Here is a 55,279-nt window from a genome sequence, read left to right on the forward strand (position 1 = left end):
CACGACATGGGCAAGCTGGGTGATGAAGTTCACGGTCGACAGCCCCGCCAGGATGCGGTCCGATGCCAGCAACCGCAGCGCACCGAGCGGGTTCGCCGTCCGCCACCGGAATGGACTGCGTCGTTCCTGCTTCAGCGACTCCGGCAGCACCAGGAAGCCATAGAGCGCGTTGGCGAAGCTGAGCCCCGCAGCCGCCCAGAACGGCAGCCGCGGATCGATGTCACCCAACAGTCCGCCGGTGGCGGGACCGAGCACGAACCCCGCACCGAACGCTGCGCCGATGCGGCCGAAGATCGCGGCCCGCCGATCCGGCGGCGTCAGATCGGCGATGTAGGCAAAGGCGGTGGAGATGCTGGCCGAGGTGACGCCGGAGACCAGGCGCCCAACGAACAGCCAGGCGAGCGACGGCGCCAGCGCCATCAGCACGTAGTCGGCGGCGAGGCCGAAGTTCGACAGCAGGATCACCGGCCGTCGGCCGAAGCGATCGGACAGGCTGCCGAGCACCGGCGAGAACACGAACTGCATCAGCGCCCAGGCGGTGCCGAACAGGCCGAAGATGCGGGCCGCCTGCGCGGTGTCGTTGCCGACGAAGCTCTCGATCAGCTTCGGCAGGATCGGCATGATCAGCCCGAGCGCGAGCATGTCGAGCAGGATGGTGACGAAGATGAAGGCGACCGCGCCGCGGCGCGGGGCCGGCGCATTTTCGGTCGCGACGCTCGGCGGACTTGCTTCCATGGCCGGATCGCTTCCGCTACCGCAACTGATCAGTTCGGCCGCTTGCGCTTGTGCGCGAACGGATTGGCCTTCTCGCGCAGAGTGATGCGCACCGGCGTGCCGGGCAGCTCGAAGGTCTCGCGCATCGAGTTGGTGAGATAGCGCAAGTAGGATTGCGGGATCGCGTCGGCACGCGAGCAGAACAGCACGAAACTCGGCGGGCGCGCCTTGGTTTGGGTGATGTAGTTCAGCTTGAGCCGGCGGCCCGACACCGCCGGCGGCGGATTGTCGGCGATCGCCCCCTCGAACCAGCGGTTCAGCGCCGCGGTCGGCACGCGCCGGTTCCAGACCGCGTAGGCTTCGACGATCGCCTGCATCAGCCGGTCGATGCCCTCGCCCATCAGGCCCGACACCGCCACGATCGGCGCGCCCGCGACCTGCGGCAGCCAGTGGTCGGCATCGCGGCGGAGCATCGAGATCTGGCCGGGATTGCCGTCCATCAGGTCCCATTTGTTGACGGCGATGACCAGGGCACGCCCTTCGCGCTCGATCAGGTCGGCGATGCGCAGATCCTGCTCCTCGAAGCGGTTCTGCGCGTCCATCATCAGCACGACCACCTCGGCGAAGCGCACCGCGCGCAGCGCGTCCGCCACCGACAGCTTCTCCAGCTTCTCCTCGATGCGCGAGCGCCGGCGCAGACCTGCGGTGTCGAAGATGCGGAAGCCGCGGCCCTTCCACTCGATTTCGACCGCGATCGAATCGCGCGTCGTCCCGGCCTCGGGACTCGTGAGCAGCCGCTCCTCGCCGAGCAGATGGTTGATCAGGGTCGACTTGCCGGCATTGGGACGGCCGACGATCGCGACCCTGATCGGCCTGTTGGCGCGCTCCTCGTCAGTCTCCTCGCGCTCGTCGTCCTCGTCGTCGGTGGGCGGCACGAGCTTGCTGACGGCGTCGTAGAGCTCGCCCATGCCCTCACCGTGCTCGGCCGAGATCTGGATGGGATCACCGAGACCCAGCGCATACGACTCCATGGCGCCGAGCTCGCCATGCTTGCCCTCGCTCTTGTTGGCGAGCAGCAGCACCGGCTTGTCGGCGCGGCGGGCGAAATCGGCGAAGGCGCGGTCGGCGGGCGTCAGGCCGATGCGGGCATCGATGACGAAGAACAGCGCGTCGGCGAGCGCGATCGCGGTTTCCGTCTGCTCCTGCATGCGCGCGGTCAGCGAGCCCTTGGGGCCCTCGTCGAGGCCGGCGGTGTCGATGATCGTGAAGTTGAGATCGAACAGCCTCGCCTCGCCCTCGCGGCGGTCGCGCGTGACGCCCGGCACGTCGTCGACGAGCGCCAGCTTCTGCCCGACCAGACGGTTGAACAGGGTCGACTTGCCGACGTTGGGCCGGCCGATGATGGCGATGGTGAAGGGCATGATGATCCGTGCGCGTGAGCGCGCAGCTTTAGCGCATTCGGCCGCAAAACCGAACGGGCGATCCGCCGATTCGCAGGTGAGATTAACGGCTGAACGAGCCGCTCGGCATCGGCGCCGGGAAGCCGCCGCCGCTGGACCGCGGGGCTGCCGGCGGCTGCGCCGCGGCCGGGTCATCCGCGGGCGGTGCGGTCGTGCGGCGGCGCACGATCCTCTTGGGCTTCGGTGCCGGCGGAACGGCGGCAGCGCCCTCCTCGACCGCGGCAGCCTCGCCATCCTGCGGATCGGCCGTCGTCGGGTTGTTCACGGCCGCCTGCCGCCGGCCCTTTTTACCCTTGGGCTCCTCCACCGGAGGCGCCGGCGGCGTAGCCGCCTGAGCGCCTGGGTCGGTCATCGGCTGCTGCTGCGCGCCCTTGTAGAGCTCTTTTGGCACGCCCTGCTCGAGACCCGGCACGCCCTCCGGGAACACCGGCTTGCGGTCACCCGGCAGCTTCTTCTTGGTGTCCAGGAAGTCGAGCATGTCCGAGGGATCGAAACTTCCCCCGCTCGCGCAGCCGCCCAGCACGCCGGAAAGCGCAACGAGGACCGTGAGGGCAATGACACGTTGGGGGCGGCGCATGATCGTCGTTCCAATCAACTCGGTTCGCCGGTCGCGAGGTTCGCGATCAGCTCTTGGCGACTGCAGGCAATAGCGCCTGCAGCGCTTCGGCGCGCGAGCGCAGGCCCGGCGGGGTTTCACCATCCAGCGCAATCATGTCGAGCCATTGACGGGCCGCCGCGGCATCATTGGCCTTCCATGCCGACAGCGCCAGCAATTCGCGGGCGGCGTGGCGGAACGGCGCGCCAGGCGCCGTTTCGCCTTCGAGGCGCTGCTTGAGGTCGGCGTAAGGCGCCGTATCGGCCAGCAGGCCTGCCGCGCGCAGCCGCGCCATCGACTGCGGCTCGGCCCCGATGCTGCGGTCGGCAGCAAGCTCGTCGTAGATCTTCACGGCAGCCGCCTTGTCGCGCATGGCGGCCTCGGCAGCCTGGTGGAAGCGGGCCAGCATGCGGTATCCCGATGGGGCCCTGGCCGCGACATCGGCAAAGGCCTTCTCCGCATCTGCATGCTTGTTCTGCTCGGAGAGTTCGAGGGCCTTGTTGAAGGCTGAGCCCGCCTCGGCCGCCTTCTGGCCTTCGAGATACTGGTAGCCGCGCCAGCCGCCGACGCCGGCGATGATCAGCACGGCAAGGGCGATGATAAAGATCGAATAGCGGTCCCACAGCTTCTTGAGCTGTTCCCGACGGACCTCCTCGTCTACTTCATCAATAAATTCAGACACCTAAGGACATCCCGTCAGGTTCGCTGCGAGCGCGCGCGCATGCGTTTGAAGTGCCGCGCGAGCGGCCCGTTGCCCGCGCGCCGGCGCCGATACCGCATCGGCATGGCGGTGGCAAGGCGAGTCCAGCCGAATCAAGGCGTTACTCCCCGGTTCTGCCACAGGGTCCGAACGCGGCTATCACGCCGTCAAGGCTTCGCGCAACTGCCGTTTCATCACCTTGCCGTTGGCGTTGCGCGGCAGGGGGTCCGCGGTCACGGTCAGGGTTTCCGGAACCTTGTAATCCGAGACCCGCTCGGCACACCAGCTGCGCAGCGCTTCGGCGCTCATCGGCTCGCGGGTCACGACCACCGCGTGCACGCGCTCGCCGAGCACCGGACATGGCCGGGCGATGATCGCGCTCTCGACCACCGCCGGGTGGCTCGCCAGCACCGATTCGACCTCGGCCGAGTACACCTTCAGCCCGCCGCGGTTGATCATGTCCTTCTGCCGGTCGAACACCCGGACGAAATTGTCGGCATCGACGGAGCCGAGGTCGCCGGAATGCCAATAGCCGGCGGTGAAGCTCTCGCCGGTGGCCTTGGGATTGTTCCAGTAGCCCTTGATGACCTGGCCGCCGCCGATCCAGATCTCGCCGATCTCACCGCGCGGCAGCTCCCGCCCCTGCCCGTCCATCACCAGGATGCTGGCGCCCGGACACGGCAGCCCGACGCTGTCGATATGGCGCGCGGTCAGATCCGACGGCATCAACGTCGCCGGCGAGGTGGTCTCAGTCGAGCCATAGGCGTTGACCAGCCGCAGACCCGGGATCTTGGCGGCCAGCCGCTCGATGGTGGCGACCGGCATCGGCGCGCCGCCGAAGCCGCCGATCCGCCAGCACGAGAGATCATGACTGTCGAAGTCGCGCTGCAACAGGCAGAGATTGTACATCGCGGGGACCATGACCGTGTAGGTCACGCGCTCGCGCGCGGCGAGCTTCAGATATTCGCCGGCCTTGAACTCCGGCATGATGATCAAGGTGCCGGCGCAGCGCGCCATGCTGGTGATGTTGGCGACGACGCCGGTGACATGGCCGAGCGGCACGGCGGCGATCGAGCGGTCGGATTGCGTCAGCCCCAGGCAGGCCTCGTAGATCATCGAGGAGTGGATGATGTTGCAATGGGCGAGCATCGCGCCTTTCGGCCGGCCGGTGGTTCCGGAGGTGTAGAGGATCATCGCGGTGTCCTCTTCGGTCACCTCGACGTGATGTTCGTGCGCGGCATGATCGGCCAGCGCTGCAAAATCCGACCGCGCCGGACGATCGTCGACGGCAATGCACCCCGCCAGCTCCGGCGTTTCCGCAGCGGCCGGCAACCGGTCCGCCAACGCAGCCTCGTGCAGCAGCAGCCGGGCGCCGCAATCCTTCAGCACATAGGCGATTTCCGGCGTCTGCTGTCGCGTCGACAGGAGCACCGTGATCAGCCCGAGCTTGGCTGCGGCAAACAACGTGAGCACGAATTCGATGCGGTTGCCGAGCAGCAGCGCCAGCCGGTCGCCCTTGCGCAAGCCCCTCGCCTGCAGCCCGCCGGCGATCCGCGCGGCGGTCGCGGCGACCTCGCGCCACGACAGCCGCACGGCCCCGCAGACCAGCGCCTCGCCGTCGCCGTTGCGCTCCACCGCTTCTCCGACCATGGCCCAGAGGTTCGCGGGCCGCTCCGTGAACAACGGAACCACGCGATCGCCGAAACGGGCTTCGCGCCGCATCGGCGGCGTTACATAGGTCGACCAGTCCATGGAGTTTCCCCGAGCTTGGCTTCTTGTCGTTGTTCGCCGCGACGCGGACCAGCCTGAAACATAACCAAGGGATGACGCGCTTGGCTATCTCCGCCAGCGCCGGAGATTCATCCCGTGACGCCGCGCGCACCACGACGCCAACGGGCCGATCAAGCGAGAGGCGCCCGTCAGGTCTTTGACTTCATTCCGTAGACATGTTCCGCCGCCGGAAACGCACGGGTACGCACGTCGGCCGCGTAGCGTTCGATCGCCTCGTCGATCGCCGGACCCAGATTGCCGTAGCGGCGGACGAATTTCGGCGCCCGCGGCGACAGGCCGAGCATGTCCTCCAAAACCAGCACCTGACCGTCGCAGGCGGCGCTGGCGCCGATGCCGATGGTGGGGATCGCGATCTGCTGCGTGATCTTGCGCGCCAGCGGCTCGGCCACGGCCTCGATCACCACCGAGAACGCGCCGGCCTGTGCGATCGCCGCAGCGTCGTTCTCGATCGCGGCCCAATCCGCCTCGTCGCGGCCCTGCGCCCGGAACGAGCCGAGCGTGTTGATCGATTGCGGCGTCAGGCCGACATGGCCCATCACCGGGATGCCGCGCTCGCTGAGGAAGGCGACCGTCTCGGCCATCCGCGCCCCGCCCTCGAGCTTGACCGCTCCGCATTGCGTCTCCTTGAGGATCCGCACCGCCGCATGAAACGCCTGCTCCTTCGTGGCCTCGTAGCAGCCGAACGGCATGTCGACCACCACCAGCGCCTGGCGCGAGCCGCGCATCACGGCGCAGCCCTGCAGGATCATCATCTCCAGGGTCACCGGCACGGTGGTCTCGAAGCCGTGCATCACATTCCCGAGGGAATCGCCGACCAGGATCACATCGCAATGGCGATCCACCAGCGCCGCGGTATGGGCGTGGTAGGACGTCAGCATCACGATCGGCTCGCCGCCCTTGCGGGCGCGGATCTCGGGAGCCGTCTTGCGGCGGACGGTCGATTGCACCGACATCGCTACCCCCCGATGACGGGAATGCCGAGCACGACAGGATGGAACGCGAAGGCCAGCGCGAGATAGACGACGATGCCGACCACCACCGCGATCACGTCATTGCCAACGCCGCCGACCGGGATCGGCGGGCCGCCGGCGTCGGCGCGGCGCTTCAGCGAGATGCGGTCGAACACCGCCCATGCCAGGATCGAGCCGAACAGGATGATGCCGCCGAGATCGCCATTGGCGAGCAGATGCCCGAACGCCCACAGCTTCACGCCGGCCAGCATCGGATGCTTCAGCACGGTGTAGATGCGGCCGCGGATGTAGGCGGCGACGATCATGATCACCGCCGGCAGCATCAAGGCGAGATTGATGTGCTTGAGCGCCTTCGGCGGCGTCCAGACCTGGATCCAGCCGCCGTCGTGGCGGTACGCGGCAAAACCCCAGACGATCAGGGCGAGGCCGGCAAGGGCCACGACAGTATAGACGAGCTTATACGTGCCCTCGCCCAGCCGCGCGATGACCTTCGCGCGCGCCTCGCGCCGGGTCGTGAACACATGGGCGCCGAGAAACAGCACCAGCCCCACCACCATCACCAGAAGTCCCACGGCGTCCCCCTTCGCTTGCACGCGACCTGTGCGTGGGCATCGGTATCATTTCCGGGGGCCGCCTCGCAACGTGGCGCATTTCAACGTCAGGCACTCCCGCCCGCTCGCCGTCGTTCCGGGCCGGCTCGAAAAGCCGAAGTGGCATGACGGGCTATGCGGTCGGGAGATGGAGCACAGCGGACGACGCCATCACCGTTCCGACGTGTTCTTCAGATCGCGATTCTCGACATAGCGGATCGCGATCGGCCGGCCGGCGAGCGCACCGCCGAGTCCTTTTGTGAACTTCAGCGGCAGGCAGCCGTCGAGCGAGGCATTGATCGTCTTCAGATAGGTCGCGCGCGTGTCGGCCGGGGCGCCTGATGTCGTGAAGGTCACGCGTGGCGGCGCGATCATCTCGCCGGTCCGCTTGAAGCTGAAGCGCACCGTCATCTGCATCCCGGCGCGGGCGCTGTCCTCCGGCGGCGGCGTCCAGCACGCGCGCAGCGCTGAGAACAGATCGCCGATCGTGTCGAGATCGTGATCCGGCTTCTGATATTTGGCTTCCTGATCCCTGGCGGGCCGGCTCTCGATCGTGAGTTGCAGGTTCTGGCCATAGGGATAGTTCATCTCGGGAATACACGGCCACGGCCCGAAGACGCTGCAGAACGACGGCGTGCACGGCTGCTCGTCGAGCACGCTGCACGGCGTGTGCGCGAACGGCACCGGATTGATCTGCTGGCGGCGCGCGTCGGCGGCGACCGGAGCGGCCACCATCAGCAGGAGGAGCACGACGACACGGAGCATGGGACTCTCGGGCTGGGATGGACTCCAAGCTGGATCCGATCGCAGAATTCGCAAGCTCAATCCCGTTCACGTCTGCGCGTTCCGCGCCGCGAACGGCTCTCGACCGTAACAGCGGAACTCGGCTAGAACACGGCAGGATGCGACAGCAGACGGACGCGACGATGAGCCGCCACAGCGAGACCGTGATCAACGTCATCAACCCGAACATGACGGCGACGATGACCGAATTGATCGCCAAGGCGGCCCAGGCCAGCGCAAGCCCGTCGACGCGGATCGTCGGCCGCACCGCGCGGTTCGGCGCCGCCTCGATCGAGGGCCATTACGACGAGGCGATTGCCGCGGTCGGCATGCTCAAGGAGGTCGAGGCCGGAGACGCGGAAGGTTGCCACGCCCATGTGATCGCCTGCTTCGGTGATCCCGGCCTGCTCGCCGCGCGCGAATTGTCGGCTGTGCCGGTGCTCGGCATCGCCGAAGCTGCGATGCATGCGGCGAGCTTCGTCGCCACCCATTTCAGCATCGTCACGACGCTGTCGCGCACCAAGGTGATCGCCGAGCATCTCGTGCGCAATTACGGCATGGAGCAGCATTGCCGCAGGGTGCGCGCCGTCGACGTTGCCGTGCTCGACCTCGACAAGCCCGAGGCCAATGTCCGCGGCACGCTGCTCGGCGAATGCCGGGCGGCGCTGCGCGAGGACGGTATCGGCGCCATCGTGCTCGGCTGCGCCGGCATGGCCGATCTCGCGCACGACCTCTCCACCGAGCTCGGAATTCCCGTGATCGACGGCGTCGCCGCCGCGGTGCGCTTCGCCGAGGCGCTGATCGGACTGGGGCTGAAGACCTCGAAGCACGGCGACCTCGCCTTCCCGCTGCCGAAGGCGCGGACGACGCTCTGACTTCAACCTGTAGCCCGGATGAGCGTAGCCTGCCCACCTGGGGAGTTCCGCAACGACCATCGACGCGCCACATTGGGATCAACCCATGGAGCCGTCGATGCCCGATCTGTCCGCCCTCTCCTCACTGTCCTCCGCGCTGGCCGCCGCTGTTGCCGCCGCAGCGCCATCACTGGTCTCGGTCCATTCGCACCGCTCGCGCGCCTCCGGCTTCGTCTGGAAGCCGGGCCTCGTCATCACGGCGGACGAGACCCTCGCCGAGGAGGGCGAGATCGTGCTCGACTTCGCCGACGGCACGACCCGCCCCGTCACCATCGCCGGGCGTGATCACACCACCGACATCGCCCTGCTCCGCTTCCAAGGCAAGGATGTCGCGGCCGCCTCGCTTGCCGGCGGCGTGCCGCCGCTCGGCGCTCTGGCCATCCTCGTCGCCGCCGATCAGGGCAAGCCGGCCGCGGCGTTGGCGATGGTCTCGCAATCGGCAGGCGCCTGGCGCAGCCTGCGCGGCGGCGACATCGATGCGCGCATCGAGCTCGACACCAGGCTGCGGCACAGCGCCGAAGGCGGTCTCGTGCTCGACGCTGCGGGCCACGCGATCGGCATGGCCGTGCGCGGCCCGCGCCGGACGCTCGTGATACCCGCGGCCACGATCGAACGGGTCGCCAGCAAGCTCGAGACGCATGGTCGCATCGCTCGCGGCTATCTCGGTGCCGGCCTGCAGCCGGTCCGGCTCGACGATGGACTCGGTGCGATGATCATGAGCCTCGACAAGAGCGGCCCGGCCGCGGCCGCCGGCCTGCGCCAGGGTGACGTCATCACCGCTCTCAACAAGGAGCCGTTCAGGGGCATGCGCGCGATGATGCGCGAACTCGGTCCGGACAGCGTCGGCGCCGTCGTCGAGGTCGCAGCGCTGCGTGCCGGCGAGCCGGTGCAGTTCGCCCTGACCATCGGCGAGAGGCCGGCGTGAGCGAGAAGGCGCGCGCGCCGATCAGGATCGCGATCGCGGTCGATGATGCCGAGCTGGCCGACCGGCTGGCGGCGCTGCTCGGCGATGTCACGGGCCTGACGCTGGTCGCGCCCGGCGAGAGCGCCGACGTCGCCGTCGCGCCGTTGCATGGCAGTGATGAGGCGCGCAGCGGCGACGACAGGATCGACGGCCAGGCGATCGATGATTTTCAGCTCACCGCGCGCGAGCGCGACGTCCTGGCGCTGATGGCCGAGGGCTGCTCCAACAAGGAGATCGCGCGCAGCCTCGGCATCTCCGTACATACGGCGAAGTTCCACGTCGGCTCGCTGCTCGACAAGCTCGATGCAACGGGCCGGACCGATGCGGTGGCGCATGCGGCGCGGCGCGGGATCATCGAGCTGTGAGACCGCAGGCCGGCGCGGCGCGCTTCACGTCCTCGCGGCGAGCTACTTCCGCAAGCCGCTCATCACGCGGGGCAGCAGCGATGCGGCCAGCATGCGATAGCCCTCCGGGGTCAGATGCACACCGTCGACCTGATGCGGCAGGCCACGGAACATGCCGTTCTCGACCATCACGACCTTGATGCGGCGCTGCGCGGCCTTGGCCAACATGGCGCTGATGCTGCTGGCGCGCTGGTCGCCGACCCCTTTGCGGGCGTCGTTACCGCCGGGCTGCAGCACCAGCACGCGGGTTGATCCATCGACCGCGCTGTCGAAGCGGGACAGCATCCCGGCTGTGGTATCACCGTTGATGCCGGCGTTGGCGACGCTGACCCGAACGCCCTTGCCGTGGAGCATGGCCTCGAGCTGGGCCGGAAAATCCTCGCCGCGATTGACGCCCTTGCCATAGGTGTTGCTGGCGCCCAGCGCGACCACCTCGGCGGCGTCTGCCGCTCCGATCGCCGCGAACGCCAAGCCACACACAGCTAACAGTGCCACCATCTGGCGCCGGACAAGGCGGCCCAAAGATCCCGCTGGCATTTTCTTTTCCCCCCCGCTTGGTGTGAGAGGAAGCGTAGCTCACCAGTCGTCTGGTGAAAAGCGCGCGGCGCTACGGGTCTCATCACGCAGCATGCGCCAAGTCGACTGTGGAAGAGTCCTGTTTCTCTCTACGCGTCATTCCGGGGCGCCCGCAGGGCGAGCCCGGAATCCATTGAGCGACAGAACAAGAGGCAAAATGGATTCCGGGCTCATCGCTTCGCGATGCCCCGGAATGACCGGAGAGCAGCAGCGTCAGGCCTTCTTCTTCACGTCCTTGACGTTGGAGAACACGATGCCTTCGGCGCGTTCCTTGGTGTAGCCGAGATAGAACTCGTTCTTGGCCAGGAACACCGGATCGCCGTCGACGTCGTCGGCGACGCCGGAATTGTTGGCGGCGATGAACGCCTCGAGCTTCTTCTTGTCGTCGCACGAGATCCAGCGCGCCAGCGAGAACTCGGAGATCTCGAATTCGACCGGCAGCGAGTACTCGGCATCGAGCCGCACCTTGAGCACGTCGAGCTGCAGCGGTCCCACCACGCCGACCAGCGCCGGCGCACCGTCACGCGGGCGGAACACCTGCACGACGCCCTCCTCCGACATCTGCTGCAAGGCTTCCTTCAGCTTCTTGGCCTTCATCGCATCGGTGAGGCGGACGCGGCGGACGATTTCCGGGGCAAAGCTCGGCACGCCGACGAAGGTGAGATCCTCGCCCTCGGTCAGGGTGTCGCCGATGCGCAAGCTGCCATGGTTGGGAATGCCGACGACGTCGCCGGCGAAAGCTTCGTCCGCCACCGAGCGGTCCTGGGCGAAGAAGAATTGCGGGCTCGACAGCGGCATGGTCTTGCCGGTGCGTACCAGCTTCGCCTTCATGCCGCGGTTGAGCTTGCCCGAGCACAGCCGCGCGAACGCGATGCGGTCGCGGTGGTTGGGGTCCATATTCGCCTGGATCTTGAACACGAAGGCGCTCATGCGCGGCTCGGCGGCGTCGACCTTGCGCAGGTTCGACTCCTGCGCGCGCGGCGACGGCGCGTAGCGGCCGAGGCCTTCGAGCAGATCGCCGACGCCGAAATTGCGCAGCGCGCTGCCGAAATAGACCGGCGTCAGGTGGCCCTCGCGGAATGCCTCCAGGTCGAACGGCTTGCAGGCTTCCTTGACCAGCTCCAGCTCGTCGGTGATCTGACTCATGTCGAGATTGGCGTTGATCTTGCCGAGCTCGGCGATGTCGATTTGCTGCGCCGCGCCGGTCTTGGCGCCGCCGCCTTCGAGCAGACGCACGCCGCCGTCGCGGATGTCATAGGTGCCGATGAAGTCGCGGCCGCGCCCCACGGGCCAGGTCATCGGCGTGGTGTCGAGCGCCAGCGTCTTCTCGATCTCGTCCAGCAGATCGAAGGTGTCGCGGCTCTCGCGGTCCATCTTGTTGATGAAGGTGATGATCGGGATGTCGCGGAGGCGGCAGACCTCGAACAGCTTGCGCGTGCGCGCCTCAATGCCCTTGGCGGCGTCGATCACCATGACGGCCGAGTCGACCGCGGTCAGCGTGCGATAGGTGTCTTCGGAAAAGTCCTCGTGGCCCGGCGTGTCCAGCAGGTTGAACACCAGCCCTTCGAACTCGAAGGTCATCACCGAGGTGACGACCGAGATGCCGCGCTCGCGCTCGATCTTCATCCAGTCCGAGCGGGTGTTGCGGCGCTCGCCCTTGGCCTTGACCTGACCGGCGAGGTTGATGGCGCCGCCGAACAGCAGCAGCTTCTCGGTCAGCGTCGTCTTGCCGGCGTCCGGGTGCGAGATGATGGCGAAGGTGCGCCGGCGCGCGACCTCATCGGAGAGCGCGGAGCGGGACGGCTGTTCGGTCGTCAAACTTGTATCGGACATGAGGCGGCGGACGTCGTTTCGGGGCCAGAGAGCGGGCGATTTGATGGGAAAGGCGCGGGATCACGGCCGCCGCGCGCCCTCCATATAGGCGTTTTGCACCGCAACTCCAACCGGCGAGTTGCCCCTCGCCCGCCCCGGATCAGTGCCGGAGCACCGACACCAGCCAGAACGTCAGCGCCGAGACGATGGCCGAGGCCGGAATCGTGAAGATCCAGGCGTAGACGATCGATCCGGCCACGTTCCAGCGCACCGCGGAGGCGCGGCGGGCGGCGCCGACGCCGACGATCGCGCCGGTGATGGTGTGGGTGGTCGACACCGGCACGCCGAGGAACGTCGCCAGGAACAGCGTGATGGCGCCGCCGGTCTCGGCGCAGAAGCCCTGCATCGGGTTGAGCTTGGTGATGCGCAGGCCCATGGTGCGGACGATGCGCCAGCCGCCCATCAGGGTGCCAAGCGCCATCGCGGCCTGGCACGACAGCACGACCCAGAACGGCACCGTGAACTGCTCGCCGAGACGGCCCTGCGAGTACAACAGCACGGCGATGATGCCCATCGTCTTCTGCGCGTCGTTGCCGCCATGGCCGAGCGAATAGAGCGAGGCCGAGGCGAATTGCAGGATGCGGAAGGCGCGGTCGACCGCGAACGGCGTCGAGCGTACCGAGGCCCAGGACACGATCGCGACCAGGATCATCGCCAGCACCAGCCCGACCAGCGGCGACAGCACGATCGCGAGCACGGTCTTGGACAGGCCGCTCCACACGGTGGCCGAGATGCCGGCCTTGGCGACCCCTGCCCCGACCAGCCCGCCGATCAGCGCATGCGAGCTCGACGACGGAATGCCGGCGGCCCAGGTGACCAGGTTCCAGACGATGGCGCCGACCAGGGCAGCGAAGATCACCTGCGCGTCGACGATGGCGGGATCGATGATGCCGGTGCCGATGGTCTGGGCGACGTGGAGGCCGAACACGCCAAACGCCACGAAATTGAAGAATGCGGCCCAGAACACCGCATATTGCGGCCGCAGCACGCGGGTCGAAACGATGGTCGCGATCGAGTTGGCGGCGTCGTGCAGGCCGTTGAGGAAATCGAAGGCGAGTGCGACGGCGATGAGGCCGACCAGGATCGGAAGGCCGAGTTGAGCGTCCACGGCGCGGCCCTACCCTAGACCTGTTCGATCATGATCGAATTGATCTCGTTGGCGACGTCGTCGAAGCGGTCGGCGACCTTCTCCAGATGGTCATAGATCTCGGCGCCGACGATGAAATCCATCGTGTTGGCGTTGCGGTGCTTGAGGAACAGCTCCTTCAGCCCGATGTCGTGGAGATCGTCGACCCGTCCCTCGAGCTTGGTCATCTCCTCGGTGATCGCGGTGATCATCGGCACGTTCTGACCGATCGCCTGCAACAGCGGCAACGCCTTTCCGATCAGGTTGGCGCAGTCGACCAGCAAGGTGCCCATCTCGCGCATGGTCGGCTCGAACTCCTTGACCTCGAACAGCACCACGGCCTTGGCGGTCTGCTGCATCTGGTCGATGGCGTCGTCCATCGAGGTGATCAGGTTCTTGATGTCGCCGCGGTCGAATGGGGTGATGAAAGTGCGGCGGACAGCGGTCAGCACTTCGCGGGTGATGTTGTCGGCCTCGTTCTCGAGCTGGCTGACGCGCTGGCAATGCCTGAGGATGTCGTCGCCGCCCTGCAGCATGTCCTGCAGCGCATGGGCGCCTTGAATCACCACCTTGTTGTGGCGGGCGAACAAATCGAAAAACCGCTCCTCCCGCGGGAGGACGGCGCGAAACCAGTGCAGCATGGGACGAGATCCATCCATTCCGAAACGGGCCAGGGCCGGCCCGTCACAGAACTGTCATACTCCGGATCGCGCACCAGCAGAAGCGGTGGCCGGATCATCCACCGCTTTCTGCCCTTTCGACGATCTCTTTTCAGATCAATGACTTAGAGGGATCGCTTGAACAGATGGGCGATTTCCCCGACGACGCCGCGGCGGAAGGTGAGCACGCAGGCGACGAAGATCACGCCCTGGATCACCGTCACCCACTGGCCGAAGCCGGACAGATATTGCTGCATGCCGACGATCACGAACGCGCCGACGACGGGGCCGAACACGGTGCCGAGCCCACCGACCAGGGTCATGAGCACGATCTGGCCGGACATCCCGACCTCGACGTCGGTCAGCGAGGCATTCTGGGCGACGAACACCTTCAGCGCACCGGCGAGGCCCGCCAGCGTCCCCGACAGGATGAAGGCGAGCAGCTTGTAATGGTCGGTCTTGTAGCCCAGCGAGATCGCGCGCTGCTCGTTCTCACGGATCGATTTCAGCACCTCGCCGAACGGCGAGTTGATGGTGCGGAAGATCAGCAGGAAGCCGGCGAGGAAGCCGACCAGCACGACGTAATAGAGCACCGTCGGCTTGGACAGGTCGAGGATGCCGAACATCCGGCCCTGCGGAATGCCCTGGATGCCGTCCTCGCCATGGGTGAACGGCGCCTGCAGATAGATGAAGTACAGGAGCTGCGACAGCGCCAGGGTGATCATCGCGAAATAGATGCCCTGGCGTCGGATCGAGATGTAGCCGGTGATCACCGACAGGACGAACGATCCGGCGACGCCCGTCAGGATGCCGAGCTCGGGCGGCAGCCCCCACACCTTCAGCGCGTGGGCACTGCAATAGCCGGCCGTTCCCAGGAACATCGCATGGCCGAACGACAGCAGGCCGCCATAGCCGATCAGGAGGTTGAAGGCGCAGGCCAGCAGCGCGAAGCACAGCGCCTGCATGACGAAGAACGGGTAGAGCCCGGTCCACGGCACGATCGCCAGCAGCGCTGTCATGATGACGAACACGATCATCTCATCGCGCATCGCGCGCGGGGTGATCGGCAGGGTTGCGTCGGTGATGGATGTCATGTCAGGCCGCCCGTCCGGTCAGACCCGTCGGCTTCACCAGCAGCACCAGGACCATCAGAACGAAGACCACGGTGTTGGAAGCCTCGGGATAGAAATATTTGGTCAGTCCCTCGATCACGCCGAGCAGGAAGCCGGTGATGATCGAGCCCATGATCGAACCCATGCCGCCGATCACGACCACCGCGAACACCACGATGATGATGTGCTCGCCCATCAGCGGCCGCACCTGGTTGATCGGCGCCGACAACACGCCGGCCAGCGCCGCGAGCCCGACGCCGAGGCCGTAGGTCAGCGTGATCATGCGCGGCACGTTGATGCCGAACGCCCGCACCAAGGTCGGATTCTCGGTGGCGGCGCGCAGGTAGGCGCCGAGCCGGGTCCGCTCGATCAGGAACCAGGTCGCCAGACAGACGACCAGGGAGAATATGACGACCCAGCCGCGATAGACCGGCAGATACATGAAGCCGAGGTTCATGCCGCCGCGGAGCTGATCCGGGATCGCATAAGGCAGGCCGGACGAGCCGAAGAAGTTCTGGAACACGCCCTGGATGATCAGCGCCAATCCGAACGTCAGCAGCAGTCCGTAGAGATGGTCGAGCCCGGCAATCCATTGCAGCATGGTGCGCTCGAGGACCATGCCGAAGATGCCGACGATGATCGGCGCCAGGAGCAGCGCCCACCAATAATTGATGCCGCCGAGGTTCAGCAGGAAATAGGCGCAGAACGCGCCCATCATGTAGAGCGCGCCATGGGCGAAATTGATGATGTTGAGCATGCCGAAGATGACGGCAAGCCCGAGACTGAGCAGCGCGTAGAACGAGCCGTTGATCAGTCCGACCAGGAGCTGTGCGTAGAGGGCCTGCATCGTCTTGTTTCTGTTTTCTCTCGGCGTTTCCCAGAAGATGGCGGCCCCGGCGACGTTCAGCCGCCGGAGCCACAGCGGTTCATTTCTTCAACAAGGCGCACGCGCTCTTGTCGAGCGGCGTGAAGGCCTGGTCGCCCGGTACCGAGCCGACCAGCTTGTAGAGATCCCACGGGCCCTTGGACTCCGAGGGCTTCTTGACCTCGAACAGATAGGCGGTGTGGATGGTGCGGCCGTTCGGCTGGATCTCGCCCTTGCCGAACAGCGCATCGTCGGTCGGGATCGACTTCATCTTGTCGACGATCTTGACGCCGTCATGCGGGTTCTCGCCGAGCGCCTCCAGCGCCTTGAAGTAATGCATCAAGCCGGCATAGACGCCCGCCTGCACCATGGTCGGCGGCGCGCCGTTCTTCATGCGCTTGGCGAAGCGCTCGGAGAAGACGCGGGTCTGGTCGTTCATGTCCCAGTAGAAGGTCTCGGTGAAGTTGAGGCCCTGCGCGATGTCGAGCCCGATCGACTTGACGTCGGTCAGGAACAACAGCAGCGCGGCAAGCTTCTGGCCGCCCTTATTGATGCCGAACTCAGCCGCCTGCTTGATCGTATTGGTGGTATCGCCGCCGGCATTGGCGAGGCCGATGACCTTGGCGTTCGACGACTGCGCCTGCAGCAGGAAGGAGGAGAAGTCGGAGGTGTTGAGCGGATGCTTGACGCCGCCGATCACCTTGCCGCCATTGGCGGTCACGACCGCCGTGGTGTCGCGCTCCAGCGCGGCGCCGAAGGCGTAGTCTGCCGTCAGGAAGAACCAGGTCGAGCCGCCCGCCTTGACCAGCGCCTGGCCGGTGGTGTGCGCGAGCATGTAGGTGTCGTAGGTCCAGTGCACCGTGTTGGGCGAGCACTGCGCGTTGGTGAGATCCGAGGTCGCAGCGCCCGAATTGATGTAGACGCCGTTCTTTTCCTTGACGACGTTGTTCACCGCCAGCGCCACGCCCGAGTTCGGCACGTCGACGATGACGTCGACCTTGTCGACGTCGAACCACTGGCGCGCGATCGAGGTGCCAATATCCGGCTTGTTCTGGTGATCGCCGGAGATGACGTCGATCTTCCAGCCCTTCGCGGTGAGGCCGGAATCCTCGATCGCCATCTGCGCTGCGAGTGTCGAGCCGGGACCGCCGAGATCGGCATAAAGACCCGACTGATCGGACAGCGCGCCGATCTTGACGGTCTTGTCGCCGGCCGAAGCGACGCTGCCAGCGGCGAGAGTGAGTGCCGTTCCCAGCAGCAGCGACGCGATGAATTTGCTCTTCATTTCCAACTTCCAGAACTTTCCAAGAAAACTGCCAAGAGAACTGCCAAGAGATTCTACCAAGAAAACCGCGAGAAAACCGCGGAAGGAACTGCCAGGTCAGCGCCGCTGGCGCTGGTCAGACGCCGAGATAAGTATGCAGCTTGTCCATGTTGGCCGACAGATCGGCATTGGCGAAGCCGTCGATGACCTTGCCGTGCTCGACGACGTAGTAGCGATCAGCGACCGTCGAGGCGAAACGGAAGTTCTGCTCGACGAGGAGAATCGTGAAGCCTTCCTTCTTCAGCCGCGCGATGGTGTGGCCGATCTGCTGGATGATGACGGGCGCGAGACCCTCGGTCGGCTCGTCCAGCATCAGGAAGCTGGCACCGGTGCGCAGGATGCGCGCGATCGCCAGCATCTGCTGCTCGCCGCCGGAAAGCTTGGTGCCCTGGCTCTTCAGCCGCTCCTTCAGATTCGGAAACAGCTCGAAGATCTGGTCGAGCGTCAGGCCGCCCGGCCGCACAACCGGCGGCAGCAGCAGGTTCTCGCGGACATCGAGGCTCGCGAAGATGCCGCGCTCCTCCGGGCACAGCGCGATGCCGAGCCGCGCGATCTTGTCGGAGGTCATGCGGATCAGCTGCTGGCCGTTGAACTGAACCGAGCCGGTGCGCTTGCCGATGATCCCCATGATCGATTTCAGGGTCGTGGTCTTGCCGGCGCCGTTGCGCCCGAGCAGGGTGACGACCTCGCCGGCATTCACGTTGAAGTTCATGCCGTGGAGAATGTGGGACTCGCCGTACCAGCTCTCGAGGTTGTTGACGTCGAGAATGGTGCTGGTCGCAGCCGCCTGCCCTGGCTTCGTGGCCGTCATCACCTCAGGCATGTCCGGCTCCCAGATAGGCTTCCTTGACGCGCTCATCCTTGGAGAGCTCAGAATACGGCCCTTCCGTCAGCACCTGCCCGCGCGTCAGCACGGTGATGGTGTCGGAGAGGTTGGCGACGACGCTGAGATTATGCTCGACCATCAGGATCGTGTATTTGGCGGAGATGCGCTGGATCAGCGCGGCGATCTTGTCGATGTCCTCGTGGCCCATGCCGGCCATCGGCTCGTCCAGCAGCATCATCTCCGGATCGAGCGCCAGCGTGGTCGCGATCTCCAGCGCGCGCTTGCGCCCATAGGGCATTTCGACTGCCGGAATATTGGCGAACTCGCTGAGGCCGACGTCGTCGAGCAGCTCGAGCGCCCGGCTGTTGAAGCGGTTCAGAACGCTCTTGGAGCGCCAGAAGTCGAACGACGAGCCATGCTGCCGCTGCAGGGCGACGCGGACGTTCTCCAGCGCCGTCATATGCGGAAACACCGCCGAGATCTGGAACGAGCGGACCAGGCCGAGCCGTGCCACGTCGGCCGGCGCCGTCGCCGTAATATCCTGACCCTTATAGAGAATCTTGCCGGCCGACGGCGTCAGGAACTTCGTCAGCAGGTTGAAGCACGTGGTCTTGCCGGCCCCGTTCGGGCCGATCAGCGCGTGAATGGTGCCCCGGCGGATCTTGAGCGAAACATCGCGAACGGCAAAAAATCCCGCGAATTCCTTCGTCAATCCGTGGGTCTCGAGAATGAACTCGTCAGCCAAAGATTCCCCCCAAGCCGGCGCCGTCAGCGCCTGGCCCTCGCTTCTTCCTGTACGGCGGCTCTGCCGGACGGCTGGACGATTCCTCGTCGCCACCCGCGACCGCTTCGCGCCGGAATATGCCGTCAATCGAGGGAGTTAGGCAAGGCGGAAAGCTGGGCAACGACGTCGCAAGGCGGCCGGCGGACCTTGCGTTGAAATCGGCCGGTATTTCCCGCTGACATAGAAAATCATACCACCGGCATTTTCCTGCACGCGCGCGGCGATCGCGGCTCCAACTACGTCGCAGCCTTCACGTCCTTTGCGTAGAGATCCGGCTTGAAACCCACCACGCGGCGGCCGCCGAGATCGAGCACCGGGCGTTTGATCATCGAAGGCTGCGCCAGCATGAGCGCGATCGCCTTGCTCTCGGTGAGTCCGTTCTTGTCGGCGTCGGGCAACTTCTTGAAGGTCGTCCCGGCGCGATTGAGCAGCACCTCCCAGCCGAGCTCGTCGCTCCATGCCTTGAGTTTAGCCTTGTCGATTCCGGCGGTCTTGTAGTCGTGGAATTCGTAAGCGACGCCGTGATCGTCGAGCCAGGCGCGCGCCTTCTTCATCGTGTCGCAGTTCTTGATTCCGTAGATCGTGATGCTCATGCCACGCGTCCTCAAACAATCGTGTCCGACCGCGGCGGATGTCCCGCGTTGCGACAATCGACCGTGCATTTTGCAGCGGGATTCACCCGCTTTTGATGCAGCGACGCCGCGCGTTCCCCGGTCGGAATTCACTCCGACCTTTGCCACGAAACTGTCGGCTGAGCATTACATTTTCTTCGCATCCCCGGCGTATCTGGCCCACGAACAGGAGACCGCGAATGGGCAAGATCATGGTCCGTTGTCCGCAGACCGGCCGCAGCATCGAGACAGGGATGGAAATGGACGCCGCGCGCTTTCAGCGCATGCCCGTGTTCTTCTCGCGCGCATACTGCCCGCACTGCCGCATCTACCATGAATGGTTCGCCGCCCATGCCTGGGTCGAGGAGACGCGCGAGTGCATCGCGCTGGCGTGACCGCACAAAATAACGGATGCCACGCGCAACGCATCTCCACACGCCGTCAGGACAGCAGCGCGGCGATATCCTCCTCCGTCAGCGCCTTGCCGACATTGCCCTCGCGATCGAACAGTGAATCGGCCAGCGCCTGCTTGCGCAGCTTGAGTTCACCGATCTTCTCCTCGATCGTCCCGGCCGTCACCAGGCGATAGACGAAGACCTTCTTGTCCTGGCCGATGCGATGCGCGCGGTCGATCGCCTGCGCCTCGACGGCGGGATTCCACCAGGGATCGTAGATGATGACGGTATCGGCCGCCGTCAGGTTCAGGCCGACTCCGCCGGCCTTCAGGCTGATCAGGAACACCGGGCTGTCCCCCCTCTGAAACGCCTCGATCGCCCGCTTGCGATCGCGGGTGTCGCCCGTGAGCAGCTCGTAGTCGATATCAGCTGTCTCGAAACGCTCCTCGATCAGGGAGAGCATCGAGGTGAACTGCGAGAAGATGATGATCTTGCGCCCCTCGCTGAGCAGTTCCTCGACCATCTCCATCAGCCGGTCCAACTTGGCCGAGGGGCGCTCGACCTTGTCGTCGAGCTTCACCAGCCGCGGATCGCAGCAGACCTGGCGCAGCCGCAGCAACGCCTCGAGCACGATGATGTGGCTGCGGGCAAGGCCGCGCTCATCCAGCGCCTTGCGCACCTTCTTCGCCATCGCCGCGCGGATCGAATCATAGAGGTCGCGCTGCTTGCCGTCGATCGCGATGGTCTCCACGATGTCGACCTTGGCCGGCAGCTCGGACGCGACCTCCTCCTTGGTCCGCCGCAGCAGGAACGGCTTGACGCGGCGGGTCAGCGCCGCCGCTCGCATCGTATTGCCTTCCTTCTCGATGGGCGTGCGCCAGTTGCGCGTGAACGCAGTCTTGTCGCCGAGATAGCCCGGGTTGACGAAGCTCATGATCGACCAGAGTTCGCCGAGATGGTTCTCCATCGGCGTGCCGGTCAGGCAGAAGCGGTGGCTGGCCTTGATCGCATTGAGCCAGCGCGTCGTCGCGGCATTGGGATTCTTGATGGTCTGCGCCTCATCGAGAATGGCCATGTGCCAGTCCCGTCCCAGGATGAGCTCATGGTCGCGCGCGATCAGCGGATAGGTGGTGAGCACGACGTCGTGCTCCGAAATCTGCGCGATCAGCTCCTTGCGAGCGGCGCCATGGAACACCAGCACCTTCAGATCGGGAACGAATTTGGCGGCCTCGTTGCACCAGTTGGTCATCAGGCTGGTCGGCGCCACGATCAGCACCGGCGCCGTCAGCGCGCCGCGCGCCTTTTCCAGCGCCAGCAGTGCCAGCACCTGTACGGTCTTGCCAAGGCCCATGTCGTCCGCCAGCACGCCGCCGAGGTTGGCCTGCCGCAGAAGATCGAGCCAGGCGACGCCCTGCCGCTGGTAGGGGCGCAACGTGGCGGTGAAGCCGGCCGGCAGCTTCAATTCATCCGGCCGATGCTGCCGCACCAGATCCGCGAGCCGGCGTAGATCATCGGGCCCCTTGAATGCGCCCGGATCGTGCGCCAGTAGCGGCACGAGTTGCGCACGAGACAGCTTGAGCCTGCCCGACGCATCCAAGCCGCCGCCGCTCAGCCGCATCGTCTGCAGCGCCAGCAGAACCGGCAGGAAGCGGCCGGCCGCGAGCGCCAGGTGTCGGCCGTCGGGCAGCGGCACATACATGTGCTTCTCGGTGGAGTCGGCGTCGGCCAGCGCGTCAACGATCCCGGGCTGCGCGAGCAGCCGCGCCAGCAGCTCGGCGAGATCATGCGGCTTGCCGTCGATGTCGATCTTGAAGCCGAACTCGAACCAGTCGATCCCGCTCCCTTCGATCTCCATGTCGATGAGGCCGGAGGACTCGGCCATCCGGAACGGGAAGGCATCATCGATCCGTATCTCGAATCCCTCCGCCCGCAATGCCTCGAGCTCGAGATGCATGAACTGCAGCCAGCGACCTTCGTCGGCGAAGGTCAGATCGTCACCGTGGCCACCGAAGCTGTAGGTCTGGACTTTCTTGAGCGGAACGAGGCCGAGATCGCTCAGCCGCTTGGACGTCTTTCGCTCGTCCGCCTTGGCCCGCGTGACGAGGTGCACCCGTCCGTCGTGGAACACCTCCATCCCGTTGTCGCTGCTCTTGGTCTCGATTTCGATCGGACCGTAACGAAAGGCCAGGCGGATCACGCCGAGTGGAAGCCCGCTGGTGTGGACGCCGCGGAAGCCATAGCCGGGATAAGGTCCGCGTCGCAGGCGCAGAACAGGCACCGGCTTGGCCTCGATCTTGACGACCTCGCTCGGCGGCGACGGCAGCAGGGCGCGATCGAGCGCGGGCAGCCGCTGGCTGAGATGCCGGGACACTTCGCCGATCAGCGCCTTCGGCAACGTCGGCGCGCTCAGCAGGTGATGCGCGGTTCGCGGATCTATACCGGGATCGGCCTCGCCGACGACGCCGCTGTTCTCGTCGGCATAGATGGGCGGCTCGGCATGCAGGGCCGTCAGACCATCGACCACGAGCCTTGCGCCGATGCCTCGCAGGCCGACCGGCTGCCATTCGATGCGGCCGCCGCGGATGTCGCCCCAGCGCAGCAGCGGCCCGGTATGATCGCGCCAATACGCCCGGCCGGTCTCGACGATGCGCTTCAGCAGCGCGGCAGAGCCGATCCGGAACGCCCATTGTCCGTCGAGATAGACTTGATGTCCAAGCCACGCCGCGATCGCGATGTCGATGTCGCGATAGAACGCCGGCGCATGCGCGGCACTTGTCCGCAGTTGATCGACCTTCGCGAACGCGGAGGCAAAGCTATCGTCCTTGCCCAGCCGGACCGACCACAGACGGACGACCAGAAAAGGTGCACCTCCCGGCTCGGAATGGGGCTGCACGCCATAGATCAACCTCTGCCTCACCGCGGGAGGATAGCTATCGCCACGGCTGACCGCGCCGATCTTATTGAGCCACGCGCTGATCTCTGGCGGCAGCACCACCGTGCCCGCCTGCCCTGCTGTCTTTCCCGCCGCCCTTGGCGGAGTCCCCTGATCCAGGTCGTTCTCCGACGGCTCGATGGCTTCGAGCAGAACCGCCGCAACGTGCTTGCAATTGTGCTGCATCGGGCACGTGCATGTGCCGGATACGTCCAAGCGCCCGTGCTGGTCCCGCTCCAGCCTGATCTCGACCTCATAGGGCCAGGATTGCGATCCCTGCACCGAGGCCGCCAGCTCCCGGCCGTCATCGCTGATGTCGAGATCGAGAACCGCTCCGCGAAGCTGAATATGCTCGGCCTTCTGAAAGGCGGCGTGGCTGAAGAAGGACCGGATGGCCTGGGGTCTTTTGAAAGGAAGCGGCATGCATTGTAATCCGGCGAACGCGATCGCGCGTTCGACAGACCCATTTACCACGATCCGGGCGGCAGCATCGCGCCGCACCCTCTTCCATGGGGATAATATCTCCGGCTTGGTGGTTCACCCGTCCATCGGATCGCTCTTCAGCGGCTTGTCGGAATCCCCCGGCATCAGGCAGGGATAGAGCTCGCTGAACGTGAATTCCGCCCCGCCGTCGGCGCGATCGAAACGCAGCACCACATCGAAGCGTTTGCCGGACCAGTGGGTCGGTAACTGGTCTTCATTGCTCACCGGCAGCCGTGGCAGGATGTCGGAGATGATCGCCTTGTGCTCCCACGCCACCAGCGCGGTGCCGGACAGCGATAGCAGGGCTTCGACCAGCGCCGCCTCCTGCCCCTTCGCAAAGGACGTGTTCGGCTTGTCGAGGCCGACGCGCGCAGCCAAATCGAGCACCGTCTCATAGGGCCGGCGGCTCGGGTCGGAGCCGTTCTCGGTGCTGTCGGGATCGGCGGCATAGACCGCCTGCGGTGTCGGATAATCCGTGCCGCCCAGTCCGCTGCCGAACAGCGCCGTCCAGGCCCCTGCCCGCTCCCAGCCGAAGATCACCAGCGACTTCGAGTCCGGCTTGCCCTCGTGGGTCAGGCCCGGGCCTGTCGCGTCGCCATCGGGCTTCTCGGCATGGCGGATGATCAGCAGCGTCAGCGCGTTCATCGGCAAACCTCTCAGGTGGCATCATACATCCATCACACGCAATTGCTACTTGAGATTGCAATCGCGAGAACGCATCATGGCGTTTTTCCAACCAGGATTCATTTCAGATGAGCATGGGATTGCGACAGACCCGCCGGACATTCCTGGCGAAGGCCGCGATGGCGGCAGCCTCCACCGTCATCTCGCCGAGGCCGAGCCGCGCCGCCGCGAAATATCGCCGCCACAACGTCACCAGCGCGGAAGGCCAGAAGATGCTGGCGAGCTACGCGAAAGGCGTCGCCGCCATGCTCCAGCTCCCCGCAAACCATCCGCAGAACTGGTTCCGCAACGCGTTCATCCACCTGATGGACTGCCCGCACGGCAATTGGTGGTTCTATGTCTGGCATCGCGGCTATCTCGGCTATTTCGAGCAATCGATCCGCGCCCTCAGTGGCGACGACAATTTCGCGCTGCCCTATTGGGACTGGACCGAGCTGCCGGAGATTCCCGCCGGCATGTTCGACGCCGTACTGACACCGACCGACCGGGCGTATCAGCCGTTCACCGGGAATCTCGCGGTCTTCACCTCGTTCATCAAGCCGGCGCTGACGGATTACTGGAACAGCCTGTCGAAGGATCAGCGCGGCCAGCTCGAGATCCGCGGCTACAAGTCGATCGACGATCTCTGGAACGACGTCACCGGCTTCTCGCCGTCCGCCAATGCCGGCATCTCCGGCAATGAGGCCTTCGCCACCACCTGCGCCTCACGCTATCTGTCACGCGACAATCCGAAGCTCGACGCCAAGACCACCTACGACGTCTCGCCCTTCGTGATCATGGCGGGCCTGCTGCCGACCGACTTCTACAACCCCGACAACTATCTGAGCTTCACCAGCTCGAAGACCGCCTCGCACAACACCCAGCCGAATGGCGCGACCAAGTTCTCGACCCTGGAAGGCCTGCCGCACAACAAGGTCCACAACTACATCGGCGGCGTCGGCCCGCTCGATCCCGGCCCCTACGGCAACATGACCAACTTCCTGTCGCCGGTCGATCCGATCTTCTTCCTGCACCATTCGAACATGGACCGGCTCTGGGATGTCTGGACGCGCAAGCAGCAGCGGCTCAAGCTGCCCTATCTGCCGCAGGGCGTCGACCTGAAGACGTTCTCTGACGAGCCGTTCCTGTTCTATGCCGACGGCAAGGGCGGCTATGTCGGCCCCAGCAAGGCCGGCGACTACATCTCGACCGACCGCTTCGACTACGACTATGCGCCAGGCTTCGGCGAGGACATCGTCAATCCGCCCGCGGTCGCCGCGGCGCCGCAGGCCAAGCCGCAGCAGGGCTCGGTCAAGGCCAATGTGGGCACGGTGAGGATCCCTGGCGATGCGCTCGAAGCGCATCTGGCGGCAGCGCGGCCGCAGCCGCTGATGGCGCAGATCACGCTGCCTCGCCCGAGCGGCTATTCGACCGTGCGCGAATTCGACGTCCTGGTCAACGCGCCCGCCAACGTCAGCAAGGTCACGGCTGACAGCCCCTATTATGCAGGCACCATCGCCTTTTTCGGATCGATGATGCCGGGCATGGCCATGACCACGGATGCGAGTTTCGCGGTGCCGCTGCCGACGAGGCAGGAGGCCTTCTCCGCCCTGCGGGCCGCGCCCAACCAACCGCTGAGCATCCGCGTCGTGCCCTCGGGCGGCGTCGGCACCGCGCCGACGCTGAAAGCGCTCTCGGTCGGACCGCTGCGCCGATGAACGGCAGGCGCGCCGCGCTGCGGAGCTGCGCCGTGCTGCTCTGTGCCGTGCTGCGGCCGGCCTCGTCCTTGGCCGCGGAGCCGTTCAGAGCCGTCGATCTGGTCGTGCCGCGGCCATTGGATGCGAGCAAGGCTCCCGTCGTCGAGATCAGCCTGGGCGCACTGGGGCGAGGCCAGGAGGTGACGGTGACGACGGCGTCCGGGATGCCGCTCGGGACCATCTCGCCATTCGGCCTTCGCACTGGTGCGGAGGCCGGCACCTACGCGCTTCCGGTGCCGAAGGAGGCGATCAAGAGTGGACGGCTGTCGATCCGTCTCAGCATCAGCCAACCCGGCGGCAGCCGCGCGCCGACGCCGCAGGAGGTTCGCGGCATCACGCTCAGGCTTGCTCCGCGGCCATGATCCGTCGTCTGCGCCGCAAGCGCGCCGGACTCAGACCGTCCCGCTCCGTGCACGTTCTGCGCGCTGCTCGAACGGGCTCGCCATGCTGGGCTGTCCGATCCAGACGCGGTTGAGCAGCCGCGTGAACGGCGGACACGTCGTCCCCTCGATACGCGCCATCGCCTCCTGATAGGGGCCGACGGTACGCAATCTCTCCGGCAGCATCGCATAGGCGCGCGGCAGAAACCGCCTGGCGCGCGCCGCGCTGCGGCGTTCGCGCTCGCCATAGGGCAGCGCGAACGCAAGCCGCAGCCGCTCCGGCAGCATCTCGGCCGTCAACGCCGTGAACCAGCGCGGCGGTCCGATAAGGGTCGCCTCGCCGGAGAAGATACGCTGCGCGATCTCGCGCGCCGCCGGGCCGACCGTGAGCGTCTCCGACGCCATCATCTCGGCCGTATAGGCCTTGAACGACGCCCAGTCCGGCGGCATGGCCTCGTGTGGAATTCCGAACAGGCCCGCGAACCGCGTCGCCTCGCGCCAATATTGCTCGCGCTCGGCATCGTCGAGCGGGCGGCACAGCAGGCCGTAGGACATCATCGCAGTCTCGACCAGGGTGGCATGGACCCAGCGCAGCGCGTCGACGTCATTGGCGCGATAGCGCGAGCCGGCCGTAAACGGTCCGACCGTCTCCGGCATCACGCCGTCGACCGCGGCGTGCCGCCGATACAGCCGCCGCGCCACCGCGACCGCCTGCGCGCGCGTGCCGAACACCATGGTGTAGACGATGCTGAAGGTGCGGTGGAAACGGCCGAGCGGGTCGGCAAACACCTTGGACTGCTCGGCAATGCCCGCCGCCACCCAGGGATGGGCGAGCTGCAAAAGCAGCGCGCGGCCAGCGCCGAGAAACAGCGCGGCCTCGCGATGCACGCGCCACATCACGCTGTCGGACGGCAGCACGGCATCGCCCGGCGTGGCCGGCGCGGACAGCACCTCGGCCAAGCACCGTTCGAAATCGGCATCGCTGACGATCACGGCCGCTGCGGGATCTCCAGCCCGCGCTGTACCGCCGGCCGCGCCAGCCCGCGTTCGAGCCAGGCCGGCACGTGCTTCAGCTCATCAAAGGCGACGATGTCGCGCGCGCCGTAGAACCCGATCAGGTTGCGCACCCAGCCAAGCGTCGCGATATCGGCAATCGTGTAGTCGGCGTCCATGATCCACTGCCGGCCATCGAGCCGCGCCTCGAGCACGCCGAGCAGCCGCCTGCTCTCCGCGACATAGCGCTGCAACGGCCGCTTGTCCTCGTACTCGCGGCCGGCGAATTTGTGGAAGAAGCCGAGCTGCCCGAACATGGGACCGATGCCGCCCATCTGGAAATGCACCCACTGGATCGTCTGCCAGCGCCGCGCCGGATCGTTCGGCAGGAATTTTCCGGTCTTCTCGGCAAGGTACTGCAGGATCGCGCCGGATTCGAACAGGCCGAGCGGCTGGCCGCCGGGACCGTCGGGATCGATGATCGCGGGAATCTTGCCGTTCGGATTGAGCGAGAGGAATTCAGGGGTCTTCTGGTCGTCCTTGCCGAAATCGATCGTGTGCGGCTCGTAGGCCAGGCCGGTCTCCTCCAGCATGATCGAGACCTTCACGCCGTTCGGGGTCGGCAGTGAATAGAGCTGGATGCGGTCGGGATGCTGCGCCGGCCAGCGCGTGGTGATCGGAAAGCTGGAGAGATCGGACATCGTGGCTCTTGCTCGCTTTGTCGCTGAGGCCTCAATCTAAGCCCGTGAGCCGCCGCTGCAAGGTTCGATGCGGAACCGCATGCGGCCGACGGTCTTATGTTGCTGCATCGTGCAGAAAGCCAGCATGCCGAGCCCGACCTACCAGTTGATCATGCAGGCGATGATCACGCGCCAGCCGGTGCTGTGCCTGTATGGCGGCTTCGCCCGCGCGATCTGCCCGATCATCCTCGGCCACACCGCCGGCCGCGAGCGCGTGCTCGCGTTCCAGTTCGCGGGCGGCGCGAGCAGCGGCCTGCCGCCGGGCGGCCAATGGAAGTGCTTCGATGTCGCTGACATCAGCGAGGTCGAGCTGCGCCAGGGGCGCTGGCATTCCGGGGGCAGCCATCGCCAGCCGCAACACTGCGTCGCCGACGTCGAGCTCGACGTCAATCCGGACAGCCCCTACGACCCGAAACGATCGATTACGCCGCAGCGCGGTGAGATTCGGCGGAAGCGCTGACGCTACTGCGGCTCGCGCAGGCGCACGCGCAGCAGCGCCGGCAGTTTCGAGGTGGCATCGTGCTGCGCGAGCTTCGCCGCGACCCGGCGCATCAGCGACGACGCGCCCTGCTTGGCAAACAGCTTCATGCCGCGATAGCTGAAATCCACCACCACCTCGTGATGGCGCATGCCCTTGCCGCCCTTGACCAGGCCAAGGTCGCGCACCAGGCAATAATGCCCGTCGCTCATACGTGCCAATCGGGTGTTCTCGAACATGCAGCGAAGCAATGCACCGAGTCGCAAATCCGTCAAGATTGACAGGAACGACTCATGAACCGAGCACGTCTGCGACCGGCCGCCGCGGCGCGAACGGCAGCGTAGGACCATAGCCGAAACGCAACATGAGATCCGGCCGCCGTGTCGTTCCGATCACGCGCGCCAGTTCGGGACGCAGCGCAGCCACCTCTACCGGCTGGTTGATGAAGGCAAGCTTGAGGCCTAGGCGCGTCGCTTCGAGCGCAAAGCGCTGGCACGCCTGCCCGACCCTGATCCAGTGCGAGGGATCGGCGTTCTCGGCTGCGAACACGGCAAGACCGGCAGATGAGCCGATCTGGCGCGCATATTTGTCGTTCTCTGCCGCCGCATCGAAGAGGTGGTCGAACGCGATGCCGCCGAGCGCGGTCGGCAACGACGGATTGCCGCTCGCGGGTGCAAACAGGCCGTCACCCGTTGCCATCGCGCTGCGCGGATTGAAGCGCAGCCAGGACTTCAGCTCGCGCATGAACGCGACGTCGCGCATCTGGGCGTCGTTGCCGGCGACGACGAGGTCGCGGATGGCCGCAATCACAGTACGATCCGTAATGAGTATGAGATCGACGCCTCGCGTGGCTGCTGCCACCTGCAACGCCGCAAGATCGCCTGACGGCACGGCGCGTCCGTCGTAGTCGGCACGTGTCGACTGTCTGCGGACGATCGCAGGCAATAGCGGATCGTCATGCGGCTCGGCGTTCATAAAGCTGTAGCGCACCGTCTGCCCGTCGATGGCAACCTCGCCTCTTCGGCCGCTTGCAGCCGCCGCGATCGCGAGATTGGCGGCCGCGCAGCCCAGGCTGACGAACAGATGATGGTCGTCCGGATCGACCACCGGCGTGCGGCGTGACGGATCGGGCATGATCTCGATCGCATCCTGCGTCACGCGAAAGCGCCATGGCTGCGTGTTGTGACTGTTGGCTGCGAGTGTCGCGTAACGGATGACATCGGTGATCTCGGGCGACAGCGGTGCGCGCAACCGGGCGCTATAGTCGTCATACGCGCGCATCGTGCCGGTCGCGGCGCGCCAGGTGCCGGCGCCGAGCGCGGCCACCGCAAGCGCGCTGCCGCCTCCTATCAGGACCTGCCGTCGGTTCATGACTCTGCGCCCGCAATTCTCGCCGCGACCTCGATATCCTCACGATAAGCATGTTCCGCATCGGCGCGTTGTTGCAGATCAAGGCCGCGGCAGCCGGCAAGAACATCGACTCCATGCTGTTGACAGCACCAACAAAGCGGCGTATGTCCCGCGGCCTCGCGAGCGACTGCGCCCGCGACAAACATGAGCGAGACGATGTCCTTCGGCTACGAACACTTCATCCGCACGTCCAACGGCGTCATGCCGGTGGATGGCGCACGCCATGCTCGGGGGAGCGATCTTGCTTGAGGCAAGATCAACAGTCCGCATCACACGGACCCTCCCGAGCCAGCCGCTCCGGAGGGTTTTTTGTTGCCCTCAGGCGAACCGGCTGCACGGCGAAACCAACGGAAGTCCCGGCCTTGGGCCGGAACGGGAGACCCGGATCCCGGGGCTCGCGCAGGTGATGCGCGCGGCCCGAGCGCGCGGGGCCTGTCGGAGGGAACGAGGCGGCAACGCCGGACACCGATGACAGAGCGAGCTTCAAGGAGCTCGCAACATGCGGCGCCGAAGAGCGCCGCAGACAAGCTATTTGAATTCCCGGCCGCTTGCGGCCGGGAGCTGCTGGTGGTGAAGGTGTCGGCTGCTTCGTGCCATTGGTGATGCGGGTTCGAATCCCGCCTATGGCGTCACGTACCGTGGAGGCGGCCATGCGAGGGCCGTCGAGTCGCGGGTTGCGGTTGTTCTTCTTTCGGATGACCTGCGTTGGCGTCATTGATCGCCGAGACCGCCTGTTCCCCAGCATGCCATCAACGCCACTCGGTGACCGCCGGGCGGCCAAGGCGGTGGTGAAGATGTCTGTTACTTCGTTGAAACCGAGCGCCCCATTGGGGCAGCGACAGCATCGCTTATTCCCCGCCGAACGTATCCACGAGCCGTGGTGAAGACGACTGTTACTTCGCCTTGCACGCCAGAGGTCGCGGGTTCGACTCCCGCCCGGTGTCCTGCCGGTAGCTCAGAGGTCAGAGCGCTGTCCGGTCTCTCAGCGACCGGGTCTCAGTCGTCGCCTGTTCCCGGCTCGTGATCCATCTCAACCGCTGACCCTCATCGAACAGGCGGTCACGTCGTTACGGCGCAGCTACCTGCTGCGCCGCCTTCTTCCACGCGCCGTGGTGAAGAGTGCTGATACTTCGATTGCGGATCGAGAGGTCGTGGGTTCGACTCCCATCCGGCGTTCCATGCGCCGGTAGCTCAGCGGCAGAGCGCTATCCGCTCCATGCCAGTGGAGCGGAACTCAGCATTCGCCCGTTCCCGGCGCGTGGTCCCCTGCCGCGCATGGTCTCCGAGACGAGATCATGCGTGACGGCCGGTGCTCCGGCCATTCCATCCATCATCAACCCAGAGAGGAGGCCATCATGGTCAGGCTCAACAAGTTCCTGCGCGCCTTCACCCATGAGGGTGCGCCGTCCCGGCAGCTCGCGCCCGAGCAGGCGCTGCAGCGCACGCTGATGAGCTGCCTGCTGTGGGAGGACCAGTTCTACGAGGACGGGATCGCGATCGCCGAGCGCATCAAGGCGCTGGTGCCGCTGGTCGAGCCGCGCGAGGTGGCTCAGCTCGCGGTCCGTGCACGCGAGGAGATGAAGCTGCGGCATGCGCCGCTGCTCGTCGCCCGCGAGATGGCGCGGCTGCCCACGCACCGTGCGCTGGTCGCCGAGACGCTGTCGCGCATCATCCAGCGGCCGGACGAGATGACCGAGCTGCTGGCGATCTACTGGGCGGATTCGCTGGGTCCGCAGCAGCAGCGCAAGCGGCAGCCGGTCTCGGCGCAGGTCAAGAAGGGGCTGGCGAAGGCGTTAACCAAGTTCGACGCCTATCAGCTCGCGAAGTATGACCGCGAGGGACCGGTGCGGCTTCGCGACGTGCTGTTCCTGGTGCACGCCCGGCCCAGGGACGCCGCGCAGGAGGCGGTGTGGAAGCAGCTCGCCGATGGCGGGCTGCCGTCACCCGACACCTGGGAGGTCGCGCTCTCGGCCGGTGCGGACAAGCGCGCGAGCTTCGAGCGGCTGCTCTCGGAGAAGCGGCTCGGAGCGCTGGCGTTGCTGCGCAACCTGCGCCTGATGCAACAGGCCGGGGTGTCGCGGTCGATTATCGCGGCCGCGATCGAGACGATGCGGACGGACAGGATCCTGCCGTATCAGTTCATCACGGCGGCCCGGCACGCGCCGGACTTCGAGCCCGAGCTCGAGGCCGCGATGCTCCGGTCGATCAAGGGCTACGCGCGGCTTCCGGGCCGCACGCGGCTGCTGATCGACGTCTCCGGCTCGATGTTCGCATCGCTGTCGGCGAAGTCGGAGATGACGCGCGCGGACGCGGCGTGCGGGCTGGCGATCCTGGCCCGCGAGGTCTGCGACGAGGTGGAGATCTTCACGTTCAGCGACAAGGTCGTGAAGGTGCCGCCGCGGCGTGGCTTTGCGCTGCGCGACGCGATCCTCGGATCGCAGCCGCATTCCGGGACCTATCTCGGGCGTGCGGTGGGCGAGGTCGACCGCAAGGGAGACCGCCTGATCGTCTTCACCGACGAGCAGAGCCACGATGCGGTGCCGGCGCCCAAGGCGCGCTGGACCATGGTCAACGTGGCGTCGTACCAGCACGGGGTCGGCTACGGACCCTGGACGCGGGTCGACGGCTTCTCCGAGGCCGTGATCGCCTGGATCGCGGCGCATGAGGAGACTCTGCGCGGCGCGACCCTGCACTGACGACAACGGACCCGGACGCGTCACGGACGCGCCCGGGTCTTCCGTTAACCAGGCACATTCGGCGCCGACTTGCGCTGCTTGCTTCAAGGCGTCTGCTTCAGCAGCGGCGCCACGGTTTCGATCTCGTCGGTCATGACGCCGCCGGTAAAGTTCTTGGGCAACCTGGCGATGTCGTCCGGTGTGTCCAGCCCGGCTGAGAACGCCTCACCACTATAGGAGCCGACGACGAAGACGCTGCTTTCGGCGCGCGTCATGCGCGCGAGGAATCGGTCCGGCCAGCCCCACAGCCACGGCGCGACATTGATCGGGACCAGCACCATCATGTTGTGGCACGCGGACGGCACCAGGCCGGTCCAGCCATAGCCGAGATAACGGACCAGGCAGCTCTTCAGCATGCCGCGCGACATGACCTTGAGATCCGGCAGAGACGCCCTGAGCGTCGCGATCGGCGCGTCGCCGCCATAGACCGTCAGTCGCGCCCGTCGCGCGCCAGGCAAGCGCGCCAGAGCATCCGCCAGCAGTCGGCCTTCCGCCGGATCATTGCTCTTGACGTTGATCAGGAAAGCCTTGTCCGGAAAGGCTGCGAGCACCTCGTCCAGCGACGGCATCAGGCCGACGCCCTTGCCGCGGAATGGAAAGGTGCGGCCGCCATCGGCGGTGTAGCCATAACCGATATCGAGCTGCCGCAACGCCGTCATCGCATGCTCGCGCGTGACGCCCTTGCCATCGGTGCGACAGTCGAGCGTCCAGTCATGGAACACCGCGAACTGGCCATCGGTGGTTGGGTGCACGTCGAATTCCACGATATCGGCGCCGGCCAGAAAGCTGGCGTGCATCGAGGCGATGGTGTTCTCGAGATACTCATGCGTCGGCGGCAGCATCCGCGCCGCGGTGCAGGTTTCGCTCGTCAGGCCGGTGCGATCGAACTGCTGCGACACACCTCGATGAGCCAGGAGATGCAGCCGCCCAGCCTCCTTTGTCACCTGCAGATTGGCGTTGTTGAAAAACATGAAGCCGGCGCAGATCAGCACCAGCAGCCCGCCGATTTTCAGGACTCTGCTCATGCGATGTCAATTTCATGATGATTCGAGCCGAATTGCGTCCCTGCCCTCGTTCCCCGAAAGAGTTGTCCTGCGGAGATGGCGCACCTTTTGTCCAGCGCTCCCAGAGCCGATGCGAAAGCGAATGCGAGAAGGGCCACCGCCAAACTTTGGCTTCGAAGCACTGGATCGTTGTTTCTTCATCCGGTATCTGACCTCATGTTTCTGTCCATCGCCACCACCCACCAGCCCGCCACCGATCTCGGCTACCTGCTCAACAAGCATCCGGAGCGGCTGCACGAGCTCGAGCTCACCTTTGGCAAGGCGCTGATCTTCTATCCCGAGGCCAGCGAGAGCCGCTGCGAGGCGGCGCTGGTGCTCGACGTCGACCCGATCGGCCTCGTCCGCGGCAAAGGCCAGAGCGACGGGCTGCTCGACCAATATGTCAACGACAGGCCCTATGCCGCGTCGTCGTTCCTGTCGGTCGCGCTGAACAAGGCGTTCCGGACCGCGATGAACGGCGTCAGCAGCGCGCGCCAGGAGCTCGCCGACAGCGCCATTGCACTCGAAGCGGTTGTGACACCCCTGCCCCTGCGCGGCGGCGAAGCCGTGCTGCGGCATTTGTTCGAGCCGCTCGGCTGGCAGGTCGATCTCACCACGATCCCGGGACCGCAAGGCGATCCGTCGAGCCGCTACGTCCGGCTCACCTTGCGCGGCACCGCGCGGCTCAGCGCGCTCCTCAATCATCTCTACGTGCTGATCCCCGTCATGGACGACGCCAAGCACTATTGGGTCGGCGACGAGGAGATCGACAAGCTGCTCAAGCGCGGCGAAGGCTGGCTCGACGCCCACCCCGCCAAGGAGCTGATCGTGCGCCGCTATCTGCGCCATCGCGGCGTGCTCGCGCGCGCGGCGCTGGCCCGGCTCGCGCCGGAGACGCAGGACGAGGCCATCGAGCCCGAGGCGCGCAGCGAGTCAGAAGAGACACTGGAGGCGCCGACCCGCCTCAACGACCTGCGCATGGCCGCCGTGGTCGAGGCGTTGCGGGCGAGCGGCGCCAAAATTGTCGCCGACCTCGGGTGCGGCGAAGGCAGGCTGCTGCAGCTCCTGGTCCGCGAGCGCTGGGTCGACAGGCTGATCGGGCTCGATCCCGCCGTCCGCGAACTGGAGCGCGCGGCCAAGCGGCTGAAGCTGGGCGCGCCCGGCGCGCCGCCCGAGGGTCGCGTCATGCTGTTGCACGGTTCGCTCACCTATCGCGATGCGCGCTGGGCCGAGGCCGATGCGGCGGCACTGGTCGAGGTGATCGAGCACCTCGATCCCGACCGACTGCCGATGCTCGAGCGCGTGGTGTTCGGCGCAGCGCGGCCGCGCGCGGTGATCGTTACCACGCCGAACGCCGAATACAACGCACTGTTTCCGAGCCTGCCCGCCGGGCAGTTCCGCCACCGCGACCATCGCTTCGAATGGTCGCGCGCCGAGTTTGCCGACTGGGCGCAGCGGATCTGCGCAACCTTCAACTATCAGGCCGCCTTCTCCGGCATCGGCCATCACGACGAGAGCCATGGCGCGCCGACGCAAATGGCCGTCTTCACCCGCTGAGCAATTCCATGAACATCGACATCCCCGATTTCGCGCTGATCGTGCTGATCGGCTCGACCGGCTCCGGCAAGTCGACCTTTGCTGCGAAGCATTTCCTGCCGACCGAGGTGATCTCCTCGGATCATTGCCGCGCGCTCGTCGCCGACGACGAGACCGACCAGGGCGTCTCCGCCGACGCGTTCGACATCGTCCGCGAGATCGCCGGCAAGCGGCTGAAGCACCGCCGGCTCGCGGTGATCGACGCCACCAATGTGCGCCCCGCCGACCGCAAGGGCTGGGTCGAGCTGGCGCGAAAATGGCATGCGCTGCCGGTCGCGATCGTGTTCGATCCCGGCATCGACGTCTGCATCGACAGAAACAAGTCGCGGCCTGAGCGCAGCTTCGGCGGCCCGGTCGTGCAGCGCATGGTCTCGGAGGTCCGCCGTGGCTTCGGTGGCCTGCAGCGCGAAGGCTTTCGTCAGGTGTGGAAGCTCGACAGCGTCGCGCGCATCGAGGCCGCCACCATCGCGCGGCAGCCGCTGTGGACCGACAAGCGGCACGACACCGGGCCGTTCGACATCATCGGTGACGTCCATGGCTGCGCTGATGAGTTGCAGGCGCTGCTGGCGAAGCTCGGCTATCAGGTCAGATGGCGCGATGACGACGGCCGGCGCGCCGTCAGCGTCACGCCGCCCGCAGGCCGCAAGCTCGTGTTCGTCGGCGATCTCGTCGACCGCGGCCCGCAATCGCCGGACGTGCTGCGCATCGTCATGGGCATGGTCTCGGCAGGCACTGCCTATGCCGTGCAGGGCAACCATGACCGCAAGTTCGGACGCTGGCTCGCCGGTCGCAAGGTCACGATCGCGCACGGCCTGCAGGCCACGATCGACCAGCTCACCGGCGCGGATCGAAGCTTCCGGGACAGCCTGCCCGGCTTCCTCGACGGCCTGCGCAGCCATGTCTGGCTCGATGGCGGCCGGCTCGCGGTGGCGCATGCCGGGCTGAAGGAGGAGATGATCGGCCGCGGCTCCGGCGCGGTGCGCGAGTTCGCGCTGTATGGCGAAACCACCGGCGAGATCGACGAGTTCGGCCTTCCCGTGCGCGCCGACTGGGCCGCGAACTATCGCGGACCGACCACCGTGGTCTACGGTCACACGCCCGTGCTCAATGCCGAATGGGTCAACAACACGCTGTGCATCGACACCGGTTGCGTGTTCGGCGGCCGGCTGACGGCGCTGCGCTGGCCGGAGCGTGAGCTCGTCGAGGTCGAGGCTGAGCGCGTCTGGTGCGAGCCGGTGCGTCCGCTCGCGCCTCGCGCCGGCAGCGCCTCCGCGCAGGCCGAGGCGGATCAGCTGCTCGATATCGATGACGTGAGCGGCCGCCGATGGATCGACACCAGGCTGCGCGGCCGCATGGTCGTGGCTGAGGAGAACGCGGCCGCTGCGCTGGAGGTGATGAGCCGTTTCGCGCTCGCGCCGCAATGGCTGGTCTATCTGCCACCGACCATGTCGCCATCGGAGACCAGCGCGCGCGACGGCTGGCTGGAGCGCCCCGAGGAAGCGTTCGCGCATTTCCGCGCCCGCGGCGTCGAGCAGGTGGTGTGCGAGGAGAAGCACATGGGCTCGCGCGCCGTCATCGCGCTGTGCAGGAGCGCCGATATCGCCGGGGCCCGCTTCGGCGTCGCGGGCGGCGAGAGCGGCGCGATCTGGACCCGCACCGGCCGCGCGTTCTTCGACGATCCCGCAATGAGCGAGGCGCTGCTGGCACGGCTGCGCGATGCTGTCGACAGCGCCGGCCTCTGGCAGGAGCTGCAATCCGGCTGGCTGCTGCTCGACGCCGAGATCATGCCGTGGTCGGCGAAGGCTGGCAGCCTGATCGAGAGTCAGTACGCGCCGGTCGCGGCGTCATCGGTTGCAGGGCTCGAAGCGGCGGCAGACGCGTTGGCGCGCGCCGCCGCGCGCGGTCTTGATGTCGCGGCACTCGGCGATCACCTCCGCGATCGGGTGACGCGGGCGCGGCGATATGGCGAGGCATGGGCACCCTATGTCTGGCCGGTCCGCGGCATCGACGATCTCAAGGTCGCGCCGTTTCACCTGCTCGCCAGCGAGGGCCAGGTCTGGTTCGATCAGGACCATGTCTGGCACATGACGCTCGCCGATCGGCTGGCCGCCGCGTCAGCATCCGTGGTCACCCGCACGCAGTGGCGCACCGTGGCTCTGGCTGACGAAACGGCCATCGCCAACGCCATCGCATGGTGGGAGCAACTCACGGCCGGCGGCGGCGAAGGCATGGTGGTGAAGCCCAAGAACTTCGTCGCGCGCGGACCGAAGGGTCTGATCCAGCCGGCGCTGAAAGTGCGCGGCCCAGAATATTTGCGCATCATCTACGGCCCGGAATATGATGCGCCGGAGCACATCGCCCGGCTGCGCCAGCGCAAGCTCGACGGCAAGCGCAACCTCGCTTTGCGCGAGTTCGCGCTCGGCCATGAGGCGCTGACCCGCTTCGTCGCCCGCGAGCCGCTGCGCCGCGTGCACGAATGCGTGTTCGCGGTGCTGGCGCTGGAGAGCGAGCCGATCGATCCGCGGCTGTGAGCCGCTCAAGAACCAACAAGGCCGATCTTCTGCGATGTACAAGCCGATCTTGCGTGATTGGATATGGGCCGACGGACGCGGACCAGAGCTGCGACGAGGGCACTTTTTTGGCCATGGATTGAACTTGATCGCCCTCGATTATCTGAACCCGGACTGGGCTGCCGAAGACGATATGCGACACTTGATTCTTCACAAGGCTCAAGTGCACCAAGTCACGCCAGAGGAAGTCCATGACTATTCCCGCGAAATAGTCAGTTGGGGGCCCGCGATCGATCAAGCCGCCGTGGTGGACCTGGGAAAGTCGGACTGGCTGCTGAGCTTCGCCCAGCGGCATCTGGCCCGCTGCCGACATTTTCGCATCATGTTCTATGACGAATATGTCGACGTCATCTGCGAGAGTATCACAGCCGCCCATGGTGCCTACGCTCCGGGTTGCGGCACCCAGTGACGGGCGCTCTCAAGCCAAAACGTGACTTTGAGCAACCGAGTTGCGGAAGGAAGCCATGGGGTCGTTCATCACCAACCTGCACATTCGTGACGTCGCACCTCACGCGGTCATCGAGGCGCTCAAGTCTCTCCGCGTCGTTCCGGCCTATGTGCGTGGCTCGCCCGCCGATGCCTGGACCAGCATTTTCCCCCAAGCCGCGTTTCAAGATGAAGCGGGCCTGCGCGATGACCTCACCCTGGTCCGCACTGTCCATGCCAGACAGCTTCGAGTTCCCCATCCAGCGACGCACCAGACCAGCCCCACGCGGCCATGGACTCCCCCTTCGGCTTGATCCTGCGCAACGAACGGACGCACGACACACGCCACCGTGCCTACACCGCTCCCCAAGGAGGCTTGAATGAGGACGTCCGTGCAACTCGCCATCGTCATCGCCGCCACCGTGGCCATGCCCGCTTTCGCTCAGGGAACCGGGCCGGTGGCAACGCAATGCGCCGCTGACATCCAGAGCTTCTGCACCGGCAAGCAGCACGGCGCAGGCCAGGTTCGCGCCTGCCTCGAGAGCAACCGCGAGAAAGTCTCGGCGGATTGCCGCCAGGCCCTCGACACCACGGGACCCGGCCGAGGCAAAGGCCCAAGACGCTGAACATGCGCATCGGCTGGCCTGGCCCCGTTCCGGGTGCAAGCCAGCCGGCAACTTTCACAGCGATCGGGCCAGGCCCGGGCAAGATTGTCTGCGCCGAGACGATGCGATCTTCGGCGCCAAACGCAGAAGGTCGGCACCCGCCTGATCCCATGGTGACAATGAATCAGTCCGCGGCCGTGGCCGCGACCTCAGGGCAGCGCACCGCCGGCGGGAAAAGGCGCGCGGCGAAACACTCGTTTCAACAGCCCCTGCAATGCGATCGCGGTTCGCACGCCTGGTCCACGAAAATTTCGCTTTTGTTTTTCCGAATTCTGTGAAATACTCCGCCCGTCCCGCCTCGCCATGAGGGGCGCTTCGCGATCGTCACGAACGTGGAGGCGGGATGCGATGGGCGCAGCTCTGCCGCAGCATGGCCTTGCCGTGCGGACGAACGGCAGGATGCGCCGGCGAAATCGTGTGGTCCTGGCCTCCCGATGCTGAGGTCAAGCCGGCTGAGATGATGATCGGCCGGCGACGGGGGCAACAAAGCCCGGTCCCCGAGGAGAGCACGTATAAGCCGGAAAACCGTTGCGCAGGGAAGGCCGGGATCGTCCGGCTGAGCCTGTGGTTCCTGCCCCGTGCACTTCTTCACGCACGGGGGCCGCGGGTATCAGCGGATACCCGGCCTTCCCTGCGCCCTCTGTTCAAAGAGGGACACCGTACGATCATCACCCGGGCGCGCAACGCGCCGCGGGATCGCGATGACATGCTGTTTGACATTCATATCAGAACGCCACGCGCATGACCCCTGCACGTGAGCGTCACTTGCCGTCGTCGAGATGGACCAGCACCGCCGCGTTGGCGATGATGATGGCGTCGCTGCCGGCCTCGGCCGCAATCTCCAGCCCGCCTTTGACCGCGGTCACGGTCACCGTGCCATAGGGCAGCTCCTTGGCCACTGCAGCGGTGTCGACAGCCTCCGGGTTCGGCACGCCGATGGTGACGTCCACGAACATGTCCTGCGGCGTCTTGCCGACCATGCGGAAGAAGCCGAGGCTGGAATGGCGGATCGCGTCCGACACCGCGCGCTTGGCCGCCTTGGTGGCGTCGCGGCCGTGGACGTCGACGCCCATGCCCATCTCGGTGATACAGCGGACGCGCGCCATGTCGTGTTTCCCTCGGTTGCTTGCCTCGTACGCCATGCGACCTTAGCCAACGGCGCGGCCGACGCAAGCCGGGTGGACATCAAGCGCCCCCGCCACAGAAAATGGTCATCTGATGCCGACATATATCGTGCAAGATGATGCGCTGGACGAACCTGAGAACAAGGTCTTCGAATGATGTTCCTCCCCGTCTTTCCCGTGATGGCGATCCATCGGCCGGATCCGGCTGGCATGGCTGACCACGAGGAACATTGAAGGAGAACGCCAATGGGTTTTTCACACACGCTGGGCGGCGCGCGCTACCGGTTCGACGACCTCAGAACCTTGCTTGCGAAGGCAACGCCGTTGCGCTCGGGCGACGTGCTGGCGGGCCTCGCCGCGGAGGATGTCGCCGAACGCGTGGCGGCACGGATGGCGCTCGCCGAGCTGCCGCTGCGCCATTTCCTCAACGAGGCCGTCATCCCCTACGAGACCGACGAGGTCACGCGGCTGATCGTCGACCAGCATGACGGCAAGGCGTTCGCTCCCGTCGCAAGCCTCACGGTCGGCGACTTCCGCGAATGGCTGCTGTCGGATGCGGCCGACGCAGATGCACTCAGCGGCGTATCGCCAGGGCTGACGCCGGAGATGGTTGCTGCGGTCTGCAAGATCATGCGGCTGCAGGACCTGGTGACGGTCGCGGCGAAATGCGAGGTCGTGACGCGCTTCCGCTGCACCATCGGCCTGCCGGGCCGGATGTCGACACGGCTGCAGCCCAACCATCCGCTCGACGATCCCAAGGGCGTCGCGGCCTCGATCCTCGACGGGCTGATGTACGGCGTCGGCGACGCGACGATCGGCATCAACCCGGCGAGCGACGACGTCGAGACGATGGTGCGGCTGCTCGACTTGATCGAGACCTTGCGGCTTGCCTCGCATGCACCGATCCAGTCCTGCGTGCTGGCCCATGTTACGACCGCGCTGAAGGCGATCGAGCGCCGCGCGCCGGTCGATCTCGTGTTCCAGTCGCTGGCCGGCAGCGAGGAGGCCAATCGCGGCTTCGGCATCACGCTGTCGCTGCTCGACGAGGCGCTCGCCGCGGCCGAAGGCCTGCAGCGCTGCCCCGTCGGGGGCAACGTGATGTATTTCGAGACCGGACAGGGCAGCGAGCTCTCCTCCGGCGGCCATTGCGGGGTCGACCAGCAGACCTTGGAGGCACGCTGCTACGCGGTCGCGCGGCGCTATCGGCCGCTGCTCGTGAACACCGTGGTCGGATTCATCGGTCCGGAATATCTCTACGACGGAAAGCAGATCATACGCGCGGGCCTGGAGGATCATTTCTGCGGCAAGCTGCTGGGGCTGCCGATGGGCTGCGACGTCTGCTACACCAACCACGCAGAAGCCGACCAGGACGACATGGATGCGCTGCTGACCCTGCTTGGCGTCGCCGGCTGCACCTACATCATGGGTGTGCCGGGCGCTGACGACATCATGCTGAACTATCAAAGCACCTCGTTCCATGACGCGCTCTATGTGCGCAAGGTGCTCGGCAAGCGCGCGGCGCCGGAGTTCGAGACCTGGCTCGCGGCCACCGGCCTCAGCGATGCCGGAGGCGAGCTGCGCTTCGAGCCGGCGCGGCTGATGCCGGCGCTGCCGCTGCTGGAGGCCAAGTGATGGGCGGCTCCGACAAGAGCGACTCGCCGGCAACGTCGTCATCGGACGATTGGCGCTGGCTGTCACGCTATACCGAAGCGCGGATCGCGTTGGGACGCTGCGGTCCTGGCCTGCCGACATCGGCACATCTCGCCTTCCAGGCTGCCCACGCCGAAGCGCGCGATGCCGTGCTGAAGCCGTTCGACGCCGAGCGCTTTGCCGCCGAGGCGACCGCGCATGGCTGGCCGGCCCTTGCCGTGCACAGCCGCGCTGCCGATCGCGCGACCTATTTGCAGCGCCCCGACGCAGGCCGCCTGCTCTCGCCCGCGTCGGAAGCGGTGCTGTCGGAGCCACGCGCGCCGGCCGACATCGTGCTGGTGGTCGCCGATGGCCTGAGCAGCCGCGCGGTGCAGGTCAACGCCCTGCCCGTGCTCGATGCGCTGATGCCGCGCCTGGCTGCAACCGGCCGACGGCTGTCGCCGGTGATCGTTGCTTCGCAGGGCCGCGTCGCGCTCGCCGATCATGTTGGCGAGCTGTTCGGCGCGTCGGCCTCGATCATCCTGATCGGCGAGCGCCCGGGCCTGAGCGCGGCCGATTCCCTTGGCCTCTATCTCACCTGGATGCCGCGCCGGGGCCGCGTCGATGCCGAACGCAACTGCATCTCCAACGTCCGCCAGGGCGGCCTCGCACCGGCGGATGCGGCGAGCCAGGCGGCCGAACTGATCCAGCGCATGTTCCTCCACCAGGCCGCCGGCGTCAGCCTCGCCCGGCTGCCGCAGCTGCCGGCGCCGGATGGAGATGGCGCGTCATGATGCCGGCGCAGTCCGAAACATCACACCGCGCAATAGCGGTCCTGGATATCCTTGTCGGCCAGCAGCGCCGCGGCGCTGCTCTCATGCACGACCTCGCCCTGGTCGATGATGACGGCGCGATCGGCGAGCCGCAGCGCCCATTCGACGTTCTGCTCGACCAACAGCAGCGTCTTGCCCTGGTCGCGCAATCGCCGGAACAGCACGCCCATCTCTTCGACGAGCACCGGCATGATGCCTTCGGACGGCTCGTCGAGCAGAACCATGCGCGGCCGCGCGATCAAGGCCCGCGCGATCGCCAGCATCTGCTGCTCGCCACCCGACAGCGTGACGCCCTCCTGATCCAGCCGCTCGTTCAATCGTGGAAAGGTCTCCGCAACCTCGGCGAACGCCGCGCGCTCCTCGATATCGGCGCTGGCGGCGACCAGCCCAAGCCGCAGGTTCTCGCGCACCGACAGGCCCGGCACGATGCGGCGCTCCTCCGGAACATAAGCGAGCCCGAGATGAAAGCGCTTGTGGGCCGCAAGCGGCAGCAGATCATGGCCGGCAAAGCGCACGCGCCCCGCGGCCCGGGGCATCAGCCCCATGACGGTGCGCAACGTCGTGGTCTTGCCGGCGCCGTTGCGGCCGACGAGCGCGACCACCTCGCCCTCGCTCACGCGCAGCGAGATGCCGTGCAGGACGTGGCTGGCGCCATACCAGGCCTGGAGGCCGTCGAGCTCGAGCAACGCGGTCTCAGCCATAGCCTTCACTCTGTCCCAGATAGACCCGGCGCACGTCGGGGTTGGATCGGATGTCCTCAGGACGACCGTCGGCGAGCAGCCGGCCGTGATGCAGCACCAGCACCCGCTGGCTCAGGCCGAGCACCATCTTCATCTTGTGCTCGACCAGCAGCACCGTGCGCTTCTCCGCCAGCCGCTCCAGCAGCGCCACCATCTCCTTGGTCTCTTCCGGCCCCATGCCCGCGGTCGGCTCATCGAGCAGCAGGAGCTCCGGTTCGGAGACCAGCGCAATGGCGATCTCCAGCGCGCGCTGCTGGCCGTGGGCGAGATACTTCGCGAGCTCGCCACACCTGCCGATCAGGCCGACCGCCATCAGGGCCGCATCGGCGCGTTCGCGGAGTTCGGCAAGATCGGCGCGCTTGCGCCAGATGTCGTAGCTTACCCGCATGGCCTGGGCGGCGACCCGGACATTCTCGTGCACCGACAAATCGGGAAAGATGTTGGTGATCTGGTACGAGCGCGAGATGCCCTGATGCACGAAGCGATGCTGTGGCAGGCCGTTCAGCTCGCGGCCCTTGAACCGCAGGGTGCCGCTGCTCGGCGACAGCGTGCCGGAGAGAATGTTGAAGAAGGTGCTCTTGCCTGCCCCGTTCGGGCCGATGATCGAGGTCAGCTCACCGGCCGCGAACGCGACTGAGATGCCTTCGAGCGCGACGAAGCCGCCGAAGCGACGGCCGATCCCATCCGCGCGCAATAACTCGGTGCTCATCGGCGTTGCCTCGCGATCGGCAGCACATCGAGGAACGTGCCCCAGATGCCCTTGGGCAGGAACAGCACGAACACGACGAAGATGGCGCCGACCACGATCTGCCAGTGCGGCGTCCACAATGACACGACGTCCTCTAGGATCAGGAAGACCGCGGCCCCGACGAACGGCCCGAAGAAGCTGCGTGCGCCACCGAGCAGCACCATCATCACGATCATGCCGGAGGTCTGATAGTGCAGGATGTCGAGCGGAACGATGGACAAATGCAGGGCCGACATGCAGCCGCCGACGGCGGAGATGGCGCCCGACAGCATGAGCACGATCAGCTTGCAGCGCTCGACGTCGTAGCCGCAGGCCCGCGCGCGCTGCTCGTTCTCGCGGATCGCCTCGATGACCGCGCCGAATGGCGAGTTGAGGATGCGCGACTGCACCCAGATCGCGATCGCCGCGAGCACCATCAGCACGTAATATTTGTTCACCGGATCGAGGAAGTTGATCTGCGCGCCGAACAGACCGATGTGGTCGACCGTGAAGCCGCGCAGCCCGTTCTCGCCGCCGGTGAAGGAGGAGGCCTGCAGCGCCACGTAGTAGACGAGTTGCGCCAGCGCGAGCGTGACCATGGAGAAATAGATGCCGCGGGTGCGCGTCGAGATCGTTCCGATGAATGCGGCGAGCGCCATGCTCGCCGCGATCGCCAGCGGCACCGCGGCAAACCACGGCAGGCCCCAGCGGCCGATGGCGATGCCGGTCAGATACGCGCCGGTGCCGAAGAAGGCGGCGTGGCCGAACGACAGCAGCCCGGTGTAGCCGAACAGCAGATTGTAGCCCATCACCACGACGCCGTAGATCAGGACGTTCACGGCGAGCGCCTTCGACGGCAGCAGCCAGGGCAGCAGCGCCAGCGCGACCAGCGAGACCAGCACGCGGTGGTCCGCGAGAAGCGCGAAGAGGCGCTGCGCCTGAGGAAGCGGCGGTGCTTCGCCGGTCGAATGCACCGTCATCACGCTCTCCCCTTGAGGCCGAACAGACCCTGTGGCCGGATCAGCAGGACCGCGGCCATGAGCGCGAACATCACGATCGTCGCCATCTCGGGCGCAAACAGCGCGACCATGCTGATGCAGATGCCGACCATCAGCCCCGCGACCACGGCGCCGACGATCGAGCCGAGGCCGCCGATCACGGTGACGACGAAGGCCTCCGCCAGCACCAGCGTTCCCATCTCGGGATTGACGCTGCGCATGGGTCCCGCCAGCACCCCGCCGAGCGCGGCAAGGCCGACGCCCAGGCCGAAGATCGCGAGCCACGCCTTGCCGATGTCGACCCCGAGCACCCGCATGATCAGGGGATCACGGGCGCCGGCCCGCACGATCAGGCCGACCCGGGTCTTCTCCAGCATCAGCCAGAGCACCAGCAGCACGACGGCGACCAGCGCGATCACGAACAGACGATATTTGGGGAAGAAGCCGACGCCGAGATCGACGACGCCGATCAATTGGGACGGTGTCGGAAACGGAATACCGTCGCTGCCGAACACGATGCGCACCCCCTCGACCAGGATGTAGCTGAGACCGAAGGTGAGCAGCAATGGATCATCGATCGACCGGCCATACAGGCGCCGGACCAGGACGAGTTCGATCAGCATGCCGAACGCGCCGACCAGAATTGGGGCGAGCAGCAAGCCCCACCAGAAGCTGCCGGTCAGCGATGCCAGATACAGACCGGCATAGGCCCCGATCATGAACAGCGCCCCATGGGCGAAATTGACCACGCCGAGCATGCCGAACACGATGGTCAGGCCGAGCGCAGTGATGACCAGCACCGCCCCAAGGGCGATGCCGGAAAACAGCTGCATGATGATCAGCGAGAGGTCCATGCGATCAGGATCAGGTGGCGTGGCCGAGTTCGCCGCAGCTGCGCAGCATCTCGTCCGCCCCGGGATCGCTGGCCACGATCGCGAACAGGTCGTTCTCGCTCGCCATCGCCGACTTCTTCTTGGATTCCAGCACAAGCACCGACTGCACCGACTGGTGGTCGCATTTGCGGTAATGCTGCGGGCCCTTGGTCAGATCGTATTGCAGCCCCTCCAGCACCGCGATGACCTTGTCGGTGTCGGTGCCACCGGCGGCCTGCATCGCCTGCAGCAGCGAGCCGACGCCGGAGTAGCCATAGGCGCCGTAGTCGGTCGGGATCGCGCCGCCATTGGCGGCCCGGAACGCCTTGTTGAACTCGGCCGCGGTCTTGTTCTGTGTCTCAAGACCCCAATAATAGTTGGCGCCGCCGACGACGCCCTCGAACACGTCGGGCCCGACGGCGAGGCGCTGATTGTGTAGGATCACCGGCACCACGATCTTCATCTGCTGCTTGATGCCGAAATCCACCGCCTGCTTGATCGCGTTGGCCTGGTCGCGGCCGAAATTGCTGATGCACAGCACGTCCGGCCGCAGCGACATCAGCCGCGGCATGAAGGTCGAATAGTCGGCCGCACCGAACGGATGCAGGATCTCGCCGACGCTCTCGGCACCGATCGCCGTCTGCGCCCGCTTGAAGCCGCGCAGCATCTCATGGCCATAGGCATAGTCGGCCACGAGGTGGGCGACCTTCATGCCCTTCTTGATGGTCTGCCGCGCCACGGCGGCCGTGGTCATGTGCGGGTTCAGCGCCTCGTGGAAGGTATATTTGCTGAAATCCTTGGCCTCGTTGATGGTGTCGGACTGGCTGATCGACACGTAGATCACGCCGCGGGCGCGCGTCACCTCGTTGACGGCAAGCTGGACGGCGCTGGAGAGCGCGCCGACGATAGCATGCACCTTGTCCTTCTCGATCAGCTCGAGCGTCCGTGTCGCCGCCTCGCCGGCGTTGAGCTTGTCGTCGCGCACAAGCAGCTCGACCTTGCGGCCGGCGACGCCGCCCTTGTCGTTGACCAGCTTGACGGCGAGTTCGGCGCACTTGACCTGGTCACGCGCCTCGGCGGCGAACGGACCGGTCAGCGGCGTCGGAAAGCCGATCCGGATGGTGTCATCAGCGGCGCGTCCCAGGCGCGGCATCGCGAGCGCGGCGACACCTGCCGACATCCCCATCAGCGCCGTACGGCGGGATATTCCTGTGCGTCGCAGCCTTGTCTCGTAGTTTGGCATGATCTCCTCCCTCATTCGTTTTTCTTAGAACCGGTTGAGCGCCTTGAGCACGCGCGCAGGCGTGACGGGAATGGTGTTGATGGAAGCGCCGAAGGGCATCAGCGCATCATTGACCGCATTCAGCACACAGGCCGACGCGGCCGCGGTGCCAGCCTCACCGCAGCCCTTTGCGCCGAGAATGGTGTCCGCCGTCGGCGTCTCGACGTGATCGATGGTAATGTCTGGCATCTCCATCGCCATCGGCACCAGATAGTCGGCCATCGACCCGTTGAGCAACTGGCCGGTCTCACCGTAACGGCACTCCTCGAACAGCGCAGCGCCAAGACCCTGCACGACACCGCCGCGCAACTGCTCGTCGACCAGCATCGGGTTGATGATCCGGCCGCAATCCTCGACGACATAGTGCTTCAGCAGCTTGATGAAGCCGGTCTCGACATCGACTTCGAGGTAGCAGCCCTGGATGCCGTTGGTGAAGGCAAAGGGGTAGCCCTGGGGCGCGAAATGATGGCTGACAGTCAGCTGCGCCTGAGTGCCCGGTGGCAAGGTGTCGGACCGGAAATAGGCGATGCGCGCGATCTCGGCGACTGGGATACGCGGCTGCCCCGTCGCGACAGAGGTGATCTGGCCGTCGACGACGTCGAGCGCGGCGGGCTGCTCCTGCAGCACCAGCGCGGCAATCTCCAGAATGTTCGCCTTGAGCTTCCGCGCGGCCTGCAGTGCCGTTTCGCCACCGATGCCCGCACCGCGGCAGGCCCAGGTCGCACCACCATGTGGCGTGACCTCGGTATCGCCGGTGATGATCTTGACGTGCTCCTGGGCGAGGCCGAGCTGGTCGGCGACGATCTGGCCGATGATCGCCTCGGTGCCCTGTCCCTGCTCCGTCACGGAGATCGCGCAGCGCACCTCGCCCGACGGCGTCAGGCTGACGGTCGCGCCATCCTGCGAGGAAATGCGCGCGCCGCCGACGCCGTAGAACGCAGGGCTCGGATTGGTGATCTCGACGAAGGTCGCAATGCCGATGCCGCGATAGATGCCGCGCCGACGCAGCTCGGCCTGCTCGGCGCGGAGCGCGTCATAGTCCATGATCCCGCGCAGCCGCCGCAGGCAGACTTCGTGCGACAGCGCCTCGAACCTGTAGCCGGTCGGCGATGCCGTCGGATAGGCGCTGTCGACAATCACGTTCCTGGCGCGCATCGCGAATGGATCGAGCCCGACGCGGGCAGCAGCGAGATCCACCATGCGCTCGGTGACCGCGCAGGCGATGGGATGTCCAACCGCGCGATACTGGCTGGTCTGCACCTTGTTCTGGAACACGACCTCGAGCGCGGCGCGGTAGGATTTGAAATCATACGGCGCACCGATCAGGCGGATGACCTGATTGCCTTCGACGACGCTGGTGCGCGGATAGGTCGAGAACGCGCCGATCGCCGTGGCATCGTGGACGTCCATGGCAAGGATCTTGCCGTCGGCGTCGACGGCCATGCGCGCGCGGACGTGGTGATCGCGGGCATGAATATCCGACACGAAGGACTCGATGCGATCGGCGACGTATTTGACCGGGCGCCCGAGCAGGATCGACAGCCCGACAACCGCCATGTCCTCGTGGTAGACATGCAGCTTCATGCCGAACGACCCGCCGATATCGGGCGCGATCACGCGCACGCTGGCTTCCGGGATGCCGTAGTGGCGAGCGTACAGATCCTGGAACTGGTAGGGCGTCTGCGTGGCGTGGTGCACCGTCAGCGCGCCGCTCTCGGAATCATAGTCCGCGACGATGGCCCGCGGCTCGAGCGTGACCGGGGTATGACGGCCGAAGCTGAATTCTTCCTCGATCACATGCGCGGCCGACGCGAAGGCCTCATCGACGCGGCCGCTGTCGAGCTGCGTGCGGAAACAGATGTTGGACGCCGCAACCGGATTGACCAGCGGCATCCCCGGCCGACGCGCGGCGTCGAGATCGACCACCGCCGGCAGCTCCTCGTAGTCGACCGAGATCAGCTCCAGCGCATCCTCCGCGATCGCCCTGCTCTCGGCGACCACGGCAATCACGGCCTGCCCAGCCCAGACGACGCGATCCAATGGCAACGGCAGCTGCGGCTCGGACATCATGCCCTTGAAATGATCGAGCGTCCCGGTCCACGGTGTGCAGATCTTCGCCAGATCGGCGCCGGTCGCAACCAGATGCACGCCCGCAAGCGCCCGCGCCGCATCGACCTCGATGCCGGTGATCCGTGCATGAGCATACGGGGTGCGCAGGAAGGCGGCATACAGCATGCGCGGCAGGCGAATGTCGGTCACATAGCGCCCGCGTCCGGCGAGCAGCCGCTTCGCATTCGGTCGCGGCACGGAGCGGCCGATATAGGAATTCGGGCGGTCCAGCGACGTCAGCGGCGGGCTCATGGCGACGAGCCCTCCGCGCCCTGCGATGCCGTTGCTGCCCGTGCCGCGGCGACCGCGGCGATGGCGTCGACGATCGCTTCATATCCGGTGCAGCGGCAGAAATTGCCCGAGAGCGCGTCGCGAATGGTCTCGCGACTCGGCCGTGCCACGTGGGTCAGCAGCTCATGAGCGGTGATCAGCATGCCCGGCGTGCAGAACCCGCATTGCAGCGCATTGCGCCGATGAAACTCGGCTTGCAGGTCGGCGATCACGCCGCTCTCCGAGAGCCCCTCGATCGTATCGATCCGCGCGCCATCGGCCTGCACGGCGAACATCAGGCAGCCATGCACGGCAGCGCCGTCGAGCTGAACCAGGCAGGCGCCGCAGGCCCCCATCTCGCAACCGGCATGCGTGCCGGTCAGCTCGAGCTGCTGGCGAAGACAATCCACCAGCGTGTCGCGAGGCGCGACGTCACACGCCACCTTGCGGCCGTTGACGATGAGGCGAATGCGGACCTGCTCCTCGGTCTCGATGTCGACCGGCGGGCTCATGCGGCTTCTCCGATCCGTCCCAGCAGCCGGCCGAGCAGAACGCGCGCCAGATGCAGACGCATCGCCGCCGGAACATCGTCGCTGTCAGCGGGCGCGAGATCGGCGTCGAGCGCAGCCTGCGCCGCCGCAATCCGTGCAGCATCGATCCGGTTGCCGGTGAGCGCTGTCTCCGCATGCCTCGCACGGGTCGGGACGTCGCCGACCGAAAAGAATGAAATGCCTATGCGCTCGATCAGATCGCCCTGGCAGGTCGCGAGCAGGCCGCAACCGACCAGTGCATAGTCGCCGCGCCGGCGGGCCAGCTCATCGAACGCAATGCGCTGGCCGGCTTGGAAGAGAGGAACATGAACCGCGACGAGGATCTCGCCGGGCGCGATCGCCGTCTCGAAAAGATCGATGAAGAAGTCATCGGCTTTGACGCGGCGCCGGCCGGACGCGCCGGCAATCTCAATCTCGGCGTCGAGCGCCAGCACCATCGCCGGAAACTCGGAGGCTGGGTCGGCCAGCGCGACACTGCCGCCAAAGGTCCCGCGATTGCGGATGGCAGGATGCGCAACGAACGGCGCTGCGGCGCGCAACAGCGGCGCAAACTCAGCGATCAGCGGATCGGTCAGCATCTCGCAGTGCCGGGTCAAGGCGCCGATCCGCAACCATTCGCCGTCCCGCGTGATGCCGCGCAGCTCTGCAATGTGGTTGATATCGATCAGAATTCGCGGGGCCTGAAGACGCAACGCCAGCGCCGGAACCAGGCTCTGACCACCAGCAATGAAGCGCACATCGTCGCCCGCGCCCGCATGAGCTTCGAGCGCCTCGCCGATCGTGTGTGCACGAAAATAGCTGAAAGCCCTCGCTTTCATCCGTTTCCTCACCGCCAGGGCTCGCCAGCCCGGATTCCCAAATTTGTGACCATCTGGTCTCAAAAGAGTTGCACGCAGCGGCACCGCGGTCAACCAGAAACGAACGATTGGTCACAAATCAGCTTTCGGCTATCAAGCAGGCTGTCGCCGCAATCGATAGAGACCATGGCTAGGACCCCGAAGACAGCGAGCGCTGAGACAACAGGCCGAGTTGATGGACGCCCGCGCAGGTCCGAGAACCGTCCTCAGGCGAGGCGCCGCAACATGCGCGCCGCCGACCGCGAGCGCGTGATCGTGGATGAAGCGATCCGCTTTTTCGCCGAGCGCGGCTTCGAAGGCCAGACGCGAGAGCTCGCCAAGCGCATGGGCATCGCGCATTCGGTGATCTACCGGCACTTCCCCAGCAAGGAAGCCCTGATCGAGCGCGTCTATCAGGAGGTCTATCTCAGCCGCTGGTCGCAGGACTGGGGCCCGCTGGTCCGCGATCGCAGCCTTCCACTCAAGGCGCGACTGACCGGCTTCTATCTCGACTACGTGGCACGCGTGTTCGAATACAACTGGGTGCGGATCTTCGTGTTCTCCGGCATGAAGTCGTTCGGCATCACCGGCCGCTATCTCGACCTCGTCCGGCACGAGATCATCGAGCCTGCCGCGATCGAGCTGCGGCATGAACTGCAGCTGCCAGACGCCGCCACCTGCCCTCTCGGCAGCCGCGAGACGGAGATGTTCTGGGGACTGCACGGACGCATCTTCTATCTCGCGATCCGAAAGTTCATCTACGAGACACCGGTTCCATCAGATCTCGAGCAGACCGTGCGTGATGCGATCGACCTCTTCATGGACGGCGCCAAGCTGGCGCTCCCTCGGCTCCTGCGCGACGATCAGGCCGGACCAGCACGATGATCCGGCCCGTCGTCGATGACCGTCACGCCGTCCGGCCGCGCCCGCCCTTGATCTTCGCGGCGACGAGATAGGACAGCGGCATCGCGACGACGAATCCGACCAGCGCCGCCAACGGCAGGTCCTTCATCGGACTCGCAACCAGCCCCTGCACCGTCAACAATGCCGTCACCGCGCTGCCTGCAAGCACGGTGCCCAGCATGACCCAGATGAGAATTGCGACCTTGAACATCTGTCTTTCTCCGTCAGTAGGAAAGCTTCCGATCCCTTGACGCGAGAATGCTCTGCCTGCGGCTTCGAGCCGGCATTGATTTGGAACAACCGGACTCGGCAATCGAGGGAGGAGCGACCGGTCCTCCCTCGATCAATCCCGATGAGCCGACAGAATGTCGCCGACGCCTTACAGTCGGCGATCGAACGACGCTGCTCTATCGTGTCCCCGGAACGAAGTGATCGCGCTTGCTGACCGACGTCCCGGTCGCCGGATCCGTGATCTTGATCTCGATGTCGACCGGCGCGGAAGGCAGGTCGGCCCCCTTGGCCTCGATCGACATGCGGATCTCGCGGGTCTGATCCTGGCCGACGTCGATCACCATACGACCGTCCTGCTCGCGCGTTTCGCCGGCCACCGTCACCTTGGCGTTCGGAAGCCCCACGACGTCCAGCACGAAGTCGCGCGGCCCGCGCTTGTTGAGCAGACGAACCGTGTAGTCGTTGCGGACGCCGCCATCCGACAACTGCACGAACAGCGGGTTACGTTCATGCAGCACGTTGATGCCCATCGTGCCGCGCGTCACCAGCGAGTACAGCATGATCCCGCCGACGATCGCGATGAAGGTCGCATAGATGATCGTGCGCGGTCGGATGATCCGGTAGATCTCGGGCTTGCCTTCCTTGCGGCGCTGGACGTTGATGTCGGTGTCGTAACCGATGAGGCCCGTCGGACGGCCGATCTGGGTCATCACGCTGTCGCAGGCATCGATGCACAGGCTGCACTGGATGCAGCCGAGCTGGATGCCGTGGCGGATGTCGACGCCGGTCGGGCAGACGTTGACGCATTGATGGCAGTCGATGCAATCCCCGGCGGGTGCGCCCTGCAGCCGTGCAGCTTCCGCCTTCTTGACCGACATGCGCGGCTCGCCGCGGTCGCCCTTGTAGGTGACGTTGAGCGCCCACTCGTCGGTCAGCGCCGCCTGGATGCGCGGCCACGGGCACATGTAGATGCAGACCTGCTCGCGAGCGTGGCCGGCGAACACATAAGTCGTCGCCGTCAGGATGCCGATCCAGAGATAGGCGGTGAACGGCGCCTGGAAGGTGGCGAGGTCCTTCACCAGGGTCGGCGCATCGTCGAAATACAGCACCCAGGCGCCACCGGTCCACCAGCCGATCATGATCCAGAGGAAATGCTTCAGCGCGGCCTGGCGGATGTGGGTGAAGGTCCAGCCGCGCTTGTCGCTGAGCATGCGCTCACGGCGGTCGCCCTCGGCCCAGCGCTCGACGGCGTAGAACAGGTCGGTCCACACCGTCTGCGGACAGAGATAGCCGCACCACAGCCGGCCGGCGACCGCGTTCATCAGGAACAGGGCGACCGCCGCGATGATGAGCAGGCCGGTGAAGTAGTAGACCTCCTGCGGCCACAGCTCGATGAAGAAGAAGTAGAACCGGCGATGCGGGAAATCGACCAGCACCGCCTGGTTCGGCATGCCGGGTCCGCGATCCCAGCGGACGAAGGGCAGCAGGTAGTAGATGCCGAGCGTGATGCACAGGATCGTCCACTTGATGCGCCGGAAGCGGCCGTGCACGGCCGCCGGATAGACCTTGTCGCGCGCCTTGTAGAGCGGCCCGACGATATAGGTTTCGTCCGAGTCAGCCATGATATCCCCGCTTCATCTTGCCGTCCTTCCGACCGATTCAGGAGAACGCGTTGCCGCTTTTGAGCCCCAGCTTCTTGAAGACGATCGCCGCCGGGCAGAAGCCCGTGAACGAGGCCTGGATCATGTTCACGCCCGCAAAGGCCGCCAGCAAGAACCAGTAGGGACTGACGTACCAGCCCAGCGTCAGGCTGAGCAGGACGACGACGCCCGCGAAGGTGAGAACTGCTTTGTCGACGTTCATGACATACTCCTTCATGGTTGCATTTGAGCGTAATCAAGCAAGTGCCGGCCCGGCCGTACGGCTACTGCCGCAGGCCGGACAGTGTCCAGGCGACGATTCGTTGCGAGTCCATCGCACCCGAGATTCGCGCCAGCTCCCGCCCCTGCTGCAGCAGCAGCATGGTCGGAATTCCGGAGATGCCGAGCCGCGCCGACACCTCCGGCGCCTCGTCCGAGTTCAGCTTCAGAAGCTGCACACGCGGCTCCAGCTCTTGCGCAGCGCGCGCGAACATCGGCGCCATCGCGCGGCACGGGCCGCACCATGGCGCCCAGACGTCGACGAGCAGCGGCAGACTGCTATGCGCGACATGGCGTTCGAACGCGGCCTGGTCGACCTCGATCGGATGGCCGCTGAACAGCGGCGTATGACACTTGCCGCATTTCCCCTGCGTCGGCGCCCGGTCCGCGGGCAGACGGTTGATCTGCCCGCAATGGCCGCACACGATCTGCAAACCGTTGCTCATGTGCCGGTCCTGACTTCCTTGATCTTGGCGATGTTGAGCCGGTCGAGCAGGAACTTTTCGTAGAACGGCTCGGGCGTCCCGCGCCTCATCTTGCGCAGGAAGTACTTCTCGAAGGCGACCTTGGCATAGTGCACCCACTCTCCCTTCGACGACCAGTTGACGTTGCGCGGCGGGATCTGCGGCTGGGCCAGGAAGGCGACGCCGGAATCGCCGAAATCGGCAAGACAGATCGCGTTCCAGGTCGGCTCGGCCTTTGGCTCCTGGCCGCGCAGCAGCGCCCCGATGTTCAAGGCCGTCGCCGTCACCATCGATTCGATCATGAAGCCGGTCTTGGGCACGCCGACCGGCACCGGCGTCGGCCCGATCGGCGGAATCGCAACGCAGACGCCGATGGCAAACACGTTGGGGAAGGTCGGATTACGCTGATGCTTGTCCACGACGACGAAGCCGCGGGGATTGGTGAGCTTGTCGATGCCGCGGACGGCTCCCACGCCGCGAAAGGCGGGCAGCATCATCGAATAGGCAAACGGTAGCTCGTGCGTCTTGCGGACGGTGCCGTCGTCGGCGACCTCCTCCACGAACATGCGGCCATCCTCGACCTTGGTGACGCGCGCGCTGGTGATCCACTTGATGTGCTTTTCGCGCATCTCGCTTTCCAGCAGACCCTTGGTGTCGCCGACGCCGTCGAGGCCGAGATGGCCGATGTAGGGCTCGGAGGTCACGAAGGTCATCGGCACCTGATCGCGCATCTTGCGCCGGCGCAGCTCGGTTTCCAGGATGAACAGGAATTCGTAAGCGGGGCCGAAGCATGAGGCGCCCTGTACCGCACCGACGATCACGGGCCCGGGTTTCTCGGCGAGCCTGTCAAAGGCCGCCTTGGCATGAGCGGCGTGGTCGACGTG

The 55,279-nt window shown here is 66.1% G+C and carries 55 protein-coding genes and 1 tRNA gene (2 of these 56 cut by a window edge); 17 read left to right on the forward strand and 39 right to left on the reverse strand.

From position 1 onward, the window contains the following. The 8 genes from ACQR0U_RS08550 to ACQR0U_RS08585 all read right to left on the reverse strand — a co-directional run. A protein-coding gene (locus ACQR0U_RS08550) for a TCR/Tet family MFS transporter (protein WP_434842948.1) crosses the window boundary here: on the reverse strand, nucleotides 1-735 show its 5' portion. 519 nt of this gene lie to the left of the window's left edge; 735 of the gene's 1,254 nt are visible here — the first part of the coding sequence; it begins with the start codon at nucleotides 733-735; its stop codon lies off the left edge, out of view. A 29-nt stretch (nucleotides 736-764) separates the two neighbouring features. Beyond that, nucleotides 765-2,135 (reverse strand): ribosome biogenesis GTPase Der, encoded by a 1,371-nt coding sequence (gene der / locus ACQR0U_RS08555; protein ID WP_434842947.1) that lies wholly within the window; start codon nucleotides 2,133-2,135, stop codon nucleotides 765-767. Between the two features lie 82 nt (nucleotides 2,136-2,217). Then, nucleotides 2,218-2,751, reverse strand: a complete 534-nt coding sequence (locus ACQR0U_RS08560) for a hypothetical protein (RefSeq protein WP_434842946.1) — start codon at nucleotides 2,749-2,751, stop codon at nucleotides 2,218-2,220. A gap of 46 nt (nucleotides 2,752-2,797) precedes the next feature. Then, complete coding sequence (locus ACQR0U_RS08565; protein WP_316225376.1) at nucleotides 2,798-3,451, reverse strand: tetratricopeptide repeat protein; 654 nt, start codon at nucleotides 3,449-3,451, stop codon at nucleotides 2,798-2,800. A gap of 177 nt (nucleotides 3,452-3,628) precedes the next feature. Then, a complete protein-coding gene (locus ACQR0U_RS08570) occupies nucleotides 3,629-5,221 on the reverse strand; it encodes a class I adenylate-forming enzyme family protein (RefSeq protein WP_434842945.1) in 1,593 nt (530 codons plus the stop codon). 167 nt (nucleotides 5,222-5,388) lie between these two features. Beyond that, complete coding sequence (panB, locus tag ACQR0U_RS08575) at nucleotides 5,389-6,213, reverse strand: 3-methyl-2-oxobutanoate hydroxymethyltransferase (protein WP_315749907.1); 825 nt, start codon at nucleotides 6,211-6,213, stop codon at nucleotides 5,389-5,391. 2 nt (nucleotides 6,214-6,215) lie between these two features. Further along, complete coding sequence (locus ACQR0U_RS08580) at nucleotides 6,216-6,803, reverse strand: NnrU family protein (protein ID WP_315712484.1); 588 nt, start codon at nucleotides 6,801-6,803, stop codon at nucleotides 6,216-6,218. Between the two features lie 189 nt (nucleotides 6,804-6,992). Continuing rightward, a complete protein-coding gene (locus tag ACQR0U_RS08585; protein WP_315826769.1) occupies nucleotides 6,993-7,586 on the reverse strand; it encodes a hypothetical protein in 594 nt (197 codons plus the stop codon). A gap of 161 nt (nucleotides 7,587-7,747) precedes the next feature. Here ACQR0U_RS08585 and ACQR0U_RS08590 point away from each other — a divergent pair, with 161 nt between their 5' ends. The 3 genes from ACQR0U_RS08590 to ACQR0U_RS08600 all read left to right on the forward strand — a co-directional run bounded on the left by ACQR0U_RS08590 (nucleotide 7,748) and on the right by ACQR0U_RS08600 (nucleotide 9,847). Further along, the gene (locus ACQR0U_RS08590; protein ID WP_315712486.1) at nucleotides 7,748-8,479 is read left to right on the forward strand and encodes an aspartate/glutamate racemase family protein; all 732 of its coding nucleotides are present in this window, start codon (nucleotides 7,748-7,750) and stop codon (nucleotides 8,477-8,479) included. 97 nt (nucleotides 8,480-8,576) lie between these two features. Continuing rightward, entirely contained in the window at nucleotides 8,577-9,443 is an 867-nt protein-coding gene (locus tag ACQR0U_RS08595) for a S1C family serine protease (protein ID WP_315826767.1), read from the forward strand. Continuing rightward, entirely contained in the window at nucleotides 9,440-9,847 is a 408-nt protein-coding gene (locus tag ACQR0U_RS08600) for a response regulator transcription factor (RefSeq protein WP_315749903.1), read from the forward strand. Before ACQR0U_RS08595 ends, ACQR0U_RS08600 begins: the two co-directional genes overlap by 4 nt. A 42-nt stretch (nucleotides 9,848-9,889) precedes the next feature. Here the strand turns inward: ACQR0U_RS08600 and ACQR0U_RS08605 are convergent, their stop codons facing one another. The 10 genes from ACQR0U_RS08605 to ACQR0U_RS08650 form a co-directional block, all read right to left on the reverse strand. Further along, nucleotides 9,890-10,366, reverse strand: coding sequence for a GDSL-type esterase/lipase family protein (locus ACQR0U_RS08605; RefSeq protein ID WP_316203610.1), 477 nt, complete (start codon nucleotides 10,364-10,366; stop codon nucleotides 9,890-9,892). Nucleotides 10,367-10,675: 309 nt separating this feature from the next. Continuing rightward, entirely contained in the window at nucleotides 10,676-12,295 is a 1,620-nt protein-coding gene (locus tag ACQR0U_RS08610; RefSeq protein WP_434872113.1) for a peptide chain release factor 3, read from the reverse strand. A 139-nt stretch (nucleotides 12,296-12,434) separates the two neighbouring features. Then, entirely contained in the window at nucleotides 12,435-13,442 is a 1,008-nt protein-coding gene (locus tag ACQR0U_RS08615; RefSeq protein WP_315749899.1) for an inorganic phosphate transporter, read from the reverse strand. A gap of 14 nt (nucleotides 13,443-13,456) precedes the next feature. Then, nucleotides 13,457-14,101, reverse strand: coding sequence for a DUF47 domain-containing protein (locus ACQR0U_RS08620; RefSeq protein ID WP_315712494.1), 645 nt, complete (start codon nucleotides 14,099-14,101; stop codon nucleotides 13,457-13,459). A 143-nt stretch (nucleotides 14,102-14,244) separates the two neighbouring features. After that, nucleotides 14,245-15,213 (reverse strand): branched-chain amino acid ABC transporter permease, encoded by a 969-nt coding sequence (locus ACQR0U_RS08625; protein WP_315712495.1) that lies wholly within the window; start codon nucleotides 15,211-15,213, stop codon nucleotides 14,245-14,247. Between the two features lies 1 nt (nucleotide 15,214). Continuing rightward, nucleotides 15,215-16,078: a branched-chain amino acid ABC transporter permease gene (locus ACQR0U_RS08630; RefSeq protein WP_315712496.1), complete on the reverse strand. Its 864-nt coding sequence runs from the start codon at nucleotides 16,076-16,078 to the stop codon at nucleotides 15,215-15,217. Nucleotides 16,079-16,157: 79 nt separating this feature from the next. Continuing rightward, entirely contained in the window at nucleotides 16,158-17,381 is a 1,224-nt protein-coding gene (locus tag ACQR0U_RS08635) for an ABC transporter substrate-binding protein (protein ID WP_315712497.1), read from the reverse strand. Nucleotides 17,382-17,496: 115 nt separating this feature from the next. Next, on the reverse strand, nucleotides 17,497-18,243 hold the full coding sequence (locus ACQR0U_RS08640) for an ABC transporter ATP-binding protein (RefSeq protein ID WP_315712498.1): 747 nt from the start codon (nucleotides 18,241-18,243) through the stop codon (nucleotides 17,497-17,499). Next, complete coding sequence (locus ACQR0U_RS08645; RefSeq protein ID WP_434842943.1) at nucleotides 18,236-18,991, reverse strand: ABC transporter ATP-binding protein; 756 nt, start codon at nucleotides 18,989-18,991, stop codon at nucleotides 18,236-18,238. Before ACQR0U_RS08645 ends, ACQR0U_RS08640 begins: the two co-directional genes overlap by 8 nt. 275 nt (nucleotides 18,992-19,266) lie before the next feature. Continuing rightward, complete coding sequence (locus ACQR0U_RS08650; protein ID WP_315826764.1) at nucleotides 19,267-19,623, reverse strand: ArsC family reductase; 357 nt, start codon at nucleotides 19,621-19,623, stop codon at nucleotides 19,267-19,269. 218 nt (nucleotides 19,624-19,841) lie between these two features. Here ACQR0U_RS08650 and ACQR0U_RS08655 point away from each other — a divergent pair, with 218 nt between their 5' ends. Then, nucleotides 19,842-20,036 carry a hypothetical protein gene (locus ACQR0U_RS08655; RefSeq protein WP_434842942.1) on the forward strand — a complete coding sequence of 65 codons (195 nt, stop codon included), beginning with the start codon at nucleotides 19,842-19,844 and terminating at the stop codon, nucleotides 20,034-20,036. Between the two features lie 46 nt (nucleotides 20,037-20,082). On the opposite strand, the gene ACQR0U_RS08660 is transcribed toward ACQR0U_RS08655, so the two are convergent. Then, nucleotides 20,083-23,391: a DEAD/DEAH box helicase gene (locus ACQR0U_RS08660; protein ID WP_316225374.1), complete on the reverse strand. Its 3,309-nt coding sequence runs from the start codon at nucleotides 23,389-23,391 to the stop codon at nucleotides 20,083-20,085. 114 nt (nucleotides 23,392-23,505) lie between these two features. Then, the gene (locus ACQR0U_RS08665) at nucleotides 23,506-24,096 is read right to left on the reverse strand and encodes a histidine phosphatase family protein (RefSeq protein ID WP_316225373.1); all 591 of its coding nucleotides are present in this window, start codon (nucleotides 24,094-24,096) and stop codon (nucleotides 23,506-23,508) included. 107 nt (nucleotides 24,097-24,203) lie between these two features. Between ACQR0U_RS08665 and ACQR0U_RS08670 the strand changes: the two genes are divergently transcribed. Next, nucleotides 24,204-25,832 carry a tyrosinase family protein gene (locus ACQR0U_RS08670; protein ID WP_434842940.1) on the forward strand — a complete coding sequence of 543 codons (1,629 nt, stop codon included), beginning with the start codon at nucleotides 24,204-24,206 and terminating at the stop codon, nucleotides 25,830-25,832. Further along, the gene (locus ACQR0U_RS08675; protein WP_434872114.1) at nucleotides 25,829-26,233 is read left to right on the forward strand and encodes a hypothetical protein; all 405 of its coding nucleotides are present in this window, start codon (nucleotides 25,829-25,831) and stop codon (nucleotides 26,231-26,233) included. The genes ACQR0U_RS08670 and ACQR0U_RS08675 overlap by 4 nt, the downstream gene beginning before the upstream one ends. Before the next feature lie 30 nt (nucleotides 26,234-26,263). Here ACQR0U_RS08675 and ACQR0U_RS08680 read toward each other — a convergent pair whose 3' ends face one another. Together ACQR0U_RS08680 and ACQR0U_RS08685 are read right to left on the reverse strand one after the other, a co-directional pair. Continuing rightward, nucleotides 26,264-27,244 carry an oxygenase MpaB family protein gene (locus tag ACQR0U_RS08680; RefSeq protein ID WP_315712506.1) on the reverse strand — a complete coding sequence of 327 codons (981 nt, stop codon included), beginning with the start codon at nucleotides 27,242-27,244 and terminating at the stop codon, nucleotides 26,264-26,266. Then, nucleotides 27,241-27,945 carry a glutathione S-transferase family protein gene (locus tag ACQR0U_RS08685; RefSeq protein ID WP_315749889.1) on the reverse strand — a complete coding sequence of 235 codons (705 nt, stop codon included), beginning with the start codon at nucleotides 27,943-27,945 and terminating at the stop codon, nucleotides 27,241-27,243. The genes ACQR0U_RS08680 and ACQR0U_RS08685 overlap by 4 nt, the downstream gene beginning before the upstream one ends. 124 nt (nucleotides 27,946-28,069) lie before the next feature. Between ACQR0U_RS08685 and ACQR0U_RS08690 the strand changes: the two genes are divergently transcribed. Then, on the forward strand, nucleotides 28,070-28,444 hold the full coding sequence (locus tag ACQR0U_RS08690) for a hypothetical protein (RefSeq protein WP_316170380.1): 375 nt from the start codon (nucleotides 28,070-28,072) through the stop codon (nucleotides 28,442-28,444). Between the two features lie 2 nt (nucleotides 28,445-28,446). Here ACQR0U_RS08690 and ACQR0U_RS08695 read toward each other — a convergent pair whose 3' ends face one another. Then, nucleotides 28,447-28,674: a hypothetical protein gene (locus ACQR0U_RS08695; RefSeq protein WP_316164666.1), complete on the reverse strand. Its 228-nt coding sequence runs from the start codon at nucleotides 28,672-28,674 to the stop codon at nucleotides 28,447-28,449. Nucleotides 28,675-28,753: 79 nt separating this feature from the next. After that, a complete protein-coding gene (locus tag ACQR0U_RS08700) occupies nucleotides 28,754-29,833 on the reverse strand; it encodes an Acg family FMN-binding oxidoreductase (RefSeq protein WP_434872115.1) in 1,080 nt (359 codons plus the stop codon). Between the two features lie 1,143 nt (nucleotides 29,834-30,976). On the opposite strand from ACQR0U_RS08700, the gene ACQR0U_RS08705 reads away from it, so the two are divergent. Together ACQR0U_RS08705 and ACQR0U_RS08710 are read left to right on the forward strand one after the other, a co-directional pair. Next, nucleotides 30,977-31,051, forward strand: a tRNA-OTHER gene (locus tag ACQR0U_RS08705). 176 nt (nucleotides 31,052-31,227) lie between these two features. Next, nucleotides 31,228-32,568 (forward strand): TROVE domain-containing protein, encoded by a 1,341-nt coding sequence (locus ACQR0U_RS08710; RefSeq protein ID WP_316225372.1) that lies wholly within the window; start codon nucleotides 31,228-31,230, stop codon nucleotides 32,566-32,568. A gap of 83 nt (nucleotides 32,569-32,651) precedes the next feature. Here ACQR0U_RS08710 and ACQR0U_RS08715 read toward each other — a convergent pair whose 3' ends face one another. Then, entirely contained in the window at nucleotides 32,652-33,632 is a 981-nt protein-coding gene (locus tag ACQR0U_RS08715; RefSeq protein ID WP_316225371.1) for a glycerophosphodiester phosphodiesterase family protein, read from the reverse strand. A gap of 195 nt (nucleotides 33,633-33,827) precedes the next feature. On the opposite strand from ACQR0U_RS08715, the gene ACQR0U_RS08720 reads away from it, so the two are divergent. From ACQR0U_RS08720 to ACQR0U_RS08740, 5 genes are all read left to right on the forward strand, one after another. Continuing rightward, nucleotides 33,828-35,207 (forward strand): 3' terminal RNA ribose 2'-O-methyltransferase Hen1, encoded by a 1,380-nt coding sequence (locus ACQR0U_RS08720; protein ID WP_434872116.1) that lies wholly within the window; start codon nucleotides 33,828-33,830, stop codon nucleotides 35,205-35,207. Nucleotides 35,208-35,215: 8 nt separating this feature from the next. Next, nucleotides 35,216-37,777 (forward strand): polynucleotide kinase-phosphatase, encoded by a 2,562-nt coding sequence (locus tag ACQR0U_RS08725; RefSeq protein WP_316194101.1) that lies wholly within the window; start codon nucleotides 35,216-35,218, stop codon nucleotides 37,775-37,777. 34 nt (nucleotides 37,778-37,811) lie between these two features. After that, complete coding sequence (locus ACQR0U_RS08730; protein ID WP_316194100.1) at nucleotides 37,812-38,225, forward strand: hypothetical protein; 414 nt, start codon at nucleotides 37,812-37,814, stop codon at nucleotides 38,223-38,225. A 55-nt stretch (nucleotides 38,226-38,280) separates the two neighbouring features. Continuing rightward, a complete protein-coding gene (locus ACQR0U_RS08735; protein ID WP_315749876.1) occupies nucleotides 38,281-38,556 on the forward strand; it encodes a hypothetical protein in 276 nt (91 codons plus the stop codon). A 66-nt stretch (nucleotides 38,557-38,622) separates the two neighbouring features. Then, the gene (locus ACQR0U_RS08740; protein WP_434842939.1) at nucleotides 38,623-38,868 is read left to right on the forward strand and encodes a cysteine rich repeat-containing protein; all 246 of its coding nucleotides are present in this window, start codon (nucleotides 38,623-38,625) and stop codon (nucleotides 38,866-38,868) included. A gap of 800 nt (nucleotides 38,869-39,668) precedes the next feature. Here ACQR0U_RS08740 and ACQR0U_RS08745 read toward each other — a convergent pair. Next, nucleotides 39,669-40,013 carry a Lin0512 family protein gene (locus ACQR0U_RS08745; RefSeq protein ID WP_315712523.1) on the reverse strand — a complete coding sequence of 115 codons (345 nt, stop codon included), beginning with the start codon at nucleotides 40,011-40,013 and terminating at the stop codon, nucleotides 39,669-39,671. Between the two features lie 264 nt (nucleotides 40,014-40,277). Here ACQR0U_RS08745 and ACQR0U_RS08750 point away from each other — a divergent pair, with 264 nt between their 5' ends. Next, entirely contained in the window at nucleotides 40,278-41,663 is a 1,386-nt protein-coding gene (locus tag ACQR0U_RS08750) for an ethanolamine ammonia-lyase subunit EutB (protein ID WP_434842938.1), read from the forward strand. Beyond that, nucleotides 41,663-42,454 carry an ethanolamine ammonia-lyase subunit EutC gene (eutC, locus tag ACQR0U_RS08755; protein WP_316164657.1) on the forward strand — a complete coding sequence of 264 codons (792 nt, stop codon included), beginning with the start codon at nucleotides 41,663-41,665 and terminating at the stop codon, nucleotides 42,452-42,454. Before ACQR0U_RS08750 ends, eutC begins: the two co-directional genes overlap by 1 nt. Nucleotides 42,455-42,474: 20 nt before the next feature. Here eutC and ACQR0U_RS08760 read toward each other — a convergent pair whose 3' ends face one another. The 8 genes from ACQR0U_RS08760 to ACQR0U_RS08795 are packed head-to-tail and all read right to left on the reverse strand — an operon-like array spanning nucleotide 42,475 to nucleotide 50,860. Next, nucleotides 42,475-43,194, reverse strand: a complete 720-nt coding sequence (locus ACQR0U_RS08760) for an ABC transporter ATP-binding protein (protein WP_315712527.1) — start codon at nucleotides 43,192-43,194, stop codon at nucleotides 42,475-42,477. Continuing rightward, nucleotides 43,187-43,942, reverse strand: a complete 756-nt coding sequence (locus ACQR0U_RS08765; protein ID WP_315749871.1) for an ABC transporter ATP-binding protein — start codon at nucleotides 43,940-43,942, stop codon at nucleotides 43,187-43,189. Before ACQR0U_RS08765 ends, ACQR0U_RS08760 begins: the two co-directional genes overlap by 8 nt. Next, nucleotides 43,939-44,940 carry a branched-chain amino acid ABC transporter permease gene (locus tag ACQR0U_RS08770; RefSeq protein ID WP_316194098.1) on the reverse strand — a complete coding sequence of 334 codons (1,002 nt, stop codon included), beginning with the start codon at nucleotides 44,938-44,940 and terminating at the stop codon, nucleotides 43,939-43,941. The genes ACQR0U_RS08765 and ACQR0U_RS08770 overlap by 4 nt, the downstream gene beginning before the upstream one ends. Beyond that, nucleotides 44,940-45,812 (reverse strand): branched-chain amino acid ABC transporter permease, encoded by an 873-nt coding sequence (locus ACQR0U_RS08775; RefSeq protein ID WP_316194097.1) that lies wholly within the window; start codon nucleotides 45,810-45,812, stop codon nucleotides 44,940-44,942. The genes ACQR0U_RS08770 and ACQR0U_RS08775 overlap by 1 nt, the downstream gene beginning before the upstream one ends. Before the next feature lie 10 nt (nucleotides 45,813-45,822). Then, nucleotides 45,823-47,073: an ABC transporter substrate-binding protein gene (locus ACQR0U_RS08780; protein WP_434842937.1), complete on the reverse strand. Its 1,251-nt coding sequence runs from the start codon at nucleotides 47,071-47,073 to the stop codon at nucleotides 45,823-45,825. 24 nt (nucleotides 47,074-47,097) lie between these two features. After that, nucleotides 47,098-49,473 (reverse strand): xanthine dehydrogenase family protein molybdopterin-binding subunit, encoded by a 2,376-nt coding sequence (locus ACQR0U_RS08785; protein WP_434842936.1) that lies wholly within the window; start codon nucleotides 49,471-49,473, stop codon nucleotides 47,098-47,100. Next, entirely contained in the window at nucleotides 49,470-50,003 is a 534-nt protein-coding gene (locus ACQR0U_RS08790; protein WP_316164653.1) for a (2Fe-2S)-binding protein, read from the reverse strand. The genes ACQR0U_RS08785 and ACQR0U_RS08790 overlap by 4 nt, the downstream gene beginning before the upstream one ends. Next, nucleotides 50,000-50,860 carry an FAD binding domain-containing protein gene (locus ACQR0U_RS08795; RefSeq protein WP_315712652.1) on the reverse strand — a complete coding sequence of 287 codons (861 nt, stop codon included), beginning with the start codon at nucleotides 50,858-50,860 and terminating at the stop codon, nucleotides 50,000-50,002. The genes ACQR0U_RS08790 and ACQR0U_RS08795 overlap by 4 nt, the downstream gene beginning before the upstream one ends. Before the next feature lie 264 nt (nucleotides 50,861-51,124). Between ACQR0U_RS08795 and ACQR0U_RS08800 the strand changes: the two genes are divergently transcribed. Continuing rightward, the gene (locus ACQR0U_RS08800) at nucleotides 51,125-51,763 is read left to right on the forward strand and encodes a TetR/AcrR family transcriptional regulator (protein WP_315712535.1); all 639 of its coding nucleotides are present in this window, start codon (nucleotides 51,125-51,127) and stop codon (nucleotides 51,761-51,763) included. A gap of 22 nt (nucleotides 51,764-51,785) precedes the next feature. On the opposite strand, the gene ACQR0U_RS08805 is transcribed toward ACQR0U_RS08800, so the two are convergent. The 5 genes from ACQR0U_RS08805 to ACQR0U_RS08825 all read right to left on the reverse strand — a co-directional run. Beyond that, nucleotides 51,786-51,992, reverse strand: coding sequence for a hypothetical protein (locus tag ACQR0U_RS08805; RefSeq protein WP_315712536.1), 207 nt, complete (start codon nucleotides 51,990-51,992; stop codon nucleotides 51,786-51,788). 196 nt (nucleotides 51,993-52,188) lie between these two features. Then, on the reverse strand, nucleotides 52,189-53,634 hold the full coding sequence (gene ccoG, locus ACQR0U_RS08810) for a cytochrome c oxidase accessory protein CcoG (protein ID WP_315712537.1): 1,446 nt from the start codon (nucleotides 53,632-53,634) through the stop codon (nucleotides 52,189-52,191). Between the two features lie 37 nt (nucleotides 53,635-53,671). After that, nucleotides 53,672-53,875, reverse strand: a complete 204-nt coding sequence (locus ACQR0U_RS08815) for a YgaP family membrane protein (RefSeq protein WP_315827454.1) — start codon at nucleotides 53,873-53,875, stop codon at nucleotides 53,672-53,674. 61 nt (nucleotides 53,876-53,936) lie between these two features. Then, a complete protein-coding gene (gene trxC, locus ACQR0U_RS08820; protein WP_315712540.1) occupies nucleotides 53,937-54,377 on the reverse strand; it encodes a thioredoxin TrxC in 441 nt (146 codons plus the stop codon). Beyond that, nucleotides 54,374-55,279, reverse strand: partial view of an NAD(P)/FAD-dependent oxidoreductase gene (locus ACQR0U_RS08825; protein WP_315712541.1) — the 3' portion only. 381 nt of this gene lie beyond the right edge of the window; only the last 906 of its 1,287 coding nucleotides appear in the window; its start codon lies off the right edge, out of view — the gene reads right to left on this strand; the stop codon is at nucleotides 54,374-54,376. Before ACQR0U_RS08825 ends, trxC begins: the two co-directional genes overlap by 4 nt.

Source organism: Bradyrhizobium sp. HKCCYLRH3097, assembly GCF_051167875.1.
In the GTDB taxonomy this organism is placed as follows: Bacteria; Pseudomonadota; Alphaproteobacteria; order Rhizobiales; family Xanthobacteraceae; genus Bradyrhizobium.

Excerpts from the sequence above, each read along its gene's own strand:
- ACQR0U_RS08560 (WP_434842946.1), bottom strand. The coding sequence starts at position 2,751 with ATGCGCCGCCCCCAACGTGTCATTGCCCTCACGGTCCTCGTTGCGCTT.
- ACQR0U_RS08760 (WP_315712527.1), bottom strand. The coding sequence starts at position 43,194 with ATGGCTGAGACCGCGTTGCTCGAGCTCGACGGCCTCCAGGCCTGGTAT.
- ACQR0U_RS08650 (WP_315826764.1), bottom strand. The coding sequence starts at position 19,623 with ATGAGCATCACGATCTACGGAATCAAGAACTGCGACACGATGAAGAAG.
- ACQR0U_RS08590 (WP_315712486.1), top strand. The coding sequence starts at position 7,748 with ATGAGCCGCCACAGCGAGACCGTGATCAACGTCATCAACCCGAACATG.
- ACQR0U_RS08790 (WP_316164653.1), bottom strand. The coding sequence starts at position 50,003 with ATGAGCCCGCCGGTCGACATCGAGACCGAGGAGCAGGTCCGCATTCGC.
- ACQR0U_RS08635 (WP_315712497.1), bottom strand. The coding sequence starts at position 17,381 with ATGAAGAGCAAATTCATCGCGTCGCTGCTGCTGGGAACGGCACTCACT.
- ACQR0U_RS08745 (WP_315712523.1), bottom strand. The coding sequence starts at position 40,013 with ATGGCGCGCGTCCGCTGTATCACCGAGATGGGCATGGGCGTCGACGTC.
- der (WP_434842947.1), bottom strand. The coding sequence starts at position 2,135 with ATGCCCTTCACCATCGCCATCATCGGCCGGCCCAACGTCGGCAAGTCG.
- ACQR0U_RS08750 (WP_434842938.1), top strand. The coding sequence starts at position 40,278 with ATGGGTTTTTCACACACGCTGGGCGGCGCGCGCTACCGGTTCGACGAC.
- ACQR0U_RS08700 (WP_434872115.1), bottom strand. The coding sequence starts at position 29,833 with ATGAACCGACGGCAGGTCCTGATAGGAGGCGGCAGCGCGCTTGCGGTG.
- ACQR0U_RS08730 (WP_316194100.1), top strand. The coding sequence starts at position 37,812 with ATGTACAAGCCGATCTTGCGTGATTGGATATGGGCCGACGGACGCGGA.
- trxC (WP_315712540.1), bottom strand. The coding sequence starts at position 54,377 with ATGAGCAACGGTTTGCAGATCGTGTGCGGCCATTGCGGGCAGATCAAC.
- ACQR0U_RS08740 (WP_434842939.1), top strand. The coding sequence starts at position 38,623 with ATGAGGACGTCCGTGCAACTCGCCATCGTCATCGCCGCCACCGTGGCC.
- panB (WP_315749907.1), bottom strand. The coding sequence starts at position 6,213 with ATGTCGGTGCAATCGACCGTCCGCCGCAAGACGGCTCCCGAGATCCGC.
- ACQR0U_RS08570 (WP_434842945.1), bottom strand. The coding sequence starts at position 5,221 with ATGGACTGGTCGACCTATGTAACGCCGCCGATGCGGCGCGAAGCCCGT.
- ACQR0U_RS08675 (WP_434872114.1), top strand. The coding sequence starts at position 25,829 with ATGAACGGCAGGCGCGCCGCGCTGCGGAGCTGCGCCGTGCTGCTCTGT.
- ACQR0U_RS08685 (WP_315749889.1), bottom strand. The coding sequence starts at position 27,945 with ATGTCCGATCTCTCCAGCTTTCCGATCACCACGCGCTGGCCGGCGCAG.
- ACQR0U_RS08780 (WP_434842937.1), bottom strand. The coding sequence starts at position 47,073 with ATGCCAAACTACGAGACAAGGCTGCGACGCACAGGAATATCCCGCCGT.
- ACQR0U_RS08670 (WP_434842940.1), top strand. The coding sequence starts at position 24,204 with ATGAGCATGGGATTGCGACAGACCCGCCGGACATTCCTGGCGAAGGCC.
- ACQR0U_RS08595 (WP_315826767.1), top strand. The coding sequence starts at position 8,577 with ATGCCCGATCTGTCCGCCCTCTCCTCACTGTCCTCCGCGCTGGCCGCC.
- ACQR0U_RS08710 (WP_316225372.1), top strand. The coding sequence starts at position 31,228 with ATGGTCAGGCTCAACAAGTTCCTGCGCGCCTTCACCCATGAGGGTGCG.
- ACQR0U_RS08725 (WP_316194101.1), top strand. The coding sequence starts at position 35,216 with ATGAACATCGACATCCCCGATTTCGCGCTGATCGTGCTGATCGGCTCG.
- ACQR0U_RS08715 (WP_316225371.1), bottom strand. The coding sequence starts at position 33,632 with ATGAGCAGAGTCCTGAAAATCGGCGGGCTGCTGGTGCTGATCTGCGCC.
- ACQR0U_RS08625 (WP_315712495.1), bottom strand. The coding sequence starts at position 15,213 with ATGACATCCATCACCGACGCAACCCTGCCGATCACCCCGCGCGCGATG.
- ACQR0U_RS08795 (WP_315712652.1), bottom strand. The coding sequence starts at position 50,860 with ATGAAAGCGAGGGCTTTCAGCTATTTTCGTGCACACACGATCGGCGAG.
- ACQR0U_RS08630 (WP_315712496.1), bottom strand. The coding sequence starts at position 16,078 with ATGCAGGCCCTCTACGCACAGCTCCTGGTCGGACTGATCAACGGCTCG.
- ACQR0U_RS08610 (WP_434872113.1), bottom strand. The coding sequence starts at position 12,295 with ATGTCCGATACAAGTTTGACGACCGAACAGCCGTCCCGCTCCGCGCTC.
- ACQR0U_RS08770 (WP_316194098.1), bottom strand. The coding sequence starts at position 44,940 with ATGACGGTGCATTCGACCGGCGAAGCACCGCCGCTTCCTCAGGCGCAG.
- ccoG (WP_315712537.1), bottom strand. The coding sequence starts at position 53,634 with ATGGCTGACTCGGACGAAACCTATATCGTCGGGCCGCTCTACAAGGCG.
- ACQR0U_RS08805 (WP_315712536.1), bottom strand. The coding sequence starts at position 51,992 with ATGTTCAAGGTCGCAATTCTCATCTGGGTCATGCTGGGCACCGTGCTT.
- ACQR0U_RS08695 (WP_316164666.1), bottom strand. The coding sequence starts at position 28,674 with ATGAGCGACGGGCATTATTGCCTGGTGCGCGACCTTGGCCTGGTCAAG.
- ACQR0U_RS08620 (WP_315712494.1), bottom strand. The coding sequence starts at position 14,101 with ATGCTGCACTGGTTTCGCGCCGTCCTCCCGCGGGAGGAGCGGTTTTTC.
- ACQR0U_RS08640 (WP_315712498.1), bottom strand. The coding sequence starts at position 18,243 with ATGCCTGAGGTGATGACGGCCACGAAGCCAGGGCAGGCGGCTGCGACC.
- ACQR0U_RS08785 (WP_434842936.1), bottom strand. The coding sequence starts at position 49,473 with ATGAGCCCGCCGCTGACGTCGCTGGACCGCCCGAATTCCTATATCGGC.
- ACQR0U_RS08765 (WP_315749871.1), bottom strand. The coding sequence starts at position 43,942 with ATGAGCACCGAGTTATTGCGCGCGGATGGGATCGGCCGTCGCTTCGGC.
- ACQR0U_RS08800 (WP_315712535.1), top strand. The coding sequence starts at position 51,125 with ATGCGCGCCGCCGACCGCGAGCGCGTGATCGTGGATGAAGCGATCCGC.
- eutC (WP_316164657.1), top strand. The coding sequence starts at position 41,663 with ATGGGCGGCTCCGACAAGAGCGACTCGCCGGCAACGTCGTCATCGGAC.
- ACQR0U_RS08660 (WP_316225374.1), bottom strand. The coding sequence starts at position 23,391 with ATGCCGCTTCCTTTCAAAAGACCCCAGGCCATCCGGTCCTTCTTCAGC.
- ACQR0U_RS08735 (WP_315749876.1), top strand. The coding sequence starts at position 38,281 with ATGGGGTCGTTCATCACCAACCTGCACATTCGTGACGTCGCACCTCAC.
- ACQR0U_RS08775 (WP_316194097.1), bottom strand. The coding sequence starts at position 45,812 with ATGGACCTCTCGCTGATCATCATGCAGCTGTTTTCCGGCATCGCCCTT.
- ACQR0U_RS08720 (WP_434872116.1), top strand. The coding sequence starts at position 33,828 with ATGTTTCTGTCCATCGCCACCACCCACCAGCCCGCCACCGATCTCGGC.
- ACQR0U_RS08655 (WP_434842942.1), top strand. The coding sequence starts at position 19,842 with ATGGGCAAGATCATGGTCCGTTGTCCGCAGACCGGCCGCAGCATCGAG.
- ACQR0U_RS08815 (WP_315827454.1), bottom strand. The coding sequence starts at position 53,875 with ATGAACGTCGACAAAGCAGTTCTCACCTTCGCGGGCGTCGTCGTCCTG.
- ACQR0U_RS08585 (WP_315826769.1), bottom strand. The coding sequence starts at position 7,586 with ATGCTCCGTGTCGTCGTGCTCCTCCTGCTGATGGTGGCCGCTCCGGTC.
- ACQR0U_RS08690 (WP_316170380.1), top strand. The coding sequence starts at position 28,070 with ATGCCGAGCCCGACCTACCAGTTGATCATGCAGGCGATGATCACGCGC.
- ACQR0U_RS08665 (WP_316225373.1), bottom strand. The coding sequence starts at position 24,096 with ATGAACGCGCTGACGCTGCTGATCATCCGCCATGCCGAGAAGCCCGAT.